This window comes from Aliiroseovarius sp. S1339, from assembly GCF_023195695.1.
GTDB lineage: Bacteria > Pseudomonadota > Alphaproteobacteria > Rhodobacterales > Rhodobacteraceae > Aliiroseovarius.
Genome location: NZ_JALPQG010000011.1, coordinates 55,967 through 111,333, shown reverse-complemented (window position 1 = coordinate 111,333; position 55,367 = coordinate 55,967). Strand labels below are relative to the sequence as shown.

General features: G+C 57.8%; 60 protein-coding genes and 1 tRNA gene (2 of these 61 running past the window's edge). 37 read left to right on the top strand and 24 right to left on the bottom strand.

Annotated features, from left to right (window positions below; genetic code table 11):
- Positions 1-978, top strand: the 3' portion of a protein-coding gene (locus MUY35_RS15650; protein ID WP_248370113.1) for an aminotransferase class V-fold PLP-dependent enzyme. The gene continues 150 nt to the left of window position 1, outside the view; the window shows 978 of its 1,128 coding nt (coding positions 151-1,128); its start codon lies beyond the left edge, outside the window; its stop codon occupies positions 976-978.
- Positions 979-1,026: 48 nt separating this feature from the next.
- Here MUY35_RS15650 and MUY35_RS15645 read toward each other — a convergent pair whose 3' ends face one another.
- The 3 genes from MUY35_RS15645 to MUY35_RS15635 all read right to left on the bottom strand — a co-directional run bounded on the left by MUY35_RS15645 (position 1,027) and on the right by MUY35_RS15635 (position 3,203).
- Complete coding sequence (locus MUY35_RS15645) at positions 1,027-1,227, bottom strand: hypothetical protein (RefSeq protein ID WP_248370112.1); 201 nt, start codon at positions 1,225-1,227, stop codon at positions 1,027-1,029.
- A gap of 101 nt (positions 1,228-1,328) precedes the next feature.
- Entirely contained in the window at positions 1,329-2,528 is a 1,200-nt protein-coding gene (locus tag MUY35_RS15640; protein ID WP_248370111.1) for an FAD-dependent monooxygenase, read from the bottom strand.
- A 3-nt stretch (positions 2,529-2,531) separates the two neighbouring features.
- Positions 2,532-3,203 (bottom strand): pyrimidine 5'-nucleotidase, encoded by a 672-nt coding sequence (locus tag MUY35_RS15635; RefSeq protein ID WP_248370110.1) that lies wholly within the window; start codon positions 3,201-3,203, stop codon positions 2,532-2,534.
- Between the two features lie 152 nt (positions 3,204-3,355).
- Between MUY35_RS15635 and MUY35_RS15630 the strand changes: the two genes are divergently transcribed.
- The gene (locus MUY35_RS15630; protein ID WP_248370109.1) at positions 3,356-4,000 is read left to right on the top strand and encodes a GntR family transcriptional regulator; all 645 of its coding nucleotides are present in this window, start codon (positions 3,356-3,358) and stop codon (positions 3,998-4,000) included.
- Here MUY35_RS15630 and MUY35_RS15625 read toward each other — a convergent pair.
- On the bottom strand, positions 3,972-5,912 hold the full coding sequence (locus MUY35_RS15625; RefSeq protein ID WP_248370108.1) for a glycosyltransferase family 2 protein: 1,941 nt from the start codon (positions 5,910-5,912) through the stop codon (positions 3,972-3,974). The genes MUY35_RS15630 and MUY35_RS15625 overlap by 29 nt on opposite strands.
- A 107-nt stretch (positions 5,913-6,019) precedes the next feature.
- On the bottom strand, positions 6,020-7,192 hold the full coding sequence (gene carA, locus MUY35_RS15620) for a glutamine-hydrolyzing carbamoyl-phosphate synthase small subunit (protein ID WP_248370107.1): 1,173 nt from the start codon (positions 7,190-7,192) through the stop codon (positions 6,020-6,022).
- A gap of 207 nt (positions 7,193-7,399) precedes the next feature.
- Between carA and MUY35_RS15615 the strand changes: the two genes are divergently transcribed.
- Positions 7,400-7,858, top strand: coding sequence for a GatB/YqeY domain-containing protein (locus tag MUY35_RS15615; protein WP_248370106.1), 459 nt, complete (start codon positions 7,400-7,402; stop codon positions 7,856-7,858).
- Positions 7,859-8,049: 191 nt separating this feature from the next.
- Positions 8,050-8,556 (top strand): GNAT family N-acetyltransferase, encoded by a 507-nt coding sequence (locus MUY35_RS15610; protein WP_248370105.1) that lies wholly within the window; start codon positions 8,050-8,052, stop codon positions 8,554-8,556.
- Between the two features lie 26 nt (positions 8,557-8,582).
- On the opposite strand, the gene MUY35_RS15605 is transcribed toward MUY35_RS15610, so the two are convergent.
- Positions 8,583-9,086, bottom strand: coding sequence for a DUF2244 domain-containing protein (locus MUY35_RS15605; protein WP_248370104.1), 504 nt, complete (start codon positions 9,084-9,086; stop codon positions 8,583-8,585).
- 180 nt (positions 9,087-9,266) lie between these two features.
- Here MUY35_RS15605 and MUY35_RS15600 point away from each other — a divergent pair, with 180 nt between their 5' ends.
- Positions 9,267-9,623: a hypothetical protein gene (locus MUY35_RS15600; protein WP_248370103.1), complete on the top strand. Its 357-nt coding sequence runs from the start codon at positions 9,267-9,269 to the stop codon at positions 9,621-9,623.
- 78 nt (positions 9,624-9,701) lie between these two features.
- Here MUY35_RS15600 and MUY35_RS15595 read toward each other — a convergent pair whose 3' ends face one another.
- From MUY35_RS15595 to lipB, 3 genes are all read right to left on the bottom strand, one after another.
- On the bottom strand, positions 9,702-11,375 hold the full coding sequence (locus MUY35_RS15595) for a cytochrome c oxidase subunit 1 (RefSeq protein WP_248370102.1): 1,674 nt from the start codon (positions 11,373-11,375) through the stop codon (positions 9,702-9,704).
- Positions 11,376-11,569: 194 nt separating this feature from the next.
- Positions 11,570-12,076 carry a cytochrome C gene (locus tag MUY35_RS15590; protein ID WP_248370101.1) on the bottom strand — a complete coding sequence of 169 codons (507 nt, stop codon included), beginning with the start codon at positions 12,074-12,076 and terminating at the stop codon, positions 11,570-11,572.
- A 120-nt stretch (positions 12,077-12,196) separates the two neighbouring features.
- The gene (lipB, locus tag MUY35_RS15585; RefSeq protein WP_248370140.1) at positions 12,197-12,883 is read right to left on the bottom strand and encodes a lipoyl(octanoyl) transferase LipB; all 687 of its coding nucleotides are present in this window, start codon (positions 12,881-12,883) and stop codon (positions 12,197-12,199) included.
- Positions 12,884-13,007: 124 nt separating this feature from the next.
- Between lipB and MUY35_RS15580 the strand changes: the two genes are divergently transcribed.
- Together MUY35_RS15580 and MUY35_RS15575 are read left to right on the top strand one after the other, a co-directional pair.
- Positions 13,008-13,094: transfer RNA gene (locus tag MUY35_RS15580), tRNA-Leu, on the top strand.
- 78 nt (positions 13,095-13,172) lie between these two features.
- Positions 13,173-14,432 carry a glycerate kinase gene (locus MUY35_RS15575; protein ID WP_248370100.1) on the top strand — a complete coding sequence of 420 codons (1,260 nt, stop codon included), beginning with the start codon at positions 13,173-13,175 and terminating at the stop codon, positions 14,430-14,432.
- 45 nt (positions 14,433-14,477) lie between these two features.
- Here the strand turns inward: MUY35_RS15575 and MUY35_RS15570 are convergent, their stop codons facing one another.
- Positions 14,478-15,044, bottom strand: coding sequence for an NAD(P)H-dependent oxidoreductase (locus tag MUY35_RS15570; RefSeq protein WP_248370099.1), 567 nt, complete (start codon positions 15,042-15,044; stop codon positions 14,478-14,480).
- Positions 15,045-15,147: 103 nt separating this feature from the next.
- On the opposite strand from MUY35_RS15570, the gene MUY35_RS15565 reads away from it, so the two are divergent.
- On the top strand, positions 15,148-16,038 hold the full coding sequence (locus MUY35_RS15565; protein WP_248370098.1) for a LysR family transcriptional regulator: 891 nt from the start codon (positions 15,148-15,150) through the stop codon (positions 16,036-16,038).
- 10 nt (positions 16,039-16,048) lie between these two features.
- Here MUY35_RS15565 and MUY35_RS15560 read toward each other — a convergent pair whose 3' ends face one another.
- Positions 16,049-16,372: a metalloregulator ArsR/SmtB family transcription factor gene (locus MUY35_RS15560; RefSeq protein WP_248370097.1), complete on the bottom strand. Its 324-nt coding sequence runs from the start codon at positions 16,370-16,372 to the stop codon at positions 16,049-16,051.
- A gap of 227 nt (positions 16,373-16,599) precedes the next feature.
- Here MUY35_RS15560 and MUY35_RS15555 point away from each other — a divergent pair, with 227 nt between their 5' ends.
- The 5 genes from MUY35_RS15555 (at position 16,600) to MUY35_RS15535 (ending at position 19,265) form a co-directional block, all read left to right on the top strand.
- Positions 16,600-16,950 carry an AtpZ/AtpI family protein gene (locus MUY35_RS15555; RefSeq protein WP_248370096.1) on the top strand — a complete coding sequence of 117 codons (351 nt, stop codon included), beginning with the start codon at positions 16,600-16,602 and terminating at the stop codon, positions 16,948-16,950.
- A 28-nt stretch (positions 16,951-16,978) separates the two neighbouring features.
- Entirely contained in the window at positions 16,979-17,782 is an 804-nt protein-coding gene (locus tag MUY35_RS15550; protein WP_248370139.1) for a F0F1 ATP synthase subunit A, read from the top strand.
- 59 nt (positions 17,783-17,841) lie between these two features.
- On the top strand, positions 17,842-18,078 hold the full coding sequence (locus MUY35_RS15545) for a F0F1 ATP synthase subunit C (protein ID WP_055188564.1): 237 nt from the start codon (positions 17,842-17,844) through the stop codon (positions 18,076-18,078).
- A gap of 75 nt (positions 18,079-18,153) precedes the next feature.
- Positions 18,154-18,696 (top strand): F0F1 ATP synthase subunit B', encoded by a 543-nt coding sequence (locus MUY35_RS15540; protein ID WP_248370095.1) that lies wholly within the window; start codon positions 18,154-18,156, stop codon positions 18,694-18,696.
- Positions 18,693-19,265: a F0F1 ATP synthase subunit B gene (locus MUY35_RS15535; protein ID WP_248370094.1), complete on the top strand. Its 573-nt coding sequence runs from the start codon at positions 18,693-18,695 to the stop codon at positions 19,263-19,265. The genes MUY35_RS15540 and MUY35_RS15535 overlap by 4 nt, the downstream gene beginning before the upstream one ends.
- 82 nt (positions 19,266-19,347) lie before the next feature.
- Here the strand turns inward: MUY35_RS15535 and MUY35_RS15530 are convergent, their stop codons facing one another.
- The 3 genes from MUY35_RS15530 to MUY35_RS15520 all read right to left on the bottom strand — a co-directional run bounded on the left by MUY35_RS15530 (position 19,348) and on the right by MUY35_RS15520 (position 21,822).
- Complete coding sequence (locus MUY35_RS15530) at positions 19,348-20,106, bottom strand: FadR/GntR family transcriptional regulator (RefSeq protein WP_248370093.1); 759 nt, start codon at positions 20,104-20,106, stop codon at positions 19,348-19,350.
- Between the two features lie 106 nt (positions 20,107-20,212).
- Complete coding sequence (locus MUY35_RS15525; RefSeq protein WP_248370092.1) at positions 20,213-20,878, bottom strand: OmpA family protein; 666 nt, start codon at positions 20,876-20,878, stop codon at positions 20,213-20,215.
- A 95-nt stretch (positions 20,879-20,973) separates the two neighbouring features.
- Positions 20,974-21,822: a bifunctional helix-turn-helix domain-containing protein/methylated-DNA--[protein]-cysteine S-methyltransferase gene (locus MUY35_RS15520; protein ID WP_248370091.1), complete on the bottom strand. Its 849-nt coding sequence runs from the start codon at positions 21,820-21,822 to the stop codon at positions 20,974-20,976.
- 132 nt (positions 21,823-21,954) lie between these two features.
- On the opposite strand from MUY35_RS15520, the gene nth reads away from it, so the two are divergent.
- Both nth and MUY35_RS15510 read left to right on the top strand, forming a co-directional pair.
- Positions 21,955-22,599, top strand: a complete 645-nt coding sequence (gene nth, locus MUY35_RS15515) for an endonuclease III (protein ID WP_248370090.1) — start codon at positions 21,955-21,957, stop codon at positions 22,597-22,599.
- Positions 22,596-23,588: an adenosine kinase gene (locus MUY35_RS15510; protein ID WP_248370089.1), complete on the top strand. Its 993-nt coding sequence runs from the start codon at positions 22,596-22,598 to the stop codon at positions 23,586-23,588. Before nth ends, MUY35_RS15510 begins: the two co-directional genes overlap by 4 nt.
- 33 nt (positions 23,589-23,621) lie before the next feature.
- On the opposite strand, the gene MUY35_RS15505 is transcribed toward MUY35_RS15510, so the two are convergent.
- A complete protein-coding gene (locus MUY35_RS15505) occupies positions 23,622-24,440 on the bottom strand; it encodes a sulfotransferase family protein (protein WP_248370088.1) in 819 nt (272 codons plus the stop codon).
- Between the two features lie 152 nt (positions 24,441-24,592).
- Here MUY35_RS15505 and MUY35_RS15500 point away from each other — a divergent pair, with 152 nt between their 5' ends.
- The 4 genes from MUY35_RS15500 (at position 24,593) to polA (ending at position 29,766) form a co-directional block, all read left to right on the top strand.
- Positions 24,593-26,170 carry a DUF5928 domain-containing protein gene (locus tag MUY35_RS15500; RefSeq protein WP_248370087.1) on the top strand — a complete coding sequence of 526 codons (1,578 nt, stop codon included), beginning with the start codon at positions 24,593-24,595 and terminating at the stop codon, positions 26,168-26,170.
- A 37-nt stretch (positions 26,171-26,207) separates the two neighbouring features.
- Positions 26,208-26,594 (top strand): histidine triad nucleotide-binding protein, encoded by a 387-nt coding sequence (locus tag MUY35_RS15495; RefSeq protein WP_248370086.1) that lies wholly within the window; start codon positions 26,208-26,210, stop codon positions 26,592-26,594.
- Positions 26,595-26,663: 69 nt separating this feature from the next.
- A complete protein-coding gene (locus tag MUY35_RS15490) occupies positions 26,664-26,861 on the top strand; it encodes a zinc-finger domain-containing protein (protein ID WP_248370085.1) in 198 nt (65 codons plus the stop codon).
- 115 nt (positions 26,862-26,976) lie between these two features.
- On the top strand, positions 26,977-29,766 hold the full coding sequence (gene polA / locus MUY35_RS15485; protein ID WP_248370084.1) for a DNA polymerase I: 2,790 nt from the start codon (positions 26,977-26,979) through the stop codon (positions 29,764-29,766).
- A gap of 27 nt (positions 29,767-29,793) precedes the next feature.
- On the opposite strand, the gene MUY35_RS15480 is transcribed toward polA, so the two are convergent.
- On the bottom strand, positions 29,794-30,492 hold the full coding sequence (locus tag MUY35_RS15480; RefSeq protein ID WP_248370083.1) for a YafY family protein: 699 nt from the start codon (positions 30,490-30,492) through the stop codon (positions 29,794-29,796).
- Between the two features lie 3 nt (positions 30,493-30,495).
- Positions 30,496-30,864 carry a VOC family protein gene (locus tag MUY35_RS15475; RefSeq protein WP_248370082.1) on the bottom strand — a complete coding sequence of 123 codons (369 nt, stop codon included), beginning with the start codon at positions 30,862-30,864 and terminating at the stop codon, positions 30,496-30,498.
- A gap of 212 nt (positions 30,865-31,076) precedes the next feature.
- Between MUY35_RS15475 and MUY35_RS15470 the strand changes: the two genes are divergently transcribed.
- Complete coding sequence (locus MUY35_RS15470) at positions 31,077-31,556, top strand: hypothetical protein (RefSeq protein WP_248370081.1); 480 nt, start codon at positions 31,077-31,079, stop codon at positions 31,554-31,556.
- Here the strand turns inward: MUY35_RS15470 and choV are convergent.
- The 3 genes from choV to MUY35_RS15455 all read right to left on the bottom strand — a co-directional run bounded on the left by choV (position 31,553) and on the right by MUY35_RS15455 (position 34,455).
- Entirely contained in the window at positions 31,553-32,611 is a 1,059-nt protein-coding gene (gene choV / locus MUY35_RS15465; protein WP_248370080.1) for a choline ABC transporter ATP-binding protein, read from the bottom strand. The two genes, MUY35_RS15470 and choV, sit on opposite strands and share 4 nt — an antisense overlap.
- Before the next feature lies 1 nt (position 32,612).
- Positions 32,613-33,443: a choline ABC transporter permease subunit gene (choW, locus tag MUY35_RS15460; protein ID WP_248370079.1), complete on the bottom strand. Its 831-nt coding sequence runs from the start codon at positions 33,441-33,443 to the stop codon at positions 32,613-32,615.
- Positions 33,444-33,522: 79 nt separating this feature from the next.
- Positions 33,523-34,455, bottom strand: coding sequence for a choline ABC transporter substrate-binding protein (locus MUY35_RS15455; protein WP_248370078.1), 933 nt, complete (start codon positions 34,453-34,455; stop codon positions 33,523-33,525).
- 194 nt (positions 34,456-34,649) lie between these two features.
- Between MUY35_RS15455 and betI the strand changes: the two genes are divergently transcribed.
- The 4 genes from betI to MUY35_RS15435 all read left to right on the top strand — a co-directional run bounded on the left by betI (position 34,650) and on the right by MUY35_RS15435 (position 38,741).
- Positions 34,650-35,231, top strand: coding sequence for a transcriptional regulator BetI (gene betI / locus MUY35_RS15450; RefSeq protein WP_248370077.1), 582 nt, complete (start codon positions 34,650-34,652; stop codon positions 35,229-35,231).
- Entirely contained in the window at positions 35,228-36,736 is a 1,509-nt protein-coding gene (gene betC, locus MUY35_RS15445) for a choline-sulfatase (RefSeq protein WP_248370076.1), read from the top strand. The genes betI and betC overlap by 4 nt, the downstream gene beginning before the upstream one ends.
- Before the next feature lie 25 nt (positions 36,737-36,761).
- Complete coding sequence (betA, locus tag MUY35_RS15440; protein WP_248370138.1) at positions 36,762-38,417, top strand: choline dehydrogenase; 1,656 nt, start codon at positions 36,762-36,764, stop codon at positions 38,415-38,417.
- Positions 38,418-38,501: 84 nt separating this feature from the next.
- Positions 38,502-38,741, top strand: a complete 240-nt coding sequence (locus MUY35_RS15435) for a YdcH family protein (RefSeq protein WP_248370075.1) — start codon at positions 38,502-38,504, stop codon at positions 38,739-38,741.
- Between the two features lie 56 nt (positions 38,742-38,797).
- Here the strand turns inward: MUY35_RS15435 and MUY35_RS15430 are convergent, their stop codons facing one another.
- The 3 genes from MUY35_RS15430 to MUY35_RS15420 all read right to left on the bottom strand — a co-directional run bounded on the left by MUY35_RS15430 (position 38,798) and on the right by MUY35_RS15420 (position 42,309).
- A complete protein-coding gene (locus MUY35_RS15430; RefSeq protein ID WP_248370074.1) occupies positions 38,798-39,622 on the bottom strand; it encodes an alpha/beta hydrolase in 825 nt (274 codons plus the stop codon).
- Positions 39,619-41,022 carry a helix-turn-helix transcriptional regulator gene (locus MUY35_RS15425; protein ID WP_248370073.1) on the bottom strand — a complete coding sequence of 468 codons (1,404 nt, stop codon included), beginning with the start codon at positions 41,020-41,022 and terminating at the stop codon, positions 39,619-39,621. Before MUY35_RS15425 ends, MUY35_RS15430 begins: the two co-directional genes overlap by 4 nt.
- 72 nt (positions 41,023-41,094) lie before the next feature.
- Entirely contained in the window at positions 41,095-42,309 is a 1,215-nt protein-coding gene (locus tag MUY35_RS15420) for a multidrug effflux MFS transporter (RefSeq protein WP_248370072.1), read from the bottom strand.
- 169 nt (positions 42,310-42,478) lie between these two features.
- On the opposite strand from MUY35_RS15420, the gene MUY35_RS15415 reads away from it, so the two are divergent.
- From MUY35_RS15415 to MUY35_RS15355, 13 genes are all read left to right on the top strand, one after another.
- The gene (locus MUY35_RS15415; protein ID WP_248370071.1) at positions 42,479-44,011 is read left to right on the top strand and encodes an acyl-CoA carboxylase subunit beta; all 1,533 of its coding nucleotides are present in this window, start codon (positions 42,479-42,481) and stop codon (positions 44,009-44,011) included.
- 62 nt (positions 44,012-44,073) lie between these two features.
- Positions 44,074-44,478 (top strand): DUF6497 family protein, encoded by a 405-nt coding sequence (locus MUY35_RS15410; protein WP_248370070.1) that lies wholly within the window; start codon positions 44,074-44,076, stop codon positions 44,476-44,478.
- Between the two features lie 14 nt (positions 44,479-44,492).
- Positions 44,493-44,840: a hypothetical protein gene (locus MUY35_RS15405; protein ID WP_248370137.1), complete on the top strand. Its 348-nt coding sequence runs from the start codon at positions 44,493-44,495 to the stop codon at positions 44,838-44,840.
- Between the two features lie 316 nt (positions 44,841-45,156).
- Positions 45,157-45,363: a hypothetical protein gene (locus MUY35_RS15400; protein WP_248370069.1), complete on the top strand. Its 207-nt coding sequence runs from the start codon at positions 45,157-45,159 to the stop codon at positions 45,361-45,363.
- A 142-nt stretch (positions 45,364-45,505) separates the two neighbouring features.
- Positions 45,506-47,554, top strand: coding sequence for an acetyl/propionyl/methylcrotonyl-CoA carboxylase subunit alpha (locus MUY35_RS15395; protein WP_248370068.1), 2,049 nt, complete (start codon positions 45,506-45,508; stop codon positions 47,552-47,554).
- A 2-nt stretch (positions 47,555-47,556) separates the two neighbouring features.
- Positions 47,557-49,122 (top strand): hypothetical protein, encoded by a 1,566-nt coding sequence (locus MUY35_RS15390; protein WP_248370067.1) that lies wholly within the window; start codon positions 47,557-47,559, stop codon positions 49,120-49,122.
- Positions 49,119-49,658, top strand: coding sequence for a hypothetical protein (locus MUY35_RS15385; RefSeq protein ID WP_248370066.1), 540 nt, complete (start codon positions 49,119-49,121; stop codon positions 49,656-49,658). Before MUY35_RS15390 ends, MUY35_RS15385 begins: the two co-directional genes overlap by 4 nt.
- Before the next feature lie 60 nt (positions 49,659-49,718).
- Positions 49,719-51,845 (top strand): methylmalonyl-CoA mutase, encoded by a 2,127-nt coding sequence (gene scpA, locus MUY35_RS15380; RefSeq protein WP_248370065.1) that lies wholly within the window; start codon positions 49,719-49,721, stop codon positions 51,843-51,845.
- A 66-nt stretch (positions 51,846-51,911) separates the two neighbouring features.
- The gene (locus MUY35_RS15375; RefSeq protein WP_248370064.1) at positions 51,912-52,529 is read left to right on the top strand and encodes a VOC family protein; all 618 of its coding nucleotides are present in this window, start codon (positions 51,912-51,914) and stop codon (positions 52,527-52,529) included.
- The gene (locus MUY35_RS15370; protein ID WP_248370063.1) at positions 52,526-52,999 is read left to right on the top strand and encodes a GNAT family N-acetyltransferase; all 474 of its coding nucleotides are present in this window, start codon (positions 52,526-52,528) and stop codon (positions 52,997-52,999) included. The genes MUY35_RS15375 and MUY35_RS15370 overlap by 4 nt, the downstream gene beginning before the upstream one ends.
- 162 nt (positions 53,000-53,161) lie before the next feature.
- Positions 53,162-53,842: a molecular chaperone DjiA gene (locus tag MUY35_RS15365; protein WP_248370062.1), complete on the top strand. Its 681-nt coding sequence runs from the start codon at positions 53,162-53,164 to the stop codon at positions 53,840-53,842.
- Positions 53,842-54,858 carry an endonuclease/exonuclease/phosphatase family protein gene (locus MUY35_RS15360; protein ID WP_248370061.1) on the top strand — a complete coding sequence of 339 codons (1,017 nt, stop codon included), beginning with the start codon at positions 53,842-53,844 and terminating at the stop codon, positions 54,856-54,858. Before MUY35_RS15365 ends, MUY35_RS15360 begins: the two co-directional genes overlap by 1 nt.
- A 36-nt stretch (positions 54,859-54,894) precedes the next feature.
- Positions 54,895-55,239, top strand: a complete 345-nt coding sequence (locus MUY35_RS15355; protein WP_248370060.1) for a hypothetical protein — start codon at positions 54,895-54,897, stop codon at positions 55,237-55,239.
- Positions 55,240-55,263: 24 nt separating this feature from the next.
- Here the strand turns inward: MUY35_RS15355 and MUY35_RS15350 are convergent, their stop codons facing one another.
- A protein-coding gene (locus tag MUY35_RS15350) for a Ppx/GppA family phosphatase (RefSeq protein WP_248370059.1) crosses the window boundary here: on the bottom strand, positions 55,264-55,367 show its 3' end. 1,438 nt of this gene lie beyond the right edge of the window; 104 of the gene's 1,542 nt are visible here — the last part of the coding sequence; its start codon lies off the right edge, out of view; the stop codon is at positions 55,264-55,266.

Sequence of the window (55,367 nt, the reverse complement as noted above, 5' to 3'; positions counted from 1 at the left end):
GCCGTGGCGATTGTGCCCGGTGGCGGCACCTACGCGATGGAAGCCGTCGCGCGCCAGTTTGCCACCGGCAAGCGTGCGATGGTTATCCGCAACGGCTTCTTTTCCTTCCGCTGGAGCCAGATTTTCGAGATGGGCGCGATCCCGTCAGACGAAACCGTGATGAAGGCTCGCCGCGTCGGCAATGCGCCTGATGCCCCCTTCGCCCCCGCCCCGATTGACGAGGTTGTCGCACGTATCAAAGAGGAACGTCCCGACGTCGTCTTTGCCCCGCATGTGGAAACCGCAAGCGGTATGATCTTACCGGATGACTACCTGAAAGCCGTCGCGGACGCCGTGCATGCAGTAGGCGGCATCTTCGTGCTGGATTGCATCGCGTCTGGCTGTGCGTGGGTCGACATGAAGGCGACCGGCGTCGATGTGCTGATCTCGGCCCCGCAAAAAGGGTGGTCGGCGCAGCCGTCTGCCGGGCTGGTCATGATGAATGAGACAACGCGCGATCTGGCAAAGGCGGCCACCTCGACCTCGTTCGCCGTTGATCTGGGCAAATGGCTGTCCATCATGGAAACCTACGAGGCAGGCGGCCATGCCTACCACGCGACGATGCCCACTGATGCCCTGCGCGCCTTCCGCGACACAATGCTGGAGACCAAGGAATACGGCTTTGACAAGCTCAAGGATGCGCAATGGGATCAAGGCCGCCGGGTGCGCGAATTGCTGGCGTCGAAAGGCGTGAAATCCGTCGCAGCGGATGGGTTCACGGCACCAGGGGTCGTTGTGGCCTATACGTCCGACCCGGACATCAAGGCGGGCAAGCCCTTTGCGGCCGAAGGGGTTCAAATCGCCGCCGGTGTGCCGCTGATGTGCGACGAAGGGGGTGATTATTCCAGCTTCCGGCTGGGGCTGTTCGGCCTTGACAAGCTGTATGATGTGGACGCTAGTGTCGCGCGTCTGGATGCCGTTCTGTCGAAAGTGCTTTGATCAGAAGGCGCGCGGGGATACCCTGCGCGCCGTCTTTGACAGGCTGGGTCAGGCTTTGCCGCCGGCCATCAAGACCAGCAAAACATAGATCACCGGGACGGTCGCTAGCCCCACCAAGCCCACACCGGTAATTCCCATCGTCAGGAAACCCAGCACCAATGCCAACACGATCGCGCCAAAAATCATGAATGTGATTTTTTCCGCGCGGGCTTCGGCGGCTTTCTCTTCTGAGGTCTGTTGAGTAGCCATCGTGTGTTTCTCCTTGTTCGCTGCGTCGCAAGGGGTATCCTTTGCAACTGCAGAAAGTGACATGCGACAAACCGGCATTGCGTCGGCATGTCGCAGTAAGATCAGCTTGGTCCCAAACCTGCACGCATCACGCGTTTGCGCATCGGGGCCACGTCGTGCACCGCTTTTAAACCCATCAGCCGCACGGCCTGCAACACGCCATCGCCTGAACGGGTCACGCGGTTGAACAGGTCAATCACACGGGCGCGCCGCGCGATGTCGCTGGTGCGGGCCTTCCCATAGGCTTGCATCATATCTGGGTCGCCCAATGTGCCGGGGGCTGCTTCTGCCAGTTCCAACAACGCGATCACGTCATTGAGCGAGGTGTTGAGCCCTTGCGCACCGATCGGCGGCAGCGCGTGGGCCGCTTCCGCCACCACCGCCACACGGCCCGAAGTCAGTTGGTCGGCGGTTTGCGTGATGATCGGCCAGACCGAGCGGTTGCCTTGAAGACGCATCCGCCCAAGCAGACCGGTTGAGCGGGCGAACATCACCTCCTCAAACTCTGCAACTGGCATGTTCATCAACTCAATCGCGCGCGGCCCCTTGTTCATCCACACAATGGCCGAGGCGTTTTGGCCGTCAATATCGGGCAAAGGCACGATGGTGAAAGGGCCACCTTCGTTATAAATCTCGGTCGAGATATTGTCGTGTGGTAGGTCATGGGTGACCGTGAAGGCCAGCGATTTCTGACCATAGCGGGTGGTGGAAACCGTGATCCCAACAGCCTCGCGCAGGGGCGAGAACTTGCCGTCAGCCGCAATCCCCATTCGCGCCCGAACCTTGTCGCCGTTGGTAAGCGTCACGATGACCTCGCCCGTGCGTTGGACGAGGGACCGGAAACCCGATCCATACAACGTCGTGATCTGCGGTTGTTGTTGTAGATAGTTCCAGATTTCACGACGCACGACCCAGTTCATCAGGTTCCAGCCGAACGGTTCGTCGCCCATATCATCAGATTGAAATACCCGGCGGTCGCGGATCACAGGCGGCCAGCCCGTGGTGTCAATGACTGCCAATTGGTCCAGCGGTTTCGCGTGAGGTTCCAGCAGCGGCCACAATCCGATCCGGTCAAAAAGCTGGCGCGCCGGTTGTAAGAATGCGGTCGAGCGCAGATCAGACTTACTGTCATCCGCGCTTACAACCGGGGTAAACGGGTCAGCCATGACGACGCTAAACCCCGCTTCAGCGAAGGCTGCGGCGGTGACCTGACCGGCGATACCGCCGCCCGAGATGAAGATATCAGCAGAGTGGTCCGTCATGGGTCATTCTTTCGTGTCTGGGCAGGCGGCGTCAACAAGTTGGCGCAGAAATGCTGTCAGGTCGTCTGTGTGATGGTGGATATGGCCCGCAGGTTCGGGGTCTGGCGCGACATGAACGGTGCGCATTCCCAGCGCGTGCGGTACCGCCAGGTTGCGGGGATCGTCTTCGAACATCGCCGCAACCTCGGGGGTCAGGCCATCGCGCGCAAAGACCTTGTCGAACGCGGCGCGGTCGGGCTTTGGGTGAAAATCCGCGTGTTCCACGCCATAGACGGCGTCGAATAATCCTGCCAATCCGCGTGCCGCCAGCACCCGTTCGGCATAGGGGGCCGATCCGTTGGTGTAGACGATCTTGCGACCGGGCAGTGAGCGGATATGTTGAGCGAGTGCTGGATCGACCTCAAGGTGCTCCATCGAGATGTCATGCACATCGTGCAGATAAGGGGCCGGATCGACCCCGTGTTCGCGCATCAAACCGGCAAGTGTGGTGCCGTAGGTATGCCAGTAATGCTGACGCAGGTGGTCGGCTTGGTGGCGATCCACGCCAAGCGCTTGCATCACCCAGTTGGTCATGCGGATCTCGATCTGATCGAACAGACGCGCGTGGGGCGGATATAGCGTGTTGTCCAGGTCAAAGACCCAGGCGCTAACATGAGAAAAGTGATCGGTCACCATGGCGTGAGGCTACTCTTGTTGGCAGGTGGGGGAAAGGGGGTGGGGGGAAATCTGACGCCCTGCGACAGTCTGTTGCCGGGTTCGTGTTTGCGTTAAACAGGCTTGCATGATTAGGTTGGCGAATTGATACCCGAACCATAGATGAGGACACCGTGGCCGAGGTCAAACAGGGACAGAAAGACGCATACGAGTTGATCCTCGACGCGATTGATATGGGCACCTACAAGCCCGGTGACAGGCTGGTGGAAAGTGAACTGGCTGACCGGTTCGGCGTCTCACGCACCCCCATCCGCGAGGCATTGCAGCGACTGGAAACGCAATCGCTGCTGACGCGCGACGGACGCAGTTTGATCGTCGCGTCGCTGAGCCATAATCAACTGGCAGAACTTTATGTTGTGCGATCAGCACTTGAAGGGCTGGCCGCATCGCTGGCCGCTCAACATGCAACCCCCGAAGAAATCCGCGTTTTACGCGAAATGGTCGAGGACGATCGAGCCCGCCTGTCCGATCCAGCGGCCCTGTCCCGGTCCAACCGCCGTTTCCACAAGCAGCTGCATCTGGCGTCCCATAACCGCTATCTGGTGCAACAACTGGATCTTGTGCATCGCACAATGGCGCTTTTGGCAACCACGTCGTTGGCGGCAGAGGGTCGCAGTGAGAAGGCGATTGCGGAGCATGACGCCATTGTCGCTGCGATAGAGGCGCGCGATCAGGCCGCGGCTCAGGCAGCCCTGAAAGCCCACATCTCGCAAGCGTTTGAGACACGCATCAAACTGGATTCAATGGCGGGGAAATAACCACCTCCGGGTCATCGTCATCGAATTTCCCGTGCTGCGTCTTGTCCCAATAAAAGGGCTTGGTCACGATCTCGACAAAGCCTTTCATCGCAGCAAGTGATGCCAGCGGGTAATATAAATGCAGCGTTGGCACCCAAAAGCGCAACCAGCGAAGTTTTGCGTTGCTGACCGCTTGGATGCCAACAGTGATTGTCAAAAGTTCGGTCGCCATGAAAACTGTGCCAAGGATGATCAGAAGCTCGTTAGGCATGACGCCGCGCAACGGATGCGGTAGGCCCAGCGGAAACGCCCAGAAGGTCCACAGGATCGGCGCTAGTAGAAATTGCGACAAGCTGCCCAGAAACAGGATCTGAAAGCCCAGAAATTTCCACCATCCCAAGTCGCGCAACAGCTGGCGCGGTTGGCGCATATGTACGCCATATGTCATGGCATAGCCCTTGATCCAGCGTGACCGCTGCTTGATCCACGGCCAGACACGGCAGTTTGCCTCTTCTTCAGTGACGGTGTCGACCAGTTCGGTGCGATAGCCATGCCGCGCCAGCCTTATGCCCAGATCGGCGTCTTCGGTGACGTTATGGGCGTCCCAGCGCCCCAGTGCCTCAAGCACTTCACGGCGGAAAAACAGAGTCGTGCCACCCAGCGGAATGGCAAAACCAGCGCGCTCTACTCCCGGCAAGACGATGCCCCACCACGTGGCGTATTCGACGGTAAAACAACGGCTTAACCAGTTGGTGCGGGCGTTGTAGAAATCCAGCTTGCCTTGCAAACAGGCCACCTCAGCCTCGCGTTCGGCGAACCTTCGCACGATTTTGTGGATCTGATCGGGCGCGGGGGCGTCTTCGGCGTCATAGACACCGATCACTGACCCGCGACAGAAATCCAAAGCAAAATTCATCGCGCGCGGTTTTGTTTTGACCACCCCGCGCGGCACGACGATCTGACGCATCCAGCGTGGCAAATCAGACTTCGCGAGCGTTTCTTGCGTCATGGTGTCGTCTTCTTCAACCACCAGACACACGTCCAACAATTCTCTCGGATAGGACAGGCGTGCCAATCGTTTCACCAAGCGTCCGGCGATCTCGCGTTCTTTGTAAAGCGGCACGAGGATGGAGACCGTGGGCAATTTCAGGAACCCACGTTCGTGTTTCGGCGCGGCGTTCTCGGATAGTGGCGTACGACCCTGACGCCAATACTGGATAGCCGCGAGGGCTTTGAGGGTTGAATTCAAGAGCAATGTGAGCACCGCCCAGGCGACAAGCGCGACGAAACCCGCGAAAGAGGAGACGATGAACAAAGCACACAGGCCAATGACCAGCGCGGCCGCGAAGCGCGCGACAGAACCCGTGCGCCACCCGCGACAGCTTTCAGCCTCGGACACATGGGTTTCGGCGTGAAGGGCCAATGATCGGTGTCGCATCGCCACAAGCGCAGTTTGGATATCACTTTCTGGTGCGATGGCCAGACAACAACGCCCCCAATCGGCCGGAAACGCACCCTGCATTCGGCGGAATTCATCGGGACGCGAACAGATAATGACGGTTGCGCCGCCGACATGCTTCCATGGCACGATGCCATTGCGAATGCAGAACGCGGCACCTAACCGATCAATCAACCGGACGTCCGGCGGTTCATGCTGCAAATCGGCGATCTGGCACCCATATTGCTGCGCCAGCCCGGCATAGAGATCGGCCTGACGGACCCAGCCATTTGTCAGAAGGATGTCGCCAAACCGTGCATCCTCGCGCATTTGAAGCGACACGGCCATGGCCAGGTTTTCGGAACTTAGCGCGCCCATCTCGACCAGAATCTGACCTAGTGGCTTGCGGTCATGTCGCGGCGGTGCCTCGCGCCTTGCCGACCCGCGCGAAGGCAGGGCATCGGACGGGACAAGGCGCAGGTTGGCGGCGGGCATCTGTATGCTCTTCGGATTATTGGTCCAAACGAGCATGAAGAGCCTTTGGTTAACAGCGGGTTAACTAAAGTTTTTTCGTGCCAAATTTGTGCAGATTTGAGACGGTGTTAGCCGCGCCCGTCCATCGCCTCGGCGAACCGTTCAAACAGATAATAGCTGTCCATCGGACCCGGGCTGGCTTCGGGGTGATATTGAACCGAAAAGACCGGACGGTTTTCCATGCGCAACCCGCAGTTCGAGCCGTCGAACAGGGACACGTGGGTTTCAACCACGCCTTTGGGCAGGCTGTCCGCATCCACCGCGAAGCCATGGTTCATCGACGTGATTTCAACCTTGCCGGTATCATAGTCTTTAACCGGATGGTTTGCGCCGTGATGGCCGTGGTTCATCTTGATCGTGCGCGCGCCAAGGGCCAGCGCAAGCATCTGGTGGCCAAGGCAAATTCCAAAAACCGGCAGGTCGGTTGTATCAAGGATCGTCTTGATCATTGGCACGGCATATGCGCCAGTGGCCGCCGGATCGCCGGGGCCATTGGACAGAAAAACTCCATCCGGGTTGTGCGCCAGCACCTCGTCCGCAGTGGCGGTTGCGGGCAGAACGGTAACGTCGCAGCCAGCCGATGCAAGGCAGCGCAGGATGTTGCGTTTCGCCCCGAAATCGAGCGCTACCACTTTGTGACGCGGGTTTTCCTGCTTGGGATAGCCATCAGGCCATGCCCACCGCATTTCGTCCCATTTGTAGCTTTGGGCGCAGGTGACCTCCTTCGCCAGATCCAGCCCCTCAAGCCCGCAAAAGGCGCGGGCTGCGGCGATCAACGCTTCGATGTCGAAGTTTCCTTCGGGATCATGGGCGATGGCAACATGCGGCGCACCTTGTTGGCGGATCGCGCGGGTCAGGCGGCGGGTATCAATGCCTCCGATCCCGATCCGACCGCGCTTGGCCAGCCAATCGACCAGGTTTTCGGTCGCACGCCAGTTTGATGGCTCGGTCGGGTCCCATTTCACCACCATACCGGCGGCGACCGGATCACCGGTTTCGTCATCTTCCGGGTTCACACCGACATTGCCGATGTGTGGAAAAGTGAACGTGACGACCTGACCTGCGTAAGACGGGTCGGTCATGATTTCTTGATACCCCGTCATGGCGGTGTTGAAACACAACTCGGCGGTGGTCGTGCCAGTCGTGCCAAACCCGTGACCATAGAATATGGTCCCGTCGGCAAGAGCCAGACAGGCGGTGGGTTTTGCAGCTTCTGAGGCTTGGGCGGTGGCAGCGGACATGTGGCGACTCCCGATCGACAAATCGTCGTGAAACTAGTGGCGCTGGCCCTTGGGGTCAAGAGGTGGCTCAAGCGGCAACACGCCGTTTGCCCATTTTTACATATCGTTACTTTTCAATATGTTAAGGCTGCTGCCCCCCGGTTGAATGCAACACCGCTTTTCGATAAGTTGCGAGCTTCGTAAAGGTCACAGCAAATGGATGGATCCATGGACATGCGCAGCCGGGTGAATGATGCCCTGAAAACGGCCATGAAAAACAAGGATGCGACGCGCCTGTCGACGCTTCGCTTGATCAGCGCCGCCATCAAGGACCGCGACATCGCCATGCGCGGCACGGGCGAAGAGGTCGAGGTGACAGACGCCGATGTCCTGGCGATCCTCGGCAAGATGGTGAAGCAACGTCAGGAAAGCGCGCGCGCTTATGAAGAAGGTGGGCGGTTGGAACTGGCCGAAAAGGAGTTGTCCGAGATTACGGTGATCGAAGATTTCCTGCCCAAGCAATTGTCTGATGAAGAAACCGATGCCGCCGTCGCCGCGGCGATCAGCGATGTTGGTGCCGAAAGCATCCGCGATATGGGCAAGGTCATGGGCGCGCTAAAGGCCAAGTTCACCGGGCGAATGGATTTCGGTAAGGTTGGCCCGATGGTGAAGGGGAAATTGGGGTAAGGCCTGCGGGCCTCTCCTCCCACCCATACAGCATGTTACATCGTCGCAGGCTGCGACACACTTGGCTTCGCATGGTCTGGGCTTTAGGGTTCAGCACTGGCAGGCCCGTTCACATCTTCGCTGTTCAGACAGGACACAAACAGGCAATGCGGGTATGGTAGGCGCATAGCCCCAGACGAAGCCGTTATGCCATGCTGATAATTGAACGAGCAGTTTTCCCAAAAGATACGCCCATAGTTGGGTCTTTGTTTCTTGGATATATCGAATTTCTGTTCGATAGATCTCCGCAAGAGCGGGAAAATATTAGACAGAAATACGACCCCGACAAGATTGACGATCTGGTCGAAAACTTCGCCACGATTCATGCGCGACCGAACGGCGACCTGCTTATCGCCAGTCATGAAGGAAAGCCCGTTGGGTGCGGAATGATGCGCGCACTGGGTGAAGAGGTTGCCGAAATCCAGCGTGTTTTTGTCACTGAAGATGCACGTGGGCTTGGGGCGGGCAAAGCGTTGACCTTGGCGCTTATGGAGCAGGCTCGGAAAGACGGCCATACCACCATTCGTCTTGATACCGGGCGCGCCCTTGTCGAGGCATCAGGCCTTTACGAAAAGTTGGGCTTCAAGGAATGCGCGCCTTACCATCAGGACACGCCGTATCTTGATCATTTGATAAAGTATTATGAGAAGCCACTCTGACCATAGCGAACGATACCGTCCGCCGTTCAATCAATTGACTTCACCCGCAGAAGCGCCTCGCGCAATTCCTCATACAATTTCGGTCGCTCAGCTTCCGACAGGAACGCGCCGATTTCGACCTCGCGGCCGTTGCCCCTCAGCGTAACATAGTTGGGCACAGGGCCGCATTTCTTGTGCATTTCGACCGTGACCCAATAGGGGTCGGCGTCCCAACGCTGTTCGCCGCCACGCGGGCCGTGGCGGGTCAGGGTCATCCGGTCGGACCAGATCACAAGTTCCTCAAGGATTTCACCGTCCTTGTAGCTTTTCTCGATGAAAAACCACAACGCGCCCATCGCCCCCAGCGCGAAGGGAAGAAGCCACCACAGGGTGGCCGTCCCCAGCAGGGCCAGCAACGGGATAAGCATCAGCGTGAAGCCCAGCCCCATGACCCAAACGAAACCGCGCCGGGGTAGAGAGCGGAAAGGCCAGAGGTGCAGCTCTGCTTTCGGTGCGTCTGAGCCATCATTAGGCATCCATTCGTAAGGCATTGGTGCGCGGTTCCATCGTTAGCAGGAGGCCTTAGAAAAACCGCAGCGACAGTGGGAGGCAAGCAGAAAGTGGCGCGCCACGTACCATGGGGCTTGCATCGACCTGCACTCGCTGAGACGTGATTGGCGAAAGGGATGCGCGCGCTGCACAATGACCAAAACCGAATAATGGAGCGACTGATGCGATACCTCTGGCTTGGCCTGCTTTGCGCCACCTCACCAGCCTTTGCCCATGAGGCCGAGATTGTGGGTGCGACCGCGACACCGTCGGGCGCGGGATGGAGCATTTCAGTCACGCTTGCGCACGAAGAAACGGGTTGGGACGATTACGCAGATGGCTGGCGGGTTGAAAACGACGCTGGCGATACGCTGGGAACGCGCGTATTGCAGCACCCGCACGCCAATGAACAGCCCTTCATCCGCAGCCTGCCCGGCGTCTCGCTACCAAATGGGACCGAAGCAATCTGGATCAGGGCCCGCACCAGCGTTGACGGATGGGGCAAAGCGCGGTTCCAGCTGGAATTGCCAGCTCAGTGACAATATGATTGCAGCTGGCGTCCCCGAATGCAAAAGGCCCGGACAATTGTCCGGGCCTTCTTTGTTTATCAGGTCCGCTTAGTGCGAATGACCTTTGTCCCATTCTTCCTGCTTGGGCAGGATTTCAAAGGTGTGCTCTGGCGGTGGGCTGGGCAGGGTCCATTCCAGCGTGTCCGCATATTCGTTCCAATAGTTATTCTCGGTCACACGTTTGCCCTTGAACAGCGTGTAGAACACGATGCCGATGAAGAACACGAATGATGCGAAAGACAGGAACGCACCGTATGAGCTGATCTTGTTCCAGTATGCGAACGCTTCCGGATAGTCGATGTAACGACGCGGCATGCCTTGGCGGCCCAGGAAGTGTTGCGGGAAGAAGGTTAGGTTCACGCCGACGAAGAAAGTCCAGAAGTGGATCTTGCCTGCAAGCTCGGGATACTGGCGACCGGACATTTTGCCGATCCAGTAATAGACGCCCGCAAAGATACACATCACGGCCCCAATCGACATGACATAATGGAAGTGCGCCACAACATAATAGGTGTCATGATACAAACGATCCACGCCAGCCTGCGACAGAACCACGCCGGTTACACCACCAACGGTGAACAGGAACAGGAAGCCCATCGCAAACAGCATAGGTGTCTTGAACTCGATCGAGCCGCCCCAAAGCGTCGCAATCCACGAGAAGATCTTGATCCCCGTCGGCACCGCAATAACCATGGTTGCCAGCATGAAATAGGATTGCTGGGTCAGCGACATACCAACCGTATACATGTGGTGTGCCCACACAACGAAGCCGATCACGCCGATGGCGATCAGCGCCCAAACCATCGGCACATAGCCGAAGATCGGTTTGCGTGCGAAGGTGCCAATCACGTGGCTGATCAGGCCGAAGCCGGGCAGGATCACGATATACACTTCCGGGTGTCCGAAGAACCACAGGATGTGCTGATACAGGATCGGGTCGCCGCCGCCGGACGGATCAAAGAATGTCCCGCCAAAGTTACGGTCGATCAGCAGCATGGTGATGGCGCCTGCCAGAACCGGCAGCGACAGCAGGATCAGCCACGCGGTCACAAAGATCGACCACGCAAACAGCGGCACCTTGAACAGGGTCATGCCGGGCGCACGCATGTTCAGGAAGGTGGTGATGATGTTGATCGCCCCAAGGATCGACGAGGCACCAGATACGTGCACCGCGAAGATCGCGAGGTCCATCGAATAGCCGCCTTCGGTCGTGGACAGCGGAGGATACAGAACCCAGCCAACGCCCGACCCAAGCTGGTCATTGCCACCCGGCGCAAACAACGAAGCCACGCCAAGTGCCACACCCGTTGCATAGAGCCAGAACGACAGGTTGTTCATCCGTGGGAAAGACATGTCCGGCGCACCAATTTGCAACGGCATGAAATAGTTGCCAAATCCACCAAACAGGGCGGGGATGACCACGAAGAACATCATCAGGACGCCATGATAGGTGATCATCACGTTCCACAGATGCCCGTTCGGCGTACATTCTGCTGACGCATCGGCGATGAAGCGCGCGCCTTCAAGGCACATGTACTGAACGCCGGGGTCCATAAGCTCGAGCCGCATATAAACGGTGAAAGAAACCGAGATAAAACCGGTCAAACCGGCCAGGAACAAATACAGAATCCCGATATCTTTGTGGTTGGTCGACATAAACCACCGGGTAAAAAACCCGCGTTCGTCGTGGTGGTCATGGTCGTGAATGGCTGCGTCCGCCATGCTTCCCTCCCTTTGGGGTTAACGTGACCAGAGCGGAGAGTCACTCCACCCGGCTTTTTAACGTGTGTAATATGCGGGGCGGGGTCGGGCAACGTCGCAATCGTCGCAAAGGGCAAAAAAATGCGCCCCGCACCGGGTTTTACCGGGCGGGGCGCGATGTTGGTCAGCGAAACCGGCCATCTGGCCGCATCTGTTTAGTTGGTTGTGGCCGAATCGCCTTCAGCGGCTTCGCCCTCGGCTGCTTCACCTTCAGCGGCCTCACCTTCGGCAGCTTCGCCTTCGGCGGGCATCTCGGGCGAGAAGGTCGCAAGGAACGCCACCAGATCTTCGGGCTTGCCCCATTTGAAGGTCATCTTCGACTTGGCTTTATCGTCGCCAGTCTGCTCTTTCAGGAACGCTTTGGGATCTTTGATGTATTCCATCAGCAGCTCTTCAGTCCAAACCAGACCAGCTTCACCTGCGGCAATGATCGAATCGCCATATTTGAAGCCTTCAACCGTGCCGGCGGTGCGGCCGAGAATGCCGTGGAGGTTCGGGCCGGTTTTGCCACCTTTGAACAGGGCTTCGCCATCGGCATCAATGATAGCGTGGCAGGCTTTACATTTTTTGAAGTCCTTTTCGCCTTTGGCGACATCGCCTTCTGCGAAGGCTGTGCCCGAAAGGGCAAGGATCATGGCGGCGGAAGAAAGAATCGTCTTCATATTAGTCCTCATGCTAGATCTGTTCACGCGTTGTGCGTCATTGTCGCGCGGACCCTGCAGCAAATACAACCCGATTTTGAGACGACGTGCTGTCGCAGGGACCATGTTGGGCCACGCAGGCTATATTTCGCCGAGTGGGCCGAAGACCTCATCAAAGCACCGGCGCAGCGCATTGTCCACATCGTCCATTGTGACAGGTAATCCAAGATCAACTAAGCTTGTTACCCCGTGTTCGGAAATCCCGCAGGGCACGATGCCCGAGAAATGCTCCAACTCTGGTTCGACGTTGATCGAGATGCCGTGGAAGCTGACCCATTTGCGCAGACGCACGCCGATGGCGGCGATTTTGTCTTCAGGTGATTGGCCCAGGGCCGTCAGGGGTTTGTCATCGCGCACCACCCAGACGCCAACGCGCCCATCACGTCGTTCGCCGGTGACGTTGAATTCGGCAAGGGTGCGGATGACCCATTCTTCCAGCGCTGCCACAAAGGCGCGCACGTCACGCCCGCGTTTGCCTACGTCCAGCATCACATAAGCCACCCGCTGGCCGGGACCGTGATAGGTATACTGCCCCCCGCGTTTGGAGGTGTGGACAGGAAACCTGTCCGGCGCGACCAGATCCTTCGGATCAGCAGACGTGCCGGCGGTATACAGGGGCGGGTGTTCCAGCAGCCATATCATCTCGCCCGCCTCACCACGTGCCATTGCATCGACATGGGCTTCCATCCGGGCAACTGCGGCTTCGTAGTCGATCAGTGTCTCGGCGGTCTCCCACGTGACGGCGGGCATATCTGGCAGGGCTTTCATATGCTTCATTTGGCACCGCTGTTCCGCTTTGTCAAAAAGCATCCCGAATTATTTCTGGCGGACGTTTTTTGACTTCACTTCCCCAAACCCCTTCGCTATGAAGCGCGTCACCTAGCCTAGGCTTGCGGTCGTGGCGGAATTGGTAGACGCGCAGCGTTGAGGTCGCTGTGAGGTAACACTCGTGTGGGTTCGAGTCCCACCGACCGCACCATCTCTGGACATCATCTTCGATCACGCTGACAGGCAACCGTTTGCTTGCCTGATGCGCTGCGGTCTTTATGCTCGGCCCATGATCAATCGTTCTGACCAAGCCTTCCTCACCGACCTGTTTGATACCGCCGTTTCAGCAGCCGATGCCAAGTCGGTTCTGAAGGGGCACCTTCCCGAAATACCAAAGGGCCGGACCGTGGTGGTTGGCGCGGGCAAGGGGGCTGCGCAATTGGCGGCGGCGTTCGAGAAGTTGTGGGGCGACCCCGTCGAGGGGGTCGTGGTGACGCGCTATGGCTATGGCGCTGCTTGCCAGCACATACGGGTATTGGAAGCCGCACATCCCGTGCCGGACGCGGCGGGGCTGACTGCGTCGGACGCTTTGATCAAGGCGGTTAGCGGGCTTGGTGAAGACGACCTTGTTATAGCGTTGGTGACAGGTGGCGGCTCGGCCTTGCTGCCAGCGCCACCCGATGGTCTGACCCTTGCCGATGAGCAGCGATTGAACGATGCCCTTTTGGCGTCGGGTGCGCCGATTTCGGTAATGAATGCGATCCGCAAGCATGTCTCGCGGATCAAGGGCGGGCGTTTGGCGCAGGCTGCGTTTCCTGCCAAGCTCGTCACCTTGATCGTGTCAGATGTGCCCGGCGATGCGCCGTCGCAGGTCGCATCTGGACCGACGGTCCCGGACGAGGCGGATCAGGCGCAGGCGCTGGCCGCAATCACGGCATGGAATATCGACCTGCCAGCACATATCATCGACCACATTCGCGCACATCCCGCGCCTTCCCCGGACGACCCAGTGTTTGCGCGCAATCAGGTGCAGGTGATCGCTTCAGCCCGGTTAAGTATTGAAGCGGCGGCGGCCCGGGCCAAGGCACTGGGTGTGCCCGCCGTCATTCTGTCTGACGCGATTGAGGGCGAGGCGCGTGAAGTTGCCCGGATGCACGGCGCTATCACGCGCGAGGTTCTGACCCAGAACCGCCCCTTCCGTGCCCCTTGCGTTATCCTGTCTGGTGGCGAGACGACGGTGACGCTGAAAGGTTCTGGCCGCGGCGGTCGAAACACGGAATTCCTGCTGTCCTTGGCGATCACTTGCGACGGCTTTGAGGGTTTTACAGCCATGGCAGCTGATACCGACGGAATTGACGGGTCCGAGGATAACGCCGGGGCGTTTGCGGACGGCAGGTCTGCCAGCCGATTGCGCGCGCTGGGCTATGATCCGATGGCGTTGCTGTCGCAAAATGATGCTTGGGGCGCGTTTGATGCGCTGGGCGATCTGTTCGCACCCGGACCAACGGGGACCAATGTGAACGACTTCCGGGCGATTTTGATCAGATAGGATCAAGGAGCGTTCGGGGCGCTGTTACAACACCCCGAAACCCCGTCAAGCCGCCAGCTCTTCGATGCTCGCATCGGCAGATGCAATGCCATCGGCGCCCGTGGCCGAGATGAACTCAATATCCGAAATCCCCATAAAATTAAGGATGAATGTCAGATATGGTGAAACAAAGTCGTGCGGCGCTCCGATGGGTGTGCCACCTGACGCTGTCACGACGATGACGCGCTTACCAGTCAGAAGGCCTTCGGGGGTTCCGTCCTCACCATACCGGAATGTGACACCTGCGCGCGCAAGCTGATCAATCCAGGCTTTCAGCGTCGACGGGATCGAGAAGTTGTAAGTTGCGGCTGAAATAACAATAAGGTCTGCCGCCTGAACTTCGGCGACAATCTCGTCTGACAAAGCCAGTGCGGCGTTGTCATCAACGCTCCGGGCGTCCACCGGAGTGAATGTCGCTTTGGTCCATGCCGCGTCCAGATGGGGAATGCCATCCGCCAAATCCCGGCTGATCACGGTGGCATCCGGGTGTTTGGCAACCACTTTGTCTGCCAGTCCGCGCGAGATTGAACCCTCTGTCCGTGCTGAACTGTCGATGCGAAGGATATGTGTCATTTGGTGCTCCATTTCTGCGTTGCACCAGATATGCGTTCTTGCAAAAATAAACGCAATCTGCGCAAATTAACAGTATCTGTTGGAAAACGCACAGAAAGACCGAATGAACCATTGGGACGAGATACGAACGGCTTATCACGTCGCCCGCGCAAGCACGGTCAGCGGCGCGGCGGAGACGCTGGGCATTCATCATGCAACCGTTATTCGCCACATTGATGCGCTGGAAGCCCGGCTTGGTGTGAAACTGTTTCAACGTCATGCGCGCGGCTATACACCTACCGAAGCGGGAGCTGATCTGGCGCGGATTGCGCAGGTGACGGAAGATCAGTTCTCGCAGCTCGAAGGACGCCTGAAGGGGCAGGGCGACGATGTGTCGGGCGATCTGGTCGTCACCGCGCTGCCCGGGTTTTCTGCGCGGCTTGCGCCGGTCTTGACCGACTTTCAGGCATTGCACCCCGGCGTGCGCGTCCAGCTTCTGACCGGACCCAGAATTTTAAAGTTGGAGTACGGTGAAGCGCATGTCGCCATTCGCGCAGGCAATGCCCCGCAAGAACCTGACAACGTCGTTCAAGCGTTTCTAGACGTGACTTTCGGGCTCTATGCTTCCCCAAGCTATGTCGAAAGATACGGAATGCCGAGTGCGGACACGCTGGAAGACCATCGCTTTATCGGATCCAGTGACAAGAATCCGCGCGCGCCGTTCATGAAATGGCTGGCGCAGACGGTTCCCGCTGAAAACATCCTGTTTCAGGTCTCTGATGATGTTTCCATGCGAGAAGCCCTCATCGCTGGCGCCGGATTGGGCTTTGCGATGCAGGGGTCGCTTCCGGAGTTGATCGAGGTTATGCCGCCTCAGCCTGAATGGATTTCGCACCTGTGGCTGGTCACTCATGTTGATCTTCACCGCTCGACCAAGGTGCAGGCGGTCCTTGCACATCTGAAAGCCGCTGCGGGTGAATGGGTCAAGACCGATCCGGGCCTGTCGCTGCACTGACTGCGATCATCTAATCGCGCAACTCGGCTTCAAGGAACCTTTCGAACGCGTCAAGGTTCACCGGCTCGAACTGCCCAAATCCCTGCATCCAGACAGAGGCGTCGCGCAGGGCGTTGGGCTCCAACTTGCACCATTTGACCCGCCCGCGCTTTTCCTGACTGATCAATCCGGCCCGTGACAGGATCGTCAGATGCTTGGAGATTGCGGCCAGCGACATCTCGAACGGTTCGGCCACGTCAGTGACCGCCATGTCATCTTCCAGAAGCATGGTTAAAATGGCGCGTCGTGTCGGGTCGGACAGGGCAGCAAAGGCAAGGTCAAGGCGGGTATCCATGCCTATGGGTTAGGTCTGAGCGCCCCAATCGTCAACCAAATGGTTAAATGAACGGTTTGGGGGCGAAAGGCGGCCCAAGGCTGTTGTTGATACCATGGTGGAAACGCTATGCCGCAGAAAAGAACATTAAAACAGGCACTTAAAGGTCGCTCTGTTGGCGCTAAACGCCGTTGACTCACTGCGGCCTTGGCCTTAGCAAAGGCTCAACTGTCATCGGAGGCAATTCCTTGTCCAAGAAACCCGATCCCGAGCGTCTTGAAGAGCTCGAGATGCGCCTGAAACAGGCGAAGGGTGAGGTCAAAGAAGACGACACCAGTGACGCGGCCTACAATCAGGCATCGTTTGCCTGGCAGATGGTCATAGAGCTTACCGTCGGTCTGTTGATCGGCTTTGGCATCGGATACGGGCTGGATGCGCTTTTTGGCACCAAACCGATTTTCATGGTGCTGTTCATAATGTTGGGTTTCGCGGCGGGCATGAAAGTCATGCTTTCGACAGCGGCCCAAATGCAGAAGAAAGCGGAGGACGCGCAAAACGCGCAGCCCCCTGCAGAAGAAGAGGGAAACGGACGTGGCTGACCAAAGCGAAAAACAGGGCGCTGGCCCAATCATCAAGATCGCTTTCTTTGCTGTGCTGGCGCTGGTCCTTATCTCGGGCCTGATTTTCGCACCAGAGAATCCCGGTCTGGCGATCCACCCAATGGATCAGTTCGAAATTAAGCCACTGTTTGGTGGTGACCACTTGGGCACTTTCACACCGACCAACCAAACACTTTGGATGGTTTTGGCGATTGTCGGCATCGTTCTGCTTCTTGTTGTGGGTTCGCGCGGTCGCGCCATTGTGCCTACACGTGGTCAATCGGTCGCCGAGATGCTTTATGGCTTCGTATACAAAATGGTCGAAGATGTGGCTGGCAAAGACGCCGTCAAATACTTCCCCGGCATCATGACCCTGTTCATGTTTATCCTGTTCGCCAACTTCCTTGGTCTGATCCCAACAAGCTTTACACCCACCAGCCACATCGCAGTCACCGCTGTTCTGGCGCTGATCGTGTTTGTCTTTGTGACCGTGCTGGGTTTTGTGAAAAACGGTATGGGGTTCCTTGGCCTGTTCTGGGTTTCGGCAGCACCGCTGGCGCTGCGCCCTGTCTTGGCCCTTATCGAATTGATCTCGTACTTCGTGCGCCCCGTCAGCCACTCCATTCGTTTGGCTGGTAACGTTATGGCTGGCCACGCGGTGATCAAAGTGTTTGCCGGCTTTGCTGCTGCCTTGGGCATGTTCAGCTTCCTGCCAATCCTGGCCATCTCGGCCGTCTATGCGCTGGAGGTTCTGGTGGCCTTCATTCAGGCCTACGTGTTTACGATCCTGACCTGCGTGTATCTGAAAGACGCCCTGCATCCGTCGCACTAAGTCGGTTGCAGCCCGCTCATCCAACTATTTCAAGCATTCCAACGTAAGGAGAAATCACAATGGAAGGCAATATCGCTCAAATGGGTCAATTCATCGGTGCAGGTCTGGCAGCTATCGGTTCTGGTGCCGCCGCTATCGGTGTGGGCCACGTTGCTGGTAACTTCCTGGCCGGTGCCCTGCGCAACCCGTCGGCAGCTGCCGCACAAACAGCGACCCTGTTCATCGGTATCGCATTTGCAGAAGCACTGGGCATCTTCTCGTTCCTGGTCGCTCTTCTGCTGATGTTTGCTGTCTAAGACCTGAACCATCCTTACGCGCGGGCGGGGGGTTTGATCCGCCGCCCGATGTAATCCGGTTCCGGGAGATAAGACATGGCAAGTAATACGCAACAGACCGCGGACGGTGCACATGGTGGCGCAGAAGCCGCTGGTATGCCGCAGCTGGATTTCTCGACCTTCGGGAACCAGATTTTCTGGCTCGTGGTGACGCTGGTCGTGATCTATTTCGTGCTGACCAAGGTCGCACTGCCTCGTATCGAGGCTGTGTTGTCCGAACGTCGCGGCACGATCACCAACGATCTGACGGCAGCCGAAGATTTGAAGCAAAAGGCTGTTGAAGCCGAAGAAGCTTATAACAAAGCCTTGGCAGAAGCCCGAGCGGAAGCGAACAAGATTGTCGCTGAAGCCCGTGCAGATATTCAGGCTGACGTTGATGTGGCTGCTGCCAAGGCGGACGCTGAAATCGCCGCCAAAGCCGCAGAAAGCGAAGCTGCGATTGCAGAAATTCGCGCCGGCGCTGTCGACAGTGTGAAAACTGTCGCCAAGGATGCAGCCAAGGAAATCCTTGCGTCCTTTGGTTATAAGACCGATGCCAAAACTGTCACCGCTGCGGTGACCTCGCGGATGAAAGGGTGAGACAGATGAAAAAACTCGTTCTTACCCCTCTTTCCCTGATGGTCGCTGCACCGGCTTTTGCGGCGGGTGATGCGGGCTGGACTGATTTGTCCAACACCAACATGGTTGTGACGCTGGCCTTCCTGCTGTTCGTGACCTTTCTGGGTTACATGGGTGTCCACAAGATGCTCGGCACCCAGTTGGACAACCGTGCAGAGGGCATCAAGTCCGAACTCGACGAAGCCCGTGCCCTGCGTGAAGAGGCCCAGACCATTCTGGCGTCATACGAACGCAAGCAGAAGGAAGTCGCCCAGCAAGCTGAACGTATTGTGGCCCATGCCAAGGAAGAGGCAGCCAACGCGGCTGTCGCTGCCAAGGAGGATCTGCAAGCGTCGATTGCACGCCGTTTGGCTGCGGCCGAGGATCAGATCGTCTCAGCCCAATCGGCTGCGGTGAAAGAAGTGCGCGACACGGCGGCGCAGGTTGCTGTCGCGGCAGCGCGCGAAGTGATCGCCAAGCAGATGACCGCCGCTGAAGGTAACAGTCTGATTGATGACGCGATCAAATCGGTGGAAGCCAAGCTGCACTAAGCTGCCAGCACAAAGAATTTCAGAAAACCCGGCCTGTCAGGTCGGGTTTTTTTGTTCTGAGGGGCTATCAAACGATCTGAAATCACGCCCGTTCGTTTTCATGGGTCAGGCGTTGGCGCGCGACTTCTTCGTTCCGTTCGGCGCGGCGCAGGTCTGTGTAAGCTTGCGTAACGAAGTCCATATGCGCCTCGACGGCGGCGCGGGCCCCGATGGGGTCGCGGGCCTGAAGCGCATCATTGATGGCTCTGTGCTGCTCTAACAGGTCCACGCGTGTGTTGGTGATTTGGATCACCACCTGCCGACTGTAGAAGACGCCTTGTTTCAGTAAATCATACATGGCGCGCATCATGTGAACCATCAACACGTTATGGCTGGCCTCGATGATCGCCATGTGAAAGTCGCTGTCCAGATCGGCGCCTTGGCCCTCGGGCGCCTTCTCCATCTTTTGAAACAGCGCGCCGATCACCTTTAGATCGGTGTCAGATGCCAGCTTGGCCGCACGTTCGGCCGCCAGCCCTTCCATGTCGCGGCGAAACGAGATGAAGTCGTAGACCGCTTCGTCATGGCGCGAAAAGAGGTCGGTCAGCGCTGGTGGGAACGAGCTGTCCAAACTGTCACTGATATAGATGCCAGCGCCCGCACGCCGTGATAAAAGACCCTTGTCTTCCAAATCAGCAATCGCATCGCGTAACGATGGGCGCGACACGCCCATACGTTCGGACAAGTCCCGTTCCGAAGGCAGCCGTTCGCCCGGCCGCAATATGCCGCGCAACATCAGCAGTTCGATCTGTTCGACAACGGATTGAGAAAGCTTGCCAGCAGCTATTTTTTTAAAGGGCATTCTGAGTCTCGCGCGAATTGGTCATATAATATGACCACATCCAACGCGCTGCCTCAATGAAAAAAGCCGGGCACAGGCCCGGCTTTTGACGTTGATGTTTGGGTGATCAGTTGCGGATCGGACGAATGATGATTTCGACCCGGCGGTTTTGCTGACGGCCCGATGCATTCAGGTTCGACGACACAGGGCGGTCTTCGCCATAACCGATGGTCACGACGCGCGATGTCGGAACGCCATTGCGAAGAAGGACCGACGCAACAGACGCGGCACGACGGCGCGACAGCGCTAGGTTATAGTCTGCATCGCCGACATTGTCGGTATGGCCGACAACTTCGATCACAGAGTTCGGATATTGGCGCAGGTTTTGAGCAACCGCGCGCAGATCGTCTTGCAGGACAGGACCGACCTGTGCGCTGTCCGTCGCAAACAGAATATCCTGCGGCAGCGTCACGATCAGCTCGTTACCGGTGTTCACAATACTGACCCGATCATTATTGATCGACTGGCGCAGATCGCCAGCTTGCTTATCAAGCTGTTGGCCGATCGCGCCACCAACAATGCCGCCGATCACGGCACCAACCGCTGCCTTGCCAAGTTTGCCGTCGCCCTTGCGCGTTGCGCCCAAAAGGCCGCCCGCAATCGCGCCCATGGCGGCACCGCTCTGCGTGCGGGGCCCCACGTTGCTGGTCGGGCTTTGTGTCGGCGATGTGCAGGCTGTGGTTGCCAAAGCGGCCACGACGGCCAGCGTTAATACTGAGTGTTTCAATTGCATACTGCTTTCCTAGGTTTTGCCATTCGCGTTTTCTTTACATGAACGCGCATTGATATCGAATAACAAGCCCTGAAATTGGCGGTTAGCGGCTGAAATCAGGCGCTTTCCGCCTGTTCGATCTCTGCACTTTCCCAAGCAAGCAGCGCGCGCTTGACCGGAAGCCCCCAATGATACCCGCCAAGTGCGCCCGATTTGCGCAGTGCGCGGTGGCACGGGATAAGCCAACTGACCGGGTTGCGGCCAACCGCAGTGCCGACGGCACGAACGGCGCGCGGCGATCCGATCTTTTCGGCGATCTGCGAATAAGTGGTGACATGGCCCGATGGAATGGTCAGCAATGCCTCCCAAACTTTGATTTGAAACGGTGCGCCGATCAGGTGAAGGGGCGTCATACCGCGACCATCGAAAGCGTGTTTGACCCATGGCGCCAGCATCGCTGTGTCTTCGACGAACGTGGCGTTGGGCCAGCGGGATTGCAGGTCGGTCATGGCGACGACCTCGCCTGTTTCCGCAGCAAAGCCCAACCCGCAGATGCCCCTATCCGTTCCCATTACCAATGCTGGTCCGAACGGGCTGTCAAACCAACCCCAATGGATGGTCAGGCCTTCGCCGCCTGTTGCATAGGCACCGGGGCTCATCGCCTCCCACCTCAGGAAAAGATCATGCAGCCGCCCTTGACCCGACAAGCCAACCGAATGGGTTGTCGCAAGCGTCGAAAAACGGTCCTGCAAAAGCGTCTTTGCGTGGCCGAGCGTCAGAAATTGTTGATACCGTTTGGGCGACACGCCGACCCAGCGCGAAAAAACCCGTTGGAAATGTGCAGGCGACATGTCCATTTTTGCGGCAAGCGCTTCCAGCGAAAGCGGCTCGCCGCCAGCCGCGTCAATCTCGTCAATGGCGCGGCGGATCACGTTGTAATGATAGCTGTCTTGTTGAATGGTCATGGTGGCCTCGTTTCATCTGTCGCCTCAGAATGGCGCAGATCGCCCGGTCAAAGCGACCCGGAAATTGCGCATCCGTAAGAAATGGCGGATAGGCGGCTTGTCGCTTCGCCCAGAAACGGGCATAGAAATTGCATGGTAAAGCAACTGGGATATCACCAGATCCGCGCGATCTTTGACCGCTTTCACGAGGCCGAGGCCGAACCGAAAGGCGAACTTGAACACGTGAACGCCTATACGCTGGTGGTTGCGGTGGCCTTGTCTGCGCAAGCCACCGATGTCGGCGTGAACAAAGCCACCCGCGAGCTATTCAAAATCGCGGATACGCCCGAGAAGATGCTGGCTTTGGGTGAAGAGGGGCTGTCCGAGTACATCAAAACCATCGGTCTGTTTCGCCAAAAGGCCAAGAATGTCATCAAGCTTAGCCGTATCCTTGTTGAGGAATATGGCGGCGAAGTCCCAAACTCGCGTGCCGCCCTGCAGTCGCTGCCGGGCGTCGGGCGCAAGACCGCCAATGTTGTTTTGAATATGTGGTGGGGCGTGCCTGCGCAGGCTGTCGACACGCATATCTTTCGCGTTGGCAATCGCACTGGGATCGCCGTGGGCAAAGACGTGAACGCGGTCGAACGTGCGATTGAAGACAACATACCTGCTGATTATCAACACCACGCCCATCACTGGCTGATCCTGCACGGGCGTTACACCTGCAAGGCGCGCAAGCCAATGTGCGCAAACTGCATTATCCGCGATCTCTGCCCTTTTGAGGACAAGAATTTATGACGAAAAAGTACAAGGTTGTCGGCATCGGAAACGCTGTTGTGGACGTGCTGACTGTGGCTGACGACAGCTTTCTTGAAATGATGGGGATCGAGAAAGGCATAATGCAGCTGGTCGAACGCAACCGCGCTGAAGTGCTTTATGGCGCCATGAAAGAACGCAAGCAGGCTGCTGGCGGATCGGTTGCCAATACACTGGCCGGGATCGGCAAGCTTGGCCTGCCCACTGGATTTGTCGGCCGCGTGCATGATGATGCGCTGGGCCGCTTTTACGCTGACGCGATGGAGATGGACGGCACCCGCTTTGTGAACCCGCCCGTGCCGGGAGGCGAGCTGCCGACCTCGCGGTCCATGATCTTCGTGTCGCCGGATGGTGAACGGTCGATGAACACCTATCTGGGCATCTCGGCCGAACTTGGGTCGGATGACGTGGACCCGGACGTCGCGGCGGCGGCTGAAATTGTGTTTCTGGAAGGCTACCTGTTCGACAAAGACAAGGGAAAAGAGGCATTCATCGCCATGGCGCGCGCCTGCCGGGCGGCGGGCGGGCTGGCTGGCATCGCCATTTCTGATCCGTTCTGTGTTGAACGTCACCGCGACGATTTTCTGACCCTGATTGAGCACGAATTGGACTATGTGATTGGTAATGAGAAGGAAATTGAGTCCCTTTTCGAAACCTCTGACATGGAAGAGGCAATCGCCAAAACCGCCGCGATCTGTCCGATGGTGGTCTGCACCCGGTCGGGCGATGGGGTGTCCATTCTGGCAAATGGTGAACGCATGGACGTGCCGGTTGAGCGTATTGTGCCTGTCGATGCGACCGGCGCGGGCGACGGCTTTGCCGCTGGGTTCCTGTATGGGTTGGCGACGGGCGCGGACATGCGCACCTGCGGCGAAATGGGCTGCACAGTTGCAGGTGAAGTTATCCGCCATATTGGCCCGCGTGCAGACCGTAATCTGCTGGCTTTGTTGCGCGAAAAAGGGCTGGTCTGACGCGACCCGAAAAAGTCAGGCTCGGGCTTAACTTCAGTCACCGAGCTTGGCGTGCACCTCGTCCAGATCAATCTCGCCAATTGGCATCTTGTTGCTCGGGTTTTCGAAATCATACTTGAACAGATCGAAATCTTGTTTGAAGATTTCATAGATCAGATGCATCGACAGGTCGTCGAAATAATCCTCGACCGGATGGGCGCGTTTTGGCCCGTGCCCTTCGCTTTCGTTGAACCGAGGGATGTCCTTTAGTGCAACCTCATGCGGCGTCTCGACAGCATCAAGCACCTGTTGCATGCCCTCGTTGAACTTCTCGGTCCAGATAATATTGTCATAGCGTCCGCCATTGGCGATGAATGTCGAAACGTGCCCGGACATGGCTGACCAATGAATGTCGGGGTCCATGGGGCGACGCCAGCGTATCGTATCACGTGCGAACAGAAGGAATCGACGGAAGCTCTGAACCTGATCGAATTCGAACCCATTGTCTGGGTCGCCGACCTCAATCCCGTATTTTTGGATCAAAAGCGGCACCAGATTGCCGCGATACCGCCGCCCGTTGCGCTGGATGCCACATATCTTGTCGAAGAAGCTGGACAGGACCCGGGTATAGGGATTGCGCACACAGGTGAACGCATAGCTCTTATGCGCCAAAACGTTGTCTTCAATCAGTTTTTGCGATCCATCCTGCGCCCATTTATGCAAGCGGTCCTTGCTGTCATGGATGTCGCCGTCGAAAAATTCACCATGATCCGAGTAATACATGATCTGGCCAATGGTCGAGCAGGCGCATTTGGGAACAACCCGATACACAACGCTTTCGCTTTCGGTCATCCAAGTGCCGGGAAATCCCATTTACTCAATACCTCCAGGGTCCATCAAGAACCGATAATCTAAATCACATCTATACAGTTCAGAAAAAAGCAAAGAAACACTGTTTATTCAATGGGCTTTCACGGTATCAATGGCCGCAGTCTTCGTGTCTACAAAGGTTTTGTGACGTCACCATGGCCAAAATTGCCTTCATTTTGCTTTGCCACAAAGATCCTGACGCCATCATTAATCAGGCAACGCGACTGACGGCGGTGGGCGATTGTATGTCCATTCATTTCGACGCAAGCGCCAATCCCGCCCACTTTCAGAAGATCCGCGACGCGCTGGCCGACAACCCCAACGTCACCTTTGCGCGCAAACGTATCAAATGTGGTTGGGGCGAGTGGTCACTGGTGCAAGCCACGCTAAATGCGGTCGAGGCGGCTCTGGATGCCTTTCCGCGCGCCACCCATTTCTATATGGTGTCCGGCGATTGTATGGCGATCAAATCAGCGGAATACACTTACAATTTCTTGGATGCTGCTGACGTCGACTACATAGAAAGTTTTGACTATTTTGAAAGTGACTGGATCAAAACCGGTATGAAGAAAGAGCGGTTGATCTATCGCCATTTTTTCAACGAGCGCACCCAGAAACGCCGCTTTTATACCAGCTACAACCTTCAAAAGTCGCTTGGTTTAACGCGTGACGTGCCCAACGACGTGCAGGTCATGATCGGCAGCCAGTGGTGGTGCCTCAGGCGGCGCACCGTTGAATGGATTGTCGAGTTTACGCGCAAGCGCAAAGACGTAATGCGGTTCTTCCGTACAACGTGGATACCGGACGAAACATTCTTTCAGACTCTTGTGCGCCACCTTGTGCCGGAAACGGAAATCCGGTCGCGCACCCCAACTTTTCTGATGTTCACCGACTATGGAATGCCGGTGACGTTTTATAACGATCACTATGATCTGCTGCTAAGCCAAGACTTTCTGTTCGCGCGGAAAATCAGTGCTGAGGCGCGCGATCTCAAGCGCCGGTTGGGCGACCTATATGCCGCCGAAGGGGTTGAATTCCAGATTTCGAACGAAGGGCGAAGCCTGTTTAAGTTTTTGACCGGACGCGGCCGGATCGGCCAACGCTTCGCACCACGATTTTGGGAGGCCGAAAGCAGTCTGGGTCGCGACCGCGAGCTTTTGATCATCGTTTCCAAGAAATGGCATGTGGGCAAACGGCTTTTGCAAAAGATCGGGCAGGTGACAGGCATTCCGACAATCGAATACCTGTTTGACGAAGAAAGCTGCCCGATGCCCGATTTGGGGGGGATTCAGACCCGATTGGGCAAGCGCACGCGGCACCGTCGGGCGCTGATGCGTATGTTGTTTGACTATTACGACACCAATCGTCTGGTGGTCTGCATGGACCCTAACAACTTGGATCTGTTGCAGGATTTCTTTTCGGACCGATCGACGACCCGGCTGCTTGAAATCGACTGCGCGTTTTCGGACGACTATCTGCTGGGCCATGCAAAACGCGTTGGACTGGCCGGAGATAACACGCCGCAGGACTCCATCGACCGGCTGTTGCCGACAATCCGCTCTGACGTTGCCTTCGAAAGCGATCAGATACGTGATGCAGGTTTTGCTGAATACTATCGCATCAGCGAAACATCAGGTGTCGAGGAGAACACCGTCGCTGTGTCCCGCTTCCTTTCGATAACAGAAGACCACGCGAAAGAAATCGCGGAACTGAACCACCTTTTTGCAGATTAACACGCCGACTGGCACCCATTCAGACCGGAGACGACCTATGGCCTATGTCTATGATGATCAAAACATCTTTGCGAAAATCCTGCGGGGCGAAATCCCAAACGACACGGTCTATGAGGATGAATATGCGCTGGCCTTCCGTGATATCCAACCTCAGGCACCGGTGCATGTGCTGGTCATCCCTAAAGGCCCCTATGTGACCTATGACCACTTTGCGAATGCCGCGACCGATGCCGAAATCGTGGGCTACAGTCGCGCCATCGGTAAGGTCTGTGCGCTTTTGGGAGTTTCTCCGGGCGAAGGCGGGCAGGGCTATCGCACCATTGCAAATTCCGGCGACGATGGTGTGCAAGAGGTGACCCATCTTCACACCCACATTCTGGGCGGACGCCCGCTGGGTCGGATGCTGCAACGCGCGCGCGATTGATCGGTTCTGGCTTGCAGAGATATGCGGCGCTGGTATCATGGCTTGAAACGAATGAACGAGGTGTCACAGATGACCCAGACCCCACCCGAAACTAAAATCGTGGACAGCTATAAAGTCTCCTGTGACGGGGGCGAGGGTGCTCTTGGCCATCCGCGCGTCTATCTGCAAATTTCGGGCGAGCATGGCTGGGTCGAATGCCCGTATTGCGACTGCAAATTTGTTCACAAGGACCATGCGGAAAAGGTTGATGGTGGGCAGGCTGCCTGACCTGACGCTTCCTGTGGGGTAAGAGAAAAAAGACAGGACCTGACAAGGCCGCGGGCAGGTGCTTCGCGGCCTCTTCTATCGGTCCTGAACAAGCGCCAACATAAGGGAGAGGCCGATGAGCTTCGGAAAAGGTTGTCATCTGCATCTGGTCGACGGGTCGGCCTTTATCTTCCGCGCCTACCACGCGCTGCCGCCGCTGACGCGCAAATCTGACGGGCTGCCCATCGGGGCTGTCGCGGGCTTTTGCAACATGCTGTTCAAGTTCATCGAAGACAATGCAGGTCCCGACGCGCCAACCCATGTGGCGGTGATCTTTGATCATTCGGGCAAGACCTTTCGCAACGACATGTATCCGCTTTACAAAGCCAACCGGCCACCTGCGCCCGAAGACCTTGTGCCCCAGTTCCCCCTTACCCGCGATGCCACCCGTGCCTTCAATGTCGCCTGCATTGAAAAAGAGGGGTTCGAGGCTGACGACATCATCGCAACCCTTGCCAAACGTGCAAACGATGCAGGCGGACGGGTGACGATCCTATCCTCGGACAAAGACCTGATGCAGCTTGTCGGCGGTGGGATCGAAATGATGGACCCGATGAAGAACAAGCGGATCGGTGTCGAAGGCGTCGAAGAAAAGTTCGGCGTTGGCCCCGATCGTGTCGTCGATGTGCAGGCGCTTGCGGGCGACAGCGTGGACAATGTGCCGGGTGCACCGGGCATTGGTATCAAGACCGCGGCCCTGTTGATCAATGAATTCGGCGATCTTGAAACGCTTCTGGCGCGTGCGGATGAAATCAAACAGCCCAAACGTCGCCAAACCCTGATCGACAATGCCGATCAAATCCGCCTCAGCCGCGATCTGGTGAAGCTGGACGAGGCGATGGACATGGACCTCGATTTTGAGACGCTTGAGTTGAAAGACCCGGACCCTGATACGCTGTTGAAATTTCTTGCAGAAATGGAGTTTCGCACCCTCACCAACCGCGTTGCAGGCAAGATGGGTGTGGAACCGCCAGAGATCAAGATTGCCGAGCCGGAGGGCGCGACCACGCCCGAAATGCCCGACATCAACCCGGACGCCTATGAATGGGTCAAGGATGCCACCGCCCTGAACGCATGGGTCGACCGGATCATGGCGCGCGGATATGTGGCCTTTGACACCGAGACGACGGGCCTTGACGAAATGCGTGTTGATCTTGTCGGCATATCGCTGGCGGTCGAGCCGGGGCAGGCCTGCTATATCCCGCTGATACATAAAACCAGCCAGACGGACGACCTGTTCGGCGGCACGGATTTGGCCGAAGGTCAGATGGCATTGGACGAAGTACTAACGATACTGAAACCGGTGCTTGAGGATCCCGCGATCCTGAAAATCGGACAGAACATGAAATACGACGCGAAGATTATGGCTCGTTATGGCGTCAACATCGCGCCGATTGATGACACCATGTTGATGTCATACGCCCAAAATGCGGGGCTGCATAATCACGGTATGGATACACTGTCAGATCGGTATTTGGGCCACACGCCGATTTCGATCAAATCGCTACTTGGGACCGGAAAATCGGCGATCACCTTTGACCGCGTGCCGGTTGAGGATGCAGTCAAATATGCGGCCGAGGATGCGGATATTACCCTGCGCCTGTGGCATTACCTCAAGCCCCGCCTGCATAGCGCAAAGGTCACCCGCGTTTATGAACGGCTAGAGCGCCCACTGGTGCCCGTGCTGGCGCAGATGGAAATGACCGGCATCAAAGTCGACCGTGAAGTCCTGTCGCGCATGTCCAACGCCTTCTCGCAAAAAATGGCGGGGTTCGAAGCCGAACTTTACGAGATTGCGGGCAGAGAATTCAACGTTCAAAGCCCGGCGCAGGTGGGCGAAATCCTGTTTGAACAAATGGGGCTTGAAGGCGGTAAGCGCACCAAATCCGGCCAGTGGTCGACGCCCGCCGACGTGCTGGCGGACCTAGCGGCCGAGCATGATTTTGCCGCCCGCGTGTTGGACTATCGCCAGCTTCAGAAGCTGAAATCGACCTATACAGATGCGCTGCAAGATCACATCCACCCAGACACAGGCCGCGTGCATACATCCTATTCGATTGCGGGCGCCAACACCGGGCGACTCGCCTCGACCGATCCGAACCTGCAAAATATTCCTGTCCGCTCCGAGGAGGGTCGGCGCATCCGCGAAGCGTTCGTCGCACCGGAAGGCACGAAGCTGATCAGCCTTGATTACAGCCAGATCGAGCTGCGCATTCTGGCCCATGTTGCTGGAATCGACGCTTTGAAACAGGCGTTCCGTGACGGTCATGACATCCATGCCATGACCGCGTCCGAAATGTTCGACGTGCCGATGGAAGACATGACGCCCGACATTCGTCGCCAAGCCAAGGCAATCAATTTCGGCGTGATCTACGGAATTTCGGGCTTCGGCCTTGCCCGCAACCTGCGCATTCCGCGATCAGAGGCGCAGGGCTTCATCGACCGCTACTTCGAACGATTCCCCGGTATTCGCCAGTATATGGACGACACTGTGGCCTTTGCGAAAGAGCACAAGCGCGTCGAAACCCTGTTTGGCCGCCAAATCCACACGCCAGAAATTGACGCAAAAGGCCCGCACGCGGGCTTCGCCAAACGCGCCGCGATCAATGCTCCCATTCAGGGCACCGCCGCCGATATCATCCGCCGGGCCATGATCCGTATGCCGGATGCCATCGCAAAACTGCCCGCAAAGATGCTGTTACAGGTACATGACGAATTGATCTTCGAAGTGGAAGACGGCGCGGTCGACGAAGTGATCGAGGTCGTGCGCACCGTCATGCAAGGCGCGGCAGCGCCCGCAGTAAAGCTTGATGTGCCGCTGATTGTCGATGCAGGCACCGGTATGAACTGGGCTGAGGCGCACTGAGCCCGCGCGAGGGGCATCCGCGTCGCACTATCCTCTCGGGTCTATCCCTTGTTCAGCCAATTGCGCGTAAAGCGCGGGCAGGCTTTTGTCGCGTTCTTCGCGGAACCGCTCGCCTTGCGTGAAGCCTTCGATCCGATCGATACGGAACATGCGAAAATCCTCGCGCAGCTCGCACCAACTTACGACGCACCACCCGTTCTGCCAAAGCCAAAGAGCCAAGGGTCGGACCACACGGGTACTTTTGCGTCCCGCCTCATCCGCATAGCTCAGCGCGAGGCGAAGGCGGCCGTCAATCGCAGCTTCAATTTTATCAATGAAATGGCGATCCCGTTCAGATGGCATCAGGTTAGGGCCTGCATGGATTTCGACCCGGTCGGCCTGTGCGTCCAGATCGTCGGGAAGCACCGATCTGATCTTGACCAAGGCTTCGGCGGCAGCCTCGGCCATCAATGCCCCGCCCATACGTTCTATCAACCGGGTGCCAGCGATGACCGCCATCACTTCGTCGCGGGTGAACATCAGGGGTGGGATATCATACCCCGCCCGCATCACGTATCCGACGCCAGCTTCACCTTCTATCGGCACGCCCGATCCGATTAGATCCGCGATGTCTCGGTAGATCGTCCGCTCGCTGACCTCAAGCGTTTCGGACAGGTTGCGTGCTGTGGTCAGCCGACCGCCCCTAAGATATTGGACAATCTGAAATAGGCGGTCGGCGCGGCGCATGGGTTAGTCCTTGTGTTCAAACAGACCCAACGTATTGCCATCGGGATCGGTTGCATAGACGAAGCGGCCAACGGGGATGGTCACCGGATCGCAAATGACCTTGCCGCCCGCCCTTTCCCAGCGTTTTACGGCGTCTTCCAGCTTGGTTTCGACCGCGATATGCACGCGCGGCCCACCCCCGCCCTGCGCTGGCTCGCCTTCAAAAAGATGGCCGCCGACCGTTTCTTCGCCGCCTTTGAAAACGGCCATTGGCATCGGGCCAGACGTGTCGGTCGTCATCTGCCAGTCCAATGCGGCATTGTAAAACGTCACTGCTTTATCAATACTTGAGACCGGTATTTCGGTCCAAGCGACAGTGGTTTGCATGTTCATGATAGGCTCCATTGGTTGATGTTGATGATGCCTATGTCGCACACCTCTCCTGACAGCATACTGTCAGGAGCCTTAGGTCGCGGATTAATTTATTGAATGATCTAGCTGGCCCGCGATGCGCATTTATCTGCGGGTGTGCTTTTCCAGCGCCCGGTTCACTTGACCAAGCCCTCAGGTGCTATAGGGTTTCTGAGATCATTCAGGGGGTTACCATGCGTCGATTTCTCGTCTTCTCTGCCTTAGCGGCGTCAATTGGTTTGGCGGGGTGCCAATCTTCCGGCGATGCAGACGCCAACCGGGGGGCTGCGTCCTTTTGTGATCGCCTGGTCGGATGGGAGCCAATTGGCGGCCGAAGCGGTGCAGAGCGTGCGGTTACGCGCGCCGAAATCTGTGCCAAAACAGCAGGGGATGGCGTGTGGATGAAAGTGTCACAGGTCCATTCAAAACTGCGCAGTCGCAGCTATTGGCTTTTGATGCCGAGAAATGACCGCCATTTGGCAAGCTCATCCGCAGATGGATCGCCGGTCCTGGCAGGGTGGTCGCTTCAGGCGCGCCCCTTTGGCTGGGCGCACGAGATTGTCGCGGTGCGCGAAGAAGGCAAAGTTAGCGCCGGTGCACTACCCGCCGCTGCCTGCCCGCGTAAAGCAGTCGGCAAAAGACCTGAACTACGCTATTGCATCGCTGCCAATTAGCTTTCACCGCGCGGATCAAGCAGTCGTTTCATGACCTCGTCCGAGGTGATCCGCCCAACAGGATTGCCACCTTCGGTAACGGCAAGCTCTGATTGCCCGTCCAGCGCGGTCATAACCGTCGCTACGCGGTCGCGCACGTCAACGCTGACTGATGAACTGCTGGTGCCGTCGGTCATCACGTCGCGCGCCGTCAATACGCCCAGCGGGTTCATGTGGGCTACGAAATCTGCGACGTAGTCGTCAGCGGGCGCTGTGAAAATATCGCGAGGGGTGCCGCATTGCACGATCCGCCCCCCCTTCATGATCGCGATCCGGTCGCCCAGTTTGAACGCCTCGTCCAAGTCGTGACTGACGAAGATGATGGTGCGTTTCAGGGTTTGCTGTAGCTCCATCAGTTCGTCTTGCAGGCGGGTGCGGATCAGCGGATCAAGCGCCGAAAAAGGCTCGTCCATCAAAAGGATCGGCGCTTCTGTGACAAAGGCGCGGGCAAGTCCCACGCGTTGCTGCATCCCGCCCGACAGATCGCCGACCTTGCGGTCAGCCCAATCGGCCAAGCCCACAAGCTCTAACTGTGCGTCGACCCGATCTTTGCGATCGGCGAGCGAGACGCCGTCAAGCTCCAGCCCCAGCCCCACATTCTGGTGCACAGTGCGCCACGGCAGCAGGCCGAATTGTTGAAAAACCATGGCCACGTGGCGCGCACGGATGCGGCGAAGCGTGGCTTTGTCTGCGTTGGTGACATCGACCAGCGTATCGCCATCGGACACATGCGCCGCGCCGCGCACCACGGGGTTCAGCCCGTTCACGGCGCGCAATAGGGTGGATTTGCCCGAGCCGGACAGGCCCATCAGCACCAAAATCTCGCCTTGCTGCACATCCAACGAACAATTGTGGACGCCCAGCACCTGACCGGTCTCTTGCTGCACCTCGGCGCGGGTTTTCCCTTCGTCCATCATGGGCAGCGCCGCTTGAGGATTGTCACCAAATACGATCGAGACGTTGTCGAATTTGACCGCCACGCCTGTGGCTTCGGATGGGTTCGTTGCTTGTGTCATCTCAGCGCTCCACCCGCAGGATACGGTCGAGCATGATGGCAACGACCACGATGATGATGCCGCTCTCAAAGCCAAGCGCGGTGTTCACTTGGTTCAGTGCACGCACGACGGGCACGCCCAGACCATCTGCGCCCACAAGGGCTGCGATCACCACCATGGACAGCGACAACATGATAGTCTGGTTCAGGCCAGCCATGATTTGCGGCAGCGCATAGGGAAGTTCGACCTTCCAAAGGGTTTGACGCGGGGTCGCCCCAAAGGCTTGCGCGGCTTCCAGCAGGTCAGGCGGGGTCGAGCTGACCCCAAGATGGGTCAGGCGGATCGGAGCGGGCAGCACGAAGATTACAGTGGCGATCAAACCCGGCACCATGCCAATGCCGAAAAAGACGATCGCAGGGATCAGGTAAACGAAGGTCGGCAGGGTCTGCATCAAGTCCAGAACAGGCCGCATGGCGCGAAAAAGCCTGGGCCGATGGGCTGCTGCAATACCGATGGGGGTGCCGACGGCCATGCACACGACGCAGGCCGACAGGACCAGCGTCAGGCTTTCGGTGGTTTCCTCCCAATACCCTTGGTTAAGGATGAACAGGAAGCCGAAGAACACCAGCGCGCAGGTTTTCCAGTTGCGCTGCAAAATCCAGGTGATGGCGACGAAAACGGCGGTGATCAGCAGGGGATGTGGCGTTTGAAGCACCCAAAGGATTGCGTCGATCAGCAGCTCCATCAACCAGCTGAGCCAGTCGAAAAAGGGCTCGCCGGTTTCCTGAAGCCAGTCGAAGAGCTTTTTGGCGGTCTTGCCCACCGGGATCTTCGTGTCCGTCAGCCACTCCATGATCATCCATCCCCAGATATTGATCTGTCAAAGAAACGCGCCGGGGAGAAACCCCGGCGCGGTGTTGGGTTGGATTGGATCAGAGACCCAGCGCGCCCTTCACGGCGGCAACGCTGTCGCCACCATCCAAGGTGGTCACGCCATCGAGCCACGCCATGAACGCATCGGGATTGGCTTTCAGCCAAGCGCTGGCGGCATCTGCGGCGTCTTCACCACCGTCCAGGATCGCGGCCATGATCTCGTTTTCCATGGCCAGCGTGAACTCGAGGTTGTTCAGCAGCTTACCGACATTGGGGCAGTCTTCGACATAGCCCTTGCGGGTGTTGGTCATGACCTGTGCGCCGCCAAGGTTGGGGCCGAAGAAATCGTCGCCTCCGGTCAGATAACCCATGTCGAAATTGGCGTTCATCGGGTGCGGCTCCCAGCCAAGGAAGACAACCGGCTCGCCTTTCTTGTCGGCCCGCGCAACCTGCGCCAGCATACCCTGCTCCGAGCTTTCGACGACCTCGAACCCTTCAAGGCCGAAGGCGTTGTCGTCAATCATCGACTGGATCAGGCGGTTGCCGTCGTTGCCAGGCTCGATGCCATAAATCTTGCCTTCCAGCGCGTCGCTGTTGGCGGCGATGTCGGCAAAATCCTTGATGCCCATATCCATGGCCGCTTTGTTGACAGCCAGCGTGTATTTAGCGCCATCAAGGTTCATGCGCACAGTGTCCACGGTGCCAGCTTCGCGATAGGGCGCGATGTCGGCCTCCATTGTGGGCATCCAGTTGCCCAGGAACACGTCGATGTCCCCTTCGGCCATTGACGTATAGGTCACCGGCACGGACAGCACCTTGATGTCGGTCTCATAGCCCAGTGCGTCAAGCACAACGGTTGTCGCGGCGGTTGTCGCGGTGATGTCTGTCCAGCCAACGTCTGAGAATACGATCTCTTTGCAATGGCCGTCCGCGAAGGCGGTCGTTGCGGCGGTCGAAAGGGCAATGGCGGATAGTGTTGTTCTGAGGTTCATTTGTCGCTCCCTGTTTATTGGTGCGGTTTCTTATTTGGCGGTGGTCCGGTGGTATACGCGGACCGCTCGCACGAACCCTAACGCAGCACACGCGGGGGCGAAACCAGCTTCATTGATTACAGACGCTGCTTTTTATTGATTGACGAGTCAATTAAAAACCGCAACCCTGCGCCAGCATCTGGTCAGGAGACGTCATGCCGAAACTTGGAATGGAACCGATCCGGCGCGGAGCGTTGGTGCAGGCCACGATCCACGAGATCGGGCGTGCCGGCAGCTTGGATGTCACCGTGACCCAGATCGCCAAACGGGCTGGCATGTCCAGTGCGCTGGCGCACCACTATTTTGGTGGCAAGGACCAGATTTTCTTGGCGGCGATGCGCCATATTCTGTCAGTCTATAGCGCGCAGGTGCGGGCCGCGCTGCTGGGTGCTACGGCCCCCCGCGACCGGGTCGAGGCGATCATCCGCGCAAATTTTGAAGCCGGGAATTTCCGCCCCGAGGTCGTTTCGGCCTGGCTGAATTTTTATGTGATGTCGCAAAGCAATGACGGCGCGCGGCGGCTGTTGCGTGTCTATCAGCACCGGCTGCATTCCAACCTTGTCCACGATCTGCGCCCGCTTGTAGGGGACGCGGCACATGATGTGGCCGACACGATCGCCTCGATGATCGACGGGCTTTATATCCGCCGTGCCCTGCGCGAAGAAATCCCAAGTGCCGGGCACGCCTGCGAGCGCGTATTGGCCTGCCTTGATGTGCTGCTGGAGGCCAACCAATGACCAACCCGAACATCCTGATCATCATGGTTGACCAGTTGAACGGCACGCTGTTTCCAGACGGGCCTGCCGATTGGCTGCACGCGCCCAACCTGAAAAAGCTGGCGGCACGGTCGGTGCGGTTCGCCAACACTTATACGGCCAGCCCCTTGTGTGCGCCCGGCCGGGCCAGCTTCATGTCGGGCCAATTGCCCAAGCGCACGCGGGTCTATGACAACGCGGCTGAGTTCGCCTCGGACATTCCGACCTATGCACACCACTTGCGCCGTGCGGGCTATCAAACCGCTTTGTCGGGCAAGATGCACTTTGTCGGCCCCGACCAGATGCATGGGTTCGAGGAACGGTTGACGACCGATATCTACCCCGCCGATTTCGGCTGGACGCCGGACTATCGCAAACCCGGTGAACGGATTGAATGGTGGTATCACAACATGGGGTCCGTCACGGGGTCCGGCGTGGCCGAGATTTCCAACCAGATGGAGTATGATGACGAAGTTGCCTATCACGCCTGCGCCAAGCTTTATGATCTGGCGCGGGGTCACGACGACCGCCCCTGGTGCCTGACCGTCAGCTTCACGCATCCGCATGACCCCTATGTGGCACGGCGCAAATACTGGGATCGCTACGAGGATTGCGAGCACCTTCTGCCCAACGTCCCCGCGATGGATTACGACGACCATGACCCCCACGCGCAGCGGATATTCGACGCCAATGACTGGCGCAATTTCGATATCACGGACGAGGATATCCGCCGTTCGCGCCGCGCCTATTTCGCCAACATCTCGTATCTGGATGACAAGGTGGGCGAGATGCTGGACGTGATGGAGCGGACCCGGCAGGAGGCGATCATCGTTTTTGTCTCGGATCACGGTGATATGCTGGGTGAACGCGGGCTGTGGTTCAAAATGAACTTCTACGAGGGGTCCGCGCGCGTTCCCCTGATGATCTCGGCGCCGGGGCTGGAGCCGGGGTTGGTACAAGCGCCGGTCTCGACGCTGGATGTGACGCCGACACTGGCCGATCTGGCAGGGGTATCGCTGGACGAGGTGATGCCGTGGGTGGATGGCGAAAGCCTGTTGCCGGTGGCGACGGGAGGCACACGAGAAAGCCCGGTTGCGATGGAATATGCGGCCGAAGGGTCTTATGCGCCGCTTGTCTCTTTACGATATGGACCGTGGAAATATAACCGCTGTGCGCTTGATCCCGATCAGCTTTTCAACATTGACGACGATCCGCACGAATTGACCAACCTCGCAGACGACCCGGCGCATCAAGGCACTTTGACCAGCCTGCGCGCCAAATCAGAAGCCCGCTGGGATTTGGCTGCTTTTGATGCCGAAGTGCGCGAAAGTCAGGCGCGGCGCTGGGTGGTTTACGAGGCGCTGCGCAATGGGGCGTATTTCCCTTGGGACTATCAGCCGCTGCAAAAAGCTTCTGAACGCTACATGCGCAATCACATGAATTTGGACACTCTTGAAGAAGGTCAGCGTTTCCCGCGTGGGGAATAAGCGGCCGACGATCGGACATATGAACATGCAAGCGGAATACATCATTGTGGGCGCGGGCAGCGCGGGCTGCGCCATGGCATATCGACTGGCCGAGGCCGGAAAACGGGTGCTGGTCATCGAGCATGGTGGCTCGGACGCGGGTCCGTTCATCCAGATGCCCGCCGCCCTGAGCTATCCCATGAATATGGGCTTGTATGACTGGGGGTTCAAAACCGACCCTGAACCGCATCTGGGCGGGCGCACATTGGTGACGCCGCGCGGCAAGGTGATTGGCGGATCAAGCTCGATCAACGGGATGGTCTATGTGCGCGGTCATGCGCGCGATTTCGATCACTGGGCCGAGATGGGGGCGGATGGCTGGGCCTATGCGGATGTGCTGCCCTATTTCAAACGGATGGAGCATTGGCATGACGGTGGTCACGGTGGTGACAGCGACTGGCGCGGCACAGAAGGGCCGCTCCACGTCACGCGCGGGCCGCGGGCAAACCCCTTGTTTCATGCCTTTGTCGAGGCCGGAAAGCAGGCCGGATACCCGGTCACCGGTGACTATAACGGCCAACAGCAAGAGGGCTTCGGCCCGATGGAGCAGACGGTGTGGCGGGGACGACGCTGGTCGGCGGCGAACGCCTATCTTCGCCCGGCGCTCAAGCGCGACAATTGCGAGCTGATCCGGGCGTTTGTGCGCAAAGTGGTGATCGAAGACGGTCGCGCGATCGGGGTCGAGGTCGAGCGCGCCGGAAAAATCGAGGTGATCCGCGCCGAGGCCGAGGTGATCATCGCCGCAAGCTCGATCAACTCACCGAAGCTCTTGATGCTGTCGGGCATCGGCCCCGCGTCGCATCTGGCCGAGCACGGGATTGAGGTTATCGCAGATCGCCCCGGTGTCGGGCAAAACCTGCAGGACCACCTTGAGGTCTATATGCAGTATGCAGCCAAGAAGCCGATCACACTGTATCGGTATTGGAACCTTGTCTGGAAGGGTATTCTGGGCGCGCAATGGCTGTTCACCAAAACGGGCCTGGGCGCGTCGAACCAGTTTGAAAGCGCCGCCTTCATTCGCTCGCGCGCGGGTGTCGACTACCCCGATATCCAGTATCATTTTCTGCCAATGGCGGTGCGCTATGACGGGAAGGCCGCTGCCGAAGGGCATGGGTTCCAAGCCCATACCGGACCGATGCGCTCGCCGTCACGCGGGGAAATTACTTTGAAAAGTGCCGACCCGAACGAGGCACCGCGCATTTTCTTCAACTACATGTCCACCGATCAAGACTGGGAAGATTTCCGCACCTGCATCCGCCTGACCCGCGAAATATTTTCGCAAGACGCGTTCAATGACCATGTGAAGCACGAAATCCAACCGGGCAGTGCGCTGCAAACCGATGACGAGATTGACAGCTTCATTCGCGAACACGCCGAAAGCGCCTATCACCCCTGCGGCACGTGTCGCATCGGTCGCGCCGACGATCTGAATGCGGTGGTTGATCCTGAACTGCGGGTCATTGGGGTTGACGGTTTGCGGGTTGCCGACAGCTCGGTTTTTCCGCGCATCACCAATGGTAACCTCAACGGCCCTTCGATCATGGTTGGCGAAAAGGCATCAGACCACATTTTGGGCCAACGGCTCGCATCTTTGAACGAGGCGCCTTGGATACACCCCGACTGGCAGAATTCGCAAAGGTAACGTCCCGGTTTGATCCCGGTCAATGCAGTCCTCAACGAACCCGCGCAATCTTTGTTTGAACAAAGACAGAAGGAGAGACTGCGAATGTCCCACACCCCTCATGAGCTGCATGAAGAATTTCCCGAGTTCGCCGACAAGATGACCGAGATGAAGCAGTCAGATGCTCATTTCGCCAAGCTGTCGGACGAGTATCACGATGTGAACCGCGCCGTTCATCGCGCCGAAACCAACGTGGAGCCGACCGATCAATTTAATGAAGAGGAAATGCGCAAGAAACGCGCGGTCCTTAAGGATCAGATTTATAGGATGCTGAGCGCAACATAAGTGCCAAGGTTTCTAATAAAAAGCGCCCCGACGCAGGTTCGGGGCGCTTTGTTTTTTTAGTATAGCGCCTCAATCCATTTAAGCATCTTGGCCAAGGCATCCTTGCGCCATATCGTCTTGTGACTGGCATCGGGATGGGTGGTGAAAACCTTGTTGGGGCTGGGTGAAAGCTTGAAAAGTGTGCGCCCCATCGCAATTGGAACGGTCGTGTCCCGGCCACCATGCAAAATAAACAGCGGTGCTTTGGTTTTTGTGATCGTTCGCCGAGACGGCCACAGGTCTGAGCGGGATCGGAACAATGGCAGCATGGCGGGGTTCTTGTATGCCACAAGCTCAACCAAAGACGTATAAGGCGCTTGAAGAATGATGCCCAAAGGTGGCCGCTGACGTCCTACCTTGTGCGTTGCGATTTCCAACGCAACGCCGGTTCCGAGGCTTTCGCCCCAAAGGATTGTGGGGCTGTCGCCAACAATTTCGGGAAGCTGCTTGTAAAGTTGATTGGCCAAATTTTGAATGCGCTTACGACTCGGCAACCCGTTGCTGCCGCCCATTCCGGGATAAGACATGGCGACGACGCCATAGCCTTTATCCAAAAACCAAGGGAATTTCCCGCGCCGTATCGCTAGATTTCCTCCTGACCCCGGCAGATACAGGATCGTTGGCTTTCCAGGTTTTGGTTTTCCGACCCACAATATGATCCCATGGAAGCGCCTTTCGGAAAGCCGCTTATCGACGCCCTTAGGATTGGCATAGGCAGAGTCAAACTGGTAAAAAACCCGGCGTTCCAACAGTGTCTGCGCAGATTGGGCGGTCGCGGGTCCATTGGGCAAGGACACCGCTGCCAATACTACCAAAAACACTGAAAACAGAAAATTCTTCATCTTTTTATCTCATAAGGAAGCGTTCCCCGCGAATATGGGTCGACTTGCAACTGACGTTCAAGGGGAGGGACCGAGCGTTGGTGGCAGTATTGGCGTTCACAGATACGGCAAGACACCCCGATTGGCTCGAATGCGGCGTCGTTTGAGACGTCAAGATCGTCGGCATAGACCAACGCGCCTGCGTGCTTCACTTCGCATCCCAGACCAATGGCATAACGGCGTACCGGGGCATCAAAGCTGCCGCCTGATTTCGTGACGTTTCGGGCTAGGCAGAAATAGCGCACGCCGTCTGGTGTCTGGGCAAGCTGCCTTAGAAAACGTCCCGGTGTTTCAAAGGCTTGATGGACATTCCAAAGCGGGCACGCCCCGCCAAACCGCGCGAACTGAAGCCGTGTCGCAGAGTGGCGTTTGGTGATGGTGCCGGCCTGATCCACGCGCACGAAATAGAAAGGAACGCCCTTCGCGCCGGGCCGTTGTAGAGTAGACAGACGATGGGCAATCTGTTCGATGGACGCGCCAAAGCGCTCTGCCAACCTCTCAAGGTCATGGCGCGTCTCGTGCGCTGCGGCAAGAAACTGCCCATAGGGCAAAAGGGCGGCCCCTGCAAAGTAGTTTGCAAGCCCAAGTTTCGCGATGGCGCGGGCCTCTTCGGTTTGGAACCGGGCAAAGTCCAGCGTCGCCTCTAGCAACGCGTCTTGGGACAGCAGGGCGACCTGCATCAGTAGCTGAAATTCTTGCGTCGCACGTGGTGGGCGCGTGGACAGGCTAAGGAGGCGCTTTTCAGGGTCGTAGGTCCGCATTGCCTCTTGATCGATACGCTCGACCGTGATCCCCCGATCTTGCAATACGGCCTCGGCCATGGCGGCAGGGTCCAAGTCGCGCGTGTTACCGGTGTTGGCAAAATGTTCAGCCGCGCGATCCACTGCATCAATGTAATTATCGCAATAGTGAAAGAAGTCGCGCACCTCGTCCCACGGACTGGCCTTCGTCCGACTGTCGTCAGCGCCGAGGTTTTGGTCCAGTGACGCCAACCGCTCATGACCCATGCTATAGGCGCGGTGAAGCTCCAAAAGCGCGTGGGCAAGTGCTGGCGCGTTTGATGCTGCCAGACGCAGGTCCGCCAAGGGTGGCACGTCTGAAAATACCGGGTCGGCGAAAGCTTCGCGCATGTCGCTGACCAGCCGTTCGGCATCGCCGGTCGAAAGCTCGGCGACGTCGAAGCCGAATTCTTGCGCCAAAGCCAGCACAACACCGGTCGATACCGGACGGTTGTTGTTTTCCATCTGGTTCAAATAGGGCAGGCTTACACCCAGTTTTTCCGCAAAGCTTTTCTGGGTCAGCCCGAGGCGCGACCTGATTTCACGAAGTTTCACACCGGCATAGAGCTTCTGGGTGGCCATAGATCGGGCGTCCCTGTGGTTGATTTGCAGAATTTGCTGTCACGAATTCATACCATTTGCAAATGCGTGTCGTCAAAGGTTCAACCGTTTTTCGCGCCGGATCACGAACAGGATCGCAACCACAGCCAGCGCCGATGAGGTTAGCATCAGGATCAGAAGCGGCATCGCCGTTGATCCGGACACCAGCAGCCACCCGGCAAGTGCCGATAGGGCGGCTCCGCCACCGATGTTCAACGCGCCGCCAAGGCCTGACGCGCTGCCAGCAAGTTCAGGGCGCACGCTCATCATGCCGGCATTGGCGTTTGGAAGGGTCATACCATTGCCGACACCTACCCAAGTCATGAAGCCGAAGAAGATGTATTCAGATCCCAAGCCAAGCAGGAAAAGTGCAAGCGAGATCGTCAGCCCCGCCGCCGTTATCAATGCCCCCCAGAACACCATTTTGGTCATCCCGAACCGTATCGAATATCGACCAGACAGATAGTTCCCGACCAGATAGCCCGCCGCGGGTGCACCGAAGAAAAAGCCAAGGCGGGCGGGGCTCATGCCGTAAATTTCGCTGCCGACGAATGGTGCGCCGCCCAGATAGGCAAAGAACGCGCCTGAAGTCAGCGCGGCCGACGCGCAATATCCCCAGAAACGGGGCGACCTCAGTAGGGATGGATAGGCGCGAAACTGCGCGCCAAACCCGCCGGCGCGCGGCGTGATGGTTTCGCCCAGATCGCGCCAAGTCAGCAGAAAGGCCGCGACACCTGCGCCCGCTTGCAGCCAGAAATTGGCTTTCCACCCGAATGCTTGGTCCAACACGCCGCCGATTGAGGGGCCGATCATCGGAATAATCGACATGCCCATGGTGACGTAACCGATTAGCGAAGCTGCCTGATCGCCCGGCACCATGTCGCGGATGGCGGCGCGCGACAGGACCACGCCGACCACAACTGCGGCCTGTAACATGCGGAAGCCCAGAAAGACCTGAATGTTGGGCGCATAGATGCAGCCCAGTGTTGCGAAGATATAGATGACAAACCCTGACAGGATGACGGGTCGACGACCAAACCGGTCTGACAACGGCCCGACGACGATTTGCATCAAGGCGTTCATGCACAGATACAAAGCGACGGACAGCTGGACGATGCGGTAGTCGACCTCGAAATACCGCGCCATTCCGGGCAGAGAGGGCAGGAACACATTCATCGACAGGGTGGCCGCCGCGGCTACAAATGTCAGTGTAAAGACATGCGGCGGTGTGGTTGGGTCGAGAAACCGGGATGCAGGCGGAGAAGGCATGTGTCATGGCTAGGCGCGCGGGGTCACGCTGTCCATCCTGCGTCCGCGATATTTGCAAATATTCAATTTGCAATATTCACATTGCAATAACTTTGCAAATTCGCCCAATTTCCCTTTCAGGATTGGTGTTTAGGCGTTAGCTTGCCCCGAAATCAAGGAGTGCCGCCAGATGAGAGACATCCATCAAGAACTTGAAGACCGCCGCGAGATTGCCCGCCTTGGGGGCGGTCAGCGCCGGATCGACAGCCAGCACAAGAAGGGCAAGTTGACCGCGCGCGAGCGGGTCGAACTGCTGTTGGACGAGGGCTCGTTTGAAGAGTTCGACATGTTCAAGGCCCACAGGTGCACAGAATTCGGTATGGAAGCGGACCGGCCCGCGGGCGACGGCGTCATCACAGGCTGGGGCACGATCAACGGGCGTCTGGTCTATGTCTTCAGTCAGGATTTCACCGTATTTGGCGGCTCGCTGTCGGAAACAAATGCCGAAAAGATCTGCAAGATTATGGATATGGCGATGCAAAATGGCGCGCCGGTAATTGGCATCAACGATTCTGGTGGCGCACGTATTCAGGAAGGCGTCGCGTCGCTGGCTGGCTATGCCGAAGTGTTCCAACGCAACATCATGGCGTCGGGCGTTGTGCCGCAGATTTCGCTGATCATGGGCCCGTGCGCCGGTGGTGCCGTTTATTCGCCCGCGATGACCGACTTCATCTTTATGGTGAAAGACACCTCTTATATGTTTGTGACGGGCCCGGACGTTGTGAAGACCGTGACGAACGAAGTCGTAACGGCCGAGGAGCTTGGCGGCGCCTCGACTCACACCAAAAAGTCGTCGGTCGCGGACGGTGCGTTTGAAGATGATGTGGAGGCACTGGCCGAGGTCCGCCGGCTGGTCGACTTCCTGCCCCTGAACAACCGCGACAAAGCGCCAACGCGACCTTTCTTTGACGATCCCGCACGGATTGACGAAAGCCTCGATACGCTGGTGCCGGCAAATGCGAACGCACCCTATGATATGAAAGAGCTGATCACCAAGCTGGGCGATGAAGGCGATTTCTACGAAATTCAGGAAGATTTTGCCAAGAACATCATCACTGGCTTCATGCGCCTTGAAGGCCAGACGGTGGGTGTGGTTGCGAACCAGCCGATGGTTTTGGCGGGCTGTTTAGATATCGACAGTTCGCGCAAGGCGGCTCGTTTTGTCCGCTTCTGCGACGCCTTTGAAATTCCGATCCTGACGCTGGTTGACGTGCCGGGGTTTCTGCCGGGCACCAGTCAGGAATTTGGTGGCGTGATCAAGCATGGGGCAAAGCTGTTGTTCGCATATGGCGAGGCGACGGTGCCGAAGGTCACCTTGATTACACGGAAGGCGTATGGCGGGGCGTATGACGTTATGGCGTCCAAACACCTGCGCGGTGATTTCAACTATGCGTGGCCGACGGCTGAGATTGCCGTGATGGGCGCCAAGGGGGCGACCGAGATTCTGTATCGATCGGAACTGGGCGATGCGGACAAGATTGCGCAGCGCACGCAGGATTATGAAAACCGTTTCGCCAACCCGTTTGTCGCAGCAGAGCGTGGCTTCATTGACGAAGTGATCCAACCCCGGTCGTCCCGTCTGCGGATTTGCCGGGCGTTTGCATCGCTGCGCAATAAGAAGGCGCAAAATCCGTGGAAAAAACACGACAATATCCCGTTGTAATCATGGCGCACACGGACAGATATCGGGGCTTTTTCGGCCTGACTGGGGTGGGGGCAATTGTTATGTCTCTATCGCTGTCCGTGTCGGCTGCATCACAAGCGGCCAGCCCTGTTTTTGAAGCGGGGGCTCCTTTCGACGTGCCTTCAGGGCAGGACGTCACGTTTCTGGACGTGATCGAAGGTGAAGACGGTGCGGTCGGCACTGCCATACGCTTTCGTTTTCTGGCCCCTCGCATTGCGCGTGAAAAGGGGGATGTGGAATTCTTACAGGCGGAGGACGATATGGTGGCGCTGTGCCAGGACTATGTCTTGCCGCACATGGCTGAAACAGGTGCCGAGATGCCCGCGCAAATCATTATCGTCCTGTCCGACCGCGCGGTGGAATTCGGGGTCGCCGATCCCGAGGCCACTCAATTTTTTGAAGCCTACCGTCCCGAGGATGGTATGTGCATCTGGGAGGGGTTCTGATGGCCTTGCCTTATATGACCAAGCACAGGGGTTTTCCGGGGCGCCTTGCGGGCACGGATTTTCAATTCACCATTCGCCGCCCCAACAAGTCCGGCGCAACGCCTTTGATTGCGCGTGAACGCTATGCCGACCGCCGCCCCGCCGACCGTCGCGCGGATGCGGGCTTTATGGCCGCGTTGTGGGAATGCTTTGGGGATCAGCCGTTTGAGCGTGGCAATCTGGATGCTGGGCGCCTGTCTTGGTTGTTCGGTCGCGAGGTAATTGCCGCCGAAGATCCGTTTGATCCAGAAAGCTATGAAGCCCTGCTGGTGATCGACATAAACCGTGCAGCCGCAGCATTTCCGGACGTTTTTGAGGTATGATCGGCATGAACTCGCCCGCCACTATATCGAACCGGCAGATTCCAGCCCAAAACACGGGTGCGGGGGTTTCGCGTTCTTGTATCGCGGGTAAAGCGTGCCAATCTCGTAAGCAAGCGGAAAGCATATCCCCGTTTTCCGCTATGGTTTGTCGAAACCATTACCCTTCCCCTTCTTCAGCCCGGTTCTTTGCGTTAGCAACTGAACCGGGCCTCTTTTTTGCCGATTGCGCCGGTTCTGACGCAAGATTTCGCTTTGGAAATCGCGCAAATCGCGGCACACTGGTCGGCAATAAGAATACAACCAGAGGCAGTCAACGATGCAGATCAGCAAATTCTTCGTGGGGGCCGCAGCCCTTGTCATGCTGGCAGGATGCCAGTGGAACGACCTTCAGCGCGCCGGGGTCGGCGCGGCGACAGGCGCGGTGGTTGCGAAAGCGGCCAGCGGCAACCTTCTTACCGGTGCGGTCATCGGCGCGGGCGCGGGCGCGCTGTGCGACGATGTTGGTATGCGCATCTGTAACTGACCAGACCGTCGCTTCGCGCGACACCGTGACTTCATTTCAGCCTGCCGGGTTTGCGCCCGGTGGGCTTTTCTATGCCAATATGCACGAAAAACTGCACGGTGGTTCTGCCCGCCGTGCGCACATATGAACGAAGGGACAGGACATGTTCAAAAAGATCCTGATTGCAAACCGGGGCGAAATTGCCTGCCGCGTGATCAAAACCGCCCGCAAGATGGGAATCCAGACGGTTGCCATTTACTCGGATGCTGACAAACACGCGCTTCATGTGAAGATGGCGGACGAAGCGGTGCATATCGGCCCGTCGCCAGCCAACCAATCCTATATCGTCATAGAAAATGTGATGAAGGCGGTTCGAGAAACGGGCGCTGAAGCGGTGCACCCGGGCTATGGGTTCTTGTCGGAAAACTCGAAATTCGCCCAAGCCCTGGCTGCCGAAAACGTCGCCTTCATCGGCCCGCCCGTGGGCGCGATCGAGGCGATGGGAGACAAGATCACCTCGAAAAAGATTGCGCAGGAAGCCGAAGTTTCGACCGTGCCCGGATATATGGGCTTGATTGAAGATGCAGAAGACGCGGTGAAAATCTCGAACCAGGTTGGTTATCCGGTGATGATCAAGGCCTCTGCCGGTGGCGGCGGCAAAGGGATGCGGATCGCCTGGAACGACGATGAAGCCCGCGAAGGGTTCCAGTCGTCAAAGAACGAGGCAGCGTCATCCTTCGGTGACGACCGGATTTTCATTGAGAAGTTCATCACGCAGCCTCGCCACATCGAAATTCAGGTTCTGTGTGACAGCCACGGCAATGGCATTTATTTAGGCGAGCGTGAATGCTCAATCCAGCGCCGCCAGCAAAAAGTCGTCGAAGAAGCCCCCAGCCCGTTTCTGGACGAAGCCACCCGCAAGGCGATGGGCGAACAAGCCGTCGCGTTGGCGCTGGCGGTGGATTATGCCAGCGCCGGTACGGTGGAATTCATCGTCGATGGCGACAAGAACTTCTATTTTCTTGAAATGAACACCCGCCTTCAGGTGGAACACCCGGTGACCGAGCTGATTACAGGCGTCGACCTTGTTGAGCAGATGATCCGTGTGGCAGCTGGCGAGAAGCTTTCGATCAAGCAGGATGATATCAAGCTGAATGGCTGGGCGATTGAAAACCGTCTTTATGCCGAAGACCCCTATCGCGGGTTTCTGCCGTCAATTGGTCGTTTGACGGCGTACCGTCCACCTGCCGAAATCGCGGCGGGTCCGTTGCTCGACAATGACAAGTGGCAGGGCGACGCACCGAAAGGTAAAGATGTCGCCGTTCGCAATGATACGGGTGTCTTTGAAGGCGGTGAGATCTCGATGTACTATGACCCGATGATCGCCAAGCTATGCACTTGGGCGCCGACGCGCGACCAAGCTATCGAAGCGATGCGCGTGGCGTTGGACAGCTTTGAAGTGGAAGGGATCGGCCACAACCTGCCGTTCCTGTCCGCTGTGATGGACCACCCGATCTTCATCAAGGGTGAAATGACCACCGCCTTCATCGAAGAACAATATCCCGATGGGTTCGAAGGCGTAGAACTTCCGAAAAAGAATTTGAAGCGTATCGCGGCATCTGCTGCCGCGATGTTCCGTGTTGCTGAAATTCGCCGTGCGCGCGTGTCGGGCCGTATGGACAATCACGAACGTAAGGTCGGGAAAAACTGGGTCGTAACGCTGCAAGACACGGAATTTGTCGTCAAAATCAAGGCTGACAAGAAGGGCTCGACGGTAAAATTCGACGATGGCTCGAAACTGCGCGTCAAGTCCGCTTGGACGCCGGGCGACAGTTTGGCAACTCTGGATGTCAGTGGTGAACCGTTGGTTCTGAAGGTCAACAAGATCACATCTGGCTTCCGTATGCGGACGCGCGGGGCTGACCTGACGGTGAATGTGCGTACCCCACGCCAAGCAGAATTGGCCCGCCTGATGCCCGAAAAGGTGCTGCCCGACACCTCGAAAATGCTTCTGTGTCCGATGCCGGGTCTGATGGTGAAGGTGGATGTTGAGACGGGGCAAGAGGTGCAAGAGGGTCAAGCCCTGTGCACCATCGAAGCCATGAAGATGGAAAACATCCTGCGCGCTGAAAAGAAGGGCGTGGTTTCAAAAATCAATGCCGGGGCCGGTGACAGTCTGGCGGTTGATGAAGTGATCATGGAGTTCGAATAAAGATGGCATTTGCAACCAGCGCTGCGTCCGACCGAAGCTATGCGGTTCCCTTTTTGGCCGTCCTTGCGGCGCTGGTTGTCTTTGCTGCCATTCAATTCGGGGCCTACTCGATCGCAGGGCGGTTCGAATACCCTTTGGACGACGTCTATATCCATCTGGCAATGGCGGATGGCATCGCCGCCGGTGGTTATGGCGTGAATGCGGGCGAATATGCCTCGGCCGCATCATCACCGCTTTACCCCTACTTGCTGGCGCCATTTTCCGGGCTTCAGATCCAGCGGTATTTCCCGCTTTTGATCAATATTCTGGCGCTAGTGGCGTCATGTTTGTTGTGGGCGCGTATCGTAGTGAACGCCCTTGGCCGGACCGGTGCGCGCTTTGTCGTGGCGGTGTTCGGGCTGCTCGCACTTAACCTGCCGCAACTGGCGTTTTCAGGGATGGAGCACACGTTGCACATCCTTGCCACGCTGGCCGTGGTTCGCGGCATTCAACATCTCGGCGATGAAGACCGCGTGTCGGTCTTGTTGATTGCCGGGATGATCCTTGGGCCGATGATCCGGTTTGAGGCGATGGCAATCTCGGTCGCAGCCGCGCTGTTTTTGATCTTCGACGGGCGCGCCCGACTTGGAGTGCTGCTTGGCGTTGCGTCGATCCTACCGGTGGTCGGCTTCATGTATTTTTTAACGACACTGGGGTTGGACCCTCTGCCCAACTCGGTCAACGCGAAACTGGGCGTTGGCGCGGCGCCTGGTATGGGGCAGTTCGAGTACTTCATCGCCAGAATAGCCGCAAAAATGCGCGGGCTTGTGGCGATTGGCTTTGCCCTGCTGCTGTTTCTGGCGCTGATCAACCTTCTGCGCAGTCGGATGCTTGGCGATCGCCGCCTTGTGTTGATGTTTGCCGTCGCCAGCTTTGCAGGGCTTGGACATCTTGCGTTCGGCCAGTTTGGCTGGATGGACCGCTATGAAATCTATATCCTCGTTTTCCTTGCGGCGATGCTGGTCGTGGCCGCAGGCCGCAGCGACGGCGCGTTGCAGAATACGACCGTTCTGGCAGTGGTTGCCGCCATGGCGATCTGTTCGGTGCAGTATTATGCCAACATCGTTTCTTCGTCCGTCTATTCACCGCGTGGCATTTCGCTGCAACAAAACCAAATGGCGCGGTTTGCCCATGAATATGTCAAGGCACCCGTGGGCGTGAATGATCTGGGTTTGGTGGTCTGGCGCAACCCGAACTATGTGCTCGACCTGTTTGGGCTGGCCTCGAAAGAAGCGCTGGAAACGCGGCGCTCGATACCAGCGCAAGGGTGGGGCGCACCTTTGGCTGCGGCGCGGGATGTCGAACTGGTGATGATTTATGACCGCTGGTTACAGAGCACCATCGGCCCTGACTGGGTGCGGCTGGGCGAGCTGCACGCGGCCCCGCCTACCGGCGCACTGGGCGACAGTCAGGTCGGCTTTTATGCAACCAGCGCGGATGCGGTCGCCGATCTGCGCGCCAAGCTTGATGCGTTCGTCCCGACATTGCCTGCTGGGGCAACCTTCGTGATGCAGGAGGCGGTGCAATGATCCAGCGCACGCACGCACGGCCCATCCGCGATGCGGGTCTTTTGGCCTCGCTGTATTTGGTCAGCTTTGGGCTTGCGGGTTGCGATCGCAACACTGCCGCAGACTTGCGCGCCGCGTTGGAGAACAGGTTTTTCCTAGGTGATACGTTGTTTTTTGAAAGTAAGCTGCGCTGCACTGCCGCTGTTTTCCGCGCAACCGAAAATGACGTGAAACCGGGTGTGGTCACCCACACAAGCCATGAAGCGGCGCAAACAGCCTATCGTCGTGAGGGGACAGCCGTGCTTCGCGATCCGCAGCGGTCACCGCACGACCTGACCGACGCCCTGCTGATGTCCGGCGACGGCGCATTTGGGAAACAGGCGTTGGCAGCCGCCGCATTGGTTGATCGGTGCCTGACAAACGAAATCAGTGTTGGGTTCAGGATCGCGTTGACGCGACCGGGTGCGACGCTGGCCTATTCTGATGCGTTGGGCGGGGTGATCATCCTCGACCCAGTTGACCGAAAGCTTTATTTCGCCGCCGGAGATCCCGTCTGATCGGTGGCCCCGTAATTGCCCGCGTGGATGCGGGCCCAAGACGACGAAAAGGATGATGTGATGAGCGATACAGCCAAGTGGAAAGAGCTGGCCGAGAAGGAACTTCGTGGTCGTGCGCTTGATGACCTGACGTGGAACACGCTGGAAGGGATCGACGTGAAGCCGCTTTACACAGCGGACGACACACGGGATCTGGACCACATGGGCACATTGCCCGGTTTTGGCCCGTTCACCCGTGGTGTGAAGGCCACGATGTATGCAGGACGTCCTTGGACAATTCGGCAATATGCGGGATTTTCAACGGCTGAGGAATCAAACGCTTTCTATCGCCGCAATCTGGCCGCCGGTCAGCAGGGCGTGTCCGTCGCCTTCGATCTGGCGACCCACCGGGGCTATGACAGCGACCACCCGCGCGTGGTTGGTGACGTGGGCAAGGCCGGTGTTGCGATTGATTCCGTTGAGGATATGAAGATCTTGTTCGATGGCATCCCGCTGGACACGGTCTCGGTTTCGATGACGATGAACGGGGCTGTGGTGCCGATCCTTGCCAGCTTCATTGTCGCGGGCGAAGAGCAGGGGCACGACAAGGCGCTTCTTTCAGGCACCATTCAGAACGACATTTTGAAAGAGTTCATGGTGCGCAATACGTATATTTATCCGCCGGAACCGTCGATGCGGATCATCTCGGACATCATTGAATATACCTCGAACGAGATGCCGAAATTCAACTCGATCTCGATCTCGGGTTACCACATGCAGGAAGCGGGCGCGAACTTGGTCCAGGAGCTGGCCTATACGTTGGCTGACGGTCGTGAGTATGTGCGTGCAGCGATCGAGGCTGGCATGGACGTCGACAAATTCGCGGGCCGGCTGTCCTTCTTCTTCGCCATCGGCATGAATTTCTTCATGGAAGCCGCCAAACTGCGCGCTGCCCGTACGCTTTGGCACCGTGTGATGACCGAGTTTGATGCGAAGTCCGACCGCTCAAAAATGCTGCGCACGCACTGTCAGACCTCGGGCGTCAGTTTGCAGGAGCAAGACCCCTATAACAACGTGATCCGCACGGCATACGAAGCCATGTCGGCGGCGCTGGGCGGCACACAGTCGCTGCACACAAACGCGCTGGACGAAGCGATTGCTCTGCCTACGGACTTTTCAGCCCGGATCGCGCGCAACACGCAGATCATCTTGCAAGAAGAAACCGGCGTGACGAACGTGGTCGATCCGCTGGCGGGGTCATATTACGTCGAGGCGCTGACCGACGAGTTGATCACCAAAGCGTGGGCCTTGATGGAAGAGGTCGAAGAGATGGGCGGCATGACCAAGGCCGTGGCCAGCGGAATGCCCAAGCTGCGGATCGAGGAATCGGCCGCCAAGCGTCAGGCTATGATCGACCGCGGCGAAGAAACCATTGTTGGCGTGAACAAGCACAGATTGGAAAAAGAAGACCCGATTGACATTCTGGACGTGGACAACGTGGCCGTGCGTGAAAGCCAGATTGCACGCCTTGAAAAGATCCGCGCAACACGGGACAGCGCGGCCTGCGAGGCTGCTTTGGCCGAACTGACCCGTCGCGCGAAGGAAGGCGGCAACCTGTTGGATGCTGCCGTTGAAGCCGCGCGCGCGCGCGCAACTGTCGGAGAGATTTCTATGGCTATGGAAAAAGAATTCGGCCGCCACCGCGCCGAAGTGAAAACGCTGGCCGGTGTTTATGGCGCCGCTTACGAAGGCGACGAAGGCTTTGCCGCGATCCAGAAGTCGGTCGAAGATTTCGCCGACGCCGAAGGCCGTCGCCCGCGTATGTTGGTGGTGAAGATGGGCCAGGACGGCCACGACCGGGGCGCCAAGGTGATCGCGACTGCCTTTGCCGATATCGGTTTTGACGTGGACGTTGGCCCGCTGTTCCAAACGCCCGAAGAAGCAGCACAGGACGCCATCGACAATGATGTGCATATCGTTGGCATCAGCTCGCAGGCCGCTGGTCACAAGACCTTGGCGCCGCAATTGGTGAATGCACTGAAAGAACAGGGCGCCGAGGAAATCATCGTTATTTGTGGCGGGGTCATCCCGCAACAGGACTATGATTTCCTTTACAAAAACGGTGTGAAGGCGATTTTTGGGCCGGGTACGAACATTCCCGAAGCCGCGCAGGATATCCTGAAATTGGTACGCGCATCCAAAGACTAGGCGACAAGACACTTGCGGCTGGCGGTATTTCCCGCCAGCGTTATCCCAGACCAAAAGGAGACGAGCTTGGCGCTGGGAGAATTTGACCACCTTGTGGTGTCCTCCGCGACCCTTTCCGAAGGCGTGGCGTTTATTGAGGACCTGCTTGGGGTGCCCATGACGGGGGGAGGAGACCACCCGCTCATGGGCACCCACAATGCGCTTTTGTCGCTGGGGCCGTCGGCCTATCTGGAAGTCATCGCGATCAATCCAGACGCACCAGACCCCGGTCGCGCGAGGTGGTTTGATTTGGACTACTTTACCGGCCCGGCGCGTCTGACCAACTGGGTGCTGCGGGTGCCCGACCTAGTTGACGCCTTGCATCGTGCGCCCGACGGCATGGGGATGTCGGTGGAACTGAAACGGGGCGCATATGCTTGGGATATGGCAATTCCAAAGGACGGGCGACTTCCATTTTCGGGATGTGCGCCCGGGATATTATGCTGGAAAGGCGCGCAGCCTGCACCGAACCTGCCAGATCAGGGTTTGCGCCTAACCGCGCTTGATATCACACATCCAGAAGCCGAAGCCCTGTCCGTCGCGCTTGCCCCGCTCGTCGCAGATGACCGCATTTCGGTTCACGCTGGCGCGCCGGGTCTGTCCGCTTGGCTGGATACGCCAAAGGGGTTGGTTGAACTGCCATGATACGACCCGCGACCAAGGCAGACGTGCCAGCCATTCAAGCCCTGTGGAACTTCGCAATTCGCGAAACGCTGATCACCTTCAATAGTGTCGGCAAATCGCCAGACGAAGTGGCCAAAGCCATCGCGGAATTTGACGCCTTTCTGGTTGCGGAAGACGCCGGTCAGGTCATCGGATTTGCAGCCCTTTTCCCGTTTCGTTCTGGCGTAGGATATGCGCAGACCAAGGAACATTCGATCATGCTTAGCGCCGAGGCGCGGGGGCGGGGGCTTGGCCGTGCGTTGATGGTCGCGCTGGAAGACGCCGCCCGAGCGCTTGGTGTGCGGTCGCTGATCGCTGGGGTCTCGGCCTCAAACCCAGACGGCGTGCCGTTTCACGCTGCGATGGGGTTTACCACCGTGGGTCGCGTCAAACAGGCTGGATGCAAGTTTGATCAGTGGCATGACCTCGTCCTGATGCAGAAGTTGCTTTAAACGGTTTCCATCGCGCCGATCAAGGCCGACTTAAATCAAGCGCGGTCACACCACGCCTCGCAAGTCGTTGACACGCAACCCAATGCTTTTGCGATAGGAAACAACGGGTGGGCAATGCGCTTTCTGCTCGTTTTTGCATCGCGGGTTGTGTAACAAGTCCGCATGTCAATCTGGTCCCGCATCACTATCGCGCTGTCCGCACTTGCCAAAGGCGAAGGCCTTTCAGACGTTTTCGCACATCTGCGCACGCCGCCCGAACGCTCGGCCGGGTTTGCGATTGCGGTGATCGCGCTTGGGGCGAAAATGGCGAAAGCCGATGGGCAGGTGACGCGCGACGAAGTGTCGGCGTTCCGTGAAGTTTTCACGATCCCGCACAGCGAAGAAAAGAATGCCGCCCGCCTGTTCAATCTGGCGCGCACTGATGTCGCCGGATTTGAACTGTATGCCCAGAAAGTGGCGGCGATGTTCGGCCCCGATGACCCAGCGCTTTGTGATTTGATGGAGGGGCTGTTTCACATCGCAATAGCGGATGGCGAATACCATCCGGCCGAAGATGATTACCTGCAACATGTGGCTGACATTTTTGGTATATCACCGCGCAAGTTTACGGCCTTGCGCTCGCGCCTTGTGCCGGATGCGCACCCAGACCCCTATGATGTTCTGGGCGTTACATCGGATATGTCGCTAGAGGATATCCGCGCGGTTTGGCGCGACGAAGTGCGTGAAAGCCACCCCGACCGGATGATTGCGCGAGGTGTCCCGGAAGAAGCCGTGAAGCTGGCCGAAAAGCGCCTGATCGCCGTCAATCGGGCATGGGAAGAAATCAGCAAGGATCGCGACTGATGCGCATTGCGACCTATAACGTCGAATGGTTCAATTCGCTGTTCGACGATGATGGGCGCCCCCTCGTCGACGAGCAATGGTCCGGACGGCGTGACGTTACGCGCCGTGCGCAGCTGAAGGCTGTTGGGGTTGTGTTCAAGCTGTTGGATGCGGACGCCGTGATGGTGGTTGAGGCGCCCGATCAGAACAAACGCCGCGACACAACCACCGCACTTGAAAGTTTTGCCGAGCTGTTTGATCTGCGTGCACGTAAGGCGTTGATCGGGTTTGCCAACGACACGCAGCAGGAAATCGCGCTGCTTTACGATCCCAATGTGTTTTCAGCCCGCCATGATCCGAAAGGTGACGTGGGTGGGACCATTGCGCCGCGATTTGACATGATGTTTCAGCTTGATCTTGATACTGATGCGATGCCAGAGCCCATCGTATTTTCCAAACCGCCGTTGGAGGTGGAGCTGACACATAGAGCGACCGGAACCCCGCTGCGCCTGATTGGGGTACACGTCAAGTCCAAGGCCCCGCACGGCGCGCAGGGCGCGGCCGAAATCATGCGCGTGGCGATCGAAAACCGTCGTAAGCAAATGGCGCAGTGCATCTGGATACGCCGCCGGGTGGATGACCATCTGGCCGCAGGCGAGCCGCTGATCGTACTAGGCGACTTCAACGATGGTCCGGGATTGGATGAATACGAAAAGCTATTTGGCCGCTCCGGTGTTGAAATCGTTATGGGCGAAGATGACGCGATCAGTATGTATGACCCACATGCGCGCATGATCCTGACCCATAAGTCCGGCGCGCGCCCAGCTTCGTCGCGGTTTTACATCGCGAAAGAAAAGCGGTTCCTTCAGGCGCTGCTTGATTACGTTATGGTGTCACCGGATCTGGCAGCCAAATCCCCGCGCTGGCGCATCTGGCATCCGTTTGATGACCCGGAATGCTACGCGGCGGACGCACTACGCGAAGCACTATTGACCGCGTCGGACCACTTTCCAGTGTCAATCGACCTTGATCTGTAGCCTTCACATCGCGCAGATCGCGCCTACATATGTCCCATGAAACAGATTGTGAAAACCGCAGTGGTGACGATGGTCACCGTCGCTTGCCTGTCCTCTCCGCTATTGGCAGAGGGCGAGGGAGAAACCTTGTCAGACAACCCCCAGCTATCTGAAGGAACAGAGCTTCTGAACCGCGGCTTTAAGTTGCTGTTGGAGGGTTTGGCAAACGAGGTTGAGCCAATGGCTGATAAATGGGCCGAAGGATGGGCCGAACTGGTCAAGCGTTTCGGCGACATGAACGCCTATTATCCACCCGAGACCCTTCCAAACGGCGATATCATCATCAGGCGTCGAACGCCGTTGGTGCCCGAAGATGAATCGCCAAGTGAAACCGAGCTATAGCCAGAATTTGCCCGCAACCACGCCTTAACGGCGAAGCTTGACGATGCCTTCCGCGCCCAGCGCTTCGGCAAGCGTATAGAAGCGGCCTTCGGCGACCTCGCCAAATAGATCTGTGCCGTTGTTTTTCA

Bases quoted from the DNA above. Each gene is read 5' to 3' on its own strand.
- MUY35_RS15645 (WP_248370112.1), bottom strand. From the start codon at position 1,227: ATGGCTACTCAACAGACCTCAGAAGAGAAAGCCGCCGAAGCCCGCGCG.
- MUY35_RS15640 (WP_248370111.1), bottom strand. From the start codon at position 2,528: ATGACGGACCACTCTGCTGATATCTTCATCTCGGGCGGCGGTATCGCC.
- MUY35_RS15635 (WP_248370110.1), bottom strand. From the start codon at position 3,203: ATGGTGACCGATCACTTTTCTCATGTTAGCGCCTGGGTCTTTGACCTG.
- MUY35_RS15625 (WP_248370108.1), bottom strand. From the start codon at position 5,912: ATGCCCGCCGCCAACCTGCGCCTTGTCCCGTCCGATGCCCTGCCTTCG.
- carA (WP_248370107.1), bottom strand. From the start codon at position 7,192: ATGTCCGCTGCCACCGCCCAAGCCTCAGAAGCTGCAAAACCCACCGCC.
- MUY35_RS15615 (WP_248370106.1), top strand. From the start codon at position 7,400: ATGGACATGCGCAGCCGGGTGAATGATGCCCTGAAAACGGCCATGAAA.
- MUY35_RS15610 (WP_248370105.1), top strand. From the start codon at position 8,050: ATGCTGATAATTGAACGAGCAGTTTTCCCAAAAGATACGCCCATAGTT.
- MUY35_RS15605 (WP_248370104.1), bottom strand. From the start codon at position 9,086: ATGCCTTACGAATGGATGCCTAATGATGGCTCAGACGCACCGAAAGCA.
- MUY35_RS15600 (WP_248370103.1), top strand. From the start codon at position 9,267: ATGCGATACCTCTGGCTTGGCCTGCTTTGCGCCACCTCACCAGCCTTT.
- MUY35_RS15595 (WP_248370102.1), bottom strand. From the start codon at position 11,375: ATGGCGGACGCAGCCATTCACGACCATGACCACCACGACGAACGCGGG.
- MUY35_RS15590 (WP_248370101.1), bottom strand. From the start codon at position 12,076: ATGAAGACGATTCTTTCTTCCGCCGCCATGATCCTTGCCCTTTCGGGC.
- lipB (WP_248370140.1), bottom strand. From the start codon at position 12,883: ATGAAAGCCCTGCCAGATATGCCCGCCGTCACGTGGGAGACCGCCGAG.
- MUY35_RS15575 (WP_248370100.1), top strand. From the start codon at position 13,173: ATGATCAATCGTTCTGACCAAGCCTTCCTCACCGACCTGTTTGATACC.
- MUY35_RS15570 (WP_248370099.1), bottom strand. From the start codon at position 15,044: ATGACACATATCCTTCGCATCGACAGTTCAGCACGGACAGAGGGTTCA.
- MUY35_RS15565 (WP_248370098.1), top strand. From the start codon at position 15,148: ATGAACCATTGGGACGAGATACGAACGGCTTATCACGTCGCCCGCGCA.
- MUY35_RS15560 (WP_248370097.1), bottom strand. From the start codon at position 16,372: ATGGATACCCGCCTTGACCTTGCCTTTGCTGCCCTGTCCGACCCGACA.
- MUY35_RS15545 (WP_055188564.1), top strand. From the start codon at position 17,842: ATGGAAGGCAATATCGCTCAAATGGGTCAATTCATCGGTGCAGGTCTG.
- MUY35_RS15540 (WP_248370095.1), top strand. From the start codon at position 18,154: ATGGCAAGTAATACGCAACAGACCGCGGACGGTGCACATGGTGGCGCA.
- MUY35_RS15530 (WP_248370093.1), bottom strand. From the start codon at position 20,106: ATGCCCTTTAAAAAAATAGCTGCTGGCAAGCTTTCTCAATCCGTTGTC.
- MUY35_RS15525 (WP_248370092.1), bottom strand. From the start codon at position 20,878: ATGCAATTGAAACACTCAGTATTAACGCTGGCCGTCGTGGCCGCTTTG.
- MUY35_RS15520 (WP_248370091.1), bottom strand. From the start codon at position 21,822: ATGACCATTCAACAAGACAGCTATCATTACAACGTGATCCGCCGCGCC.
- nth (WP_248370090.1), top strand. From the start codon at position 21,955: ATGGTAAAGCAACTGGGATATCACCAGATCCGCGCGATCTTTGACCGC.
- MUY35_RS15510 (WP_248370089.1), top strand. From the start codon at position 22,596: ATGACGAAAAAGTACAAGGTTGTCGGCATCGGAAACGCTGTTGTGGAC.
- MUY35_RS15505 (WP_248370088.1), bottom strand. From the start codon at position 24,440: ATGGGATTTCCCGGCACTTGGATGACCGAAAGCGAAAGCGTTGTGTAT.
- MUY35_RS15500 (WP_248370087.1), top strand. From the start codon at position 24,593: ATGGCCAAAATTGCCTTCATTTTGCTTTGCCACAAAGATCCTGACGCC.
- MUY35_RS15495 (WP_248370086.1), top strand. From the start codon at position 26,208: ATGGCCTATGTCTATGATGATCAAAACATCTTTGCGAAAATCCTGCGG.
- MUY35_RS15490 (WP_248370085.1), top strand. From the start codon at position 26,664: ATGACCCAGACCCCACCCGAAACTAAAATCGTGGACAGCTATAAAGTC.
- polA (WP_248370084.1), top strand. From the start codon at position 26,977: ATGAGCTTCGGAAAAGGTTGTCATCTGCATCTGGTCGACGGGTCGGCC.
- MUY35_RS15480 (WP_248370083.1), bottom strand. From the start codon at position 30,492: ATGCGCCGCGCCGACCGCCTATTTCAGATTGTCCAATATCTTAGGGGC.
- MUY35_RS15475 (WP_248370082.1), bottom strand. From the start codon at position 30,864: ATGAACATGCAAACCACTGTCGCTTGGACCGAAATACCGGTCTCAAGT.
- MUY35_RS15470 (WP_248370081.1), top strand. From the start codon at position 31,077: ATGCGTCGATTTCTCGTCTTCTCTGCCTTAGCGGCGTCAATTGGTTTG.
- choV (WP_248370080.1), bottom strand. From the start codon at position 32,611: ATGACACAAGCAACGAACCCATCCGAAGCCACAGGCGTGGCGGTCAAA.
- choW (WP_248370079.1), bottom strand. From the start codon at position 33,443: ATGGAGTGGCTGACGGACACGAAGATCCCGGTGGGCAAGACCGCCAAA.
- MUY35_RS15455 (WP_248370078.1), bottom strand. From the start codon at position 34,455: ATGAACCTCAGAACAACACTATCCGCCATTGCCCTTTCGACCGCCGCA.
- betI (WP_248370077.1), top strand. From the start codon at position 34,650: ATGCCGAAACTTGGAATGGAACCGATCCGGCGCGGAGCGTTGGTGCAG.
- betC (WP_248370076.1), top strand. From the start codon at position 35,228: ATGACCAACCCGAACATCCTGATCATCATGGTTGACCAGTTGAACGGC.
- betA (WP_248370138.1), top strand. From the start codon at position 36,762: ATGCAAGCGGAATACATCATTGTGGGCGCGGGCAGCGCGGGCTGCGCC.
- MUY35_RS15435 (WP_248370075.1), top strand. From the start codon at position 38,502: ATGTCCCACACCCCTCATGAGCTGCATGAAGAATTTCCCGAGTTCGCC.
- MUY35_RS15430 (WP_248370074.1), bottom strand. From the start codon at position 39,622: ATGAAGAATTTTCTGTTTTCAGTGTTTTTGGTAGTATTGGCAGCGGTG.
- MUY35_RS15425 (WP_248370073.1), bottom strand. From the start codon at position 41,022: ATGGCCACCCAGAAGCTCTATGCCGGTGTGAAACTTCGTGAAATCAGG.
- MUY35_RS15420 (WP_248370072.1), bottom strand. From the start codon at position 42,309: ATGCCTTCTCCGCCTGCATCCCGGTTTCTCGACCCAACCACACCGCCG.
- MUY35_RS15415 (WP_248370071.1), top strand. From the start codon at position 42,479: ATGAGAGACATCCATCAAGAACTTGAAGACCGCCGCGAGATTGCCCGC.
- MUY35_RS15410 (WP_248370070.1), top strand. From the start codon at position 44,074: ATGTCTCTATCGCTGTCCGTGTCGGCTGCATCACAAGCGGCCAGCCCT.
- MUY35_RS15405 (WP_248370137.1), top strand. From the start codon at position 44,493: ATGACCAAGCACAGGGGTTTTCCGGGGCGCCTTGCGGGCACGGATTTT.
- MUY35_RS15400 (WP_248370069.1), top strand. From the start codon at position 45,157: ATGCAGATCAGCAAATTCTTCGTGGGGGCCGCAGCCCTTGTCATGCTG.
- MUY35_RS15395 (WP_248370068.1), top strand. From the start codon at position 45,506: ATGTTCAAAAAGATCCTGATTGCAAACCGGGGCGAAATTGCCTGCCGC.
- MUY35_RS15390 (WP_248370067.1), top strand. From the start codon at position 47,557: ATGGCATTTGCAACCAGCGCTGCGTCCGACCGAAGCTATGCGGTTCCC.
- MUY35_RS15385 (WP_248370066.1), top strand. From the start codon at position 49,119: ATGATCCAGCGCACGCACGCACGGCCCATCCGCGATGCGGGTCTTTTG.
- scpA (WP_248370065.1), top strand. From the start codon at position 49,719: ATGAGCGATACAGCCAAGTGGAAAGAGCTGGCCGAGAAGGAACTTCGT.
- MUY35_RS15370 (WP_248370063.1), top strand. From the start codon at position 52,526: ATGATACGACCCGCGACCAAGGCAGACGTGCCAGCCATTCAAGCCCTG.
- MUY35_RS15365 (WP_248370062.1), top strand. From the start codon at position 53,162: ATGTCAATCTGGTCCCGCATCACTATCGCGCTGTCCGCACTTGCCAAA.
- MUY35_RS15360 (WP_248370061.1), top strand. From the start codon at position 53,842: ATGCGCATTGCGACCTATAACGTCGAATGGTTCAATTCGCTGTTCGAC.
- MUY35_RS15355 (WP_248370060.1), top strand. From the start codon at position 54,895: ATGAAACAGATTGTGAAAACCGCAGTGGTGACGATGGTCACCGTCGCT.